This window comes from Mumia quercus, from assembly GCF_025506335.1.
Classification (GTDB): Bacteria; Actinomycetota; Actinomycetes; order Propionibacteriales; family Nocardioidaceae; genus Mumia; species Mumia quercus.
In genome coordinates this window covers 274,926-331,020 of the sequence record NZ_JANZYO010000001.1, presented here as the reverse complement: position 1 = coordinate 331,020, position 56,095 = coordinate 274,926, and the positions used below count along the sequence as shown (strand labels likewise).

51 protein-coding genes and 1 tRNA gene (2 of these 52 only partly in view) are annotated in these 56,095 nt (G+C 71.4%); 27 read left to right on the top strand and 25 right to left on the bottom strand.

What is annotated here, in order from left to right; all coding sequences use genetic code 11:
- Nucleotides 1-672 carry the 3' portion of a mycothiol synthase gene (gene mshD / locus NYZ95_RS01555; RefSeq protein ID WP_262848023.1) on the top strand. The gene continues 150 nt to the left of window position 1, outside the view, so the window shows 672 of its 822 coding nt (coding positions 151-822); its start codon lies beyond the left edge, outside the window; its stop codon occupies nt 670-672.
- 6 nt (nt 673-678) lie between these two features.
- On the opposite strand, the gene NYZ95_RS01550 is transcribed toward mshD, so the two are convergent.
- Nucleotides 679-1,323: a hypothetical protein gene (locus tag NYZ95_RS01550; protein WP_262848022.1), complete on the bottom strand. Its 645-nt coding sequence runs from the start codon at nt 1,321-1,323 to the stop codon at nt 679-681.
- 32 nt (nt 1,324-1,355) lie between these two features.
- Nucleotides 1,356-2,408, bottom strand: coding sequence for an alpha/beta hydrolase (locus NYZ95_RS01545; protein WP_262848021.1), 1,053 nt, complete (start codon nt 2,406-2,408; stop codon nt 1,356-1,358).
- 82 nt (nt 2,409-2,490) lie between these two features.
- Here NYZ95_RS01545 and NYZ95_RS01540 point away from each other — a divergent pair, with 82 nt between their 5' ends.
- Together NYZ95_RS01540 and NYZ95_RS01535 are read left to right on the top strand one after the other, a co-directional pair.
- Nucleotides 2,491-4,695 carry an RNA degradosome polyphosphate kinase gene (locus NYZ95_RS01540; RefSeq protein ID WP_262848020.1) on the top strand — a complete coding sequence of 735 codons (2,205 nt, stop codon included), beginning with the start codon at nt 2,491-2,493 and terminating at the stop codon, nt 4,693-4,695.
- A complete protein-coding gene (locus NYZ95_RS01535; RefSeq protein WP_262848018.1) occupies nt 4,692-5,609 on the top strand; it encodes an NUDIX hydrolase in 918 nt (305 codons plus the stop codon). The genes NYZ95_RS01540 and NYZ95_RS01535 overlap by 4 nt, the downstream gene beginning before the upstream one ends.
- On the opposite strand, the gene NYZ95_RS01530 is transcribed toward NYZ95_RS01535, so the two are convergent.
- Complete coding sequence (locus tag NYZ95_RS01530; protein WP_262848016.1) at nt 5,509-6,777, bottom strand: MFS transporter; 1,269 nt, start codon at nt 6,775-6,777, stop codon at nt 5,509-5,511. The two genes, NYZ95_RS01535 and NYZ95_RS01530, sit on opposite strands and share 101 nt — an antisense overlap.
- Before the next feature lie 61 nt (nt 6,778-6,838).
- Here NYZ95_RS01530 and NYZ95_RS01525 point away from each other — a divergent pair, with 61 nt between their 5' ends.
- From NYZ95_RS01525 to pstB, 5 genes are all read left to right on the top strand, one after another.
- Nucleotides 6,839-7,207, top strand: a complete 369-nt coding sequence (locus NYZ95_RS01525) for a MerR family transcriptional regulator (RefSeq protein WP_262848014.1) — start codon at nt 6,839-6,841, stop codon at nt 7,205-7,207.
- 147 nt (nt 7,208-7,354) lie between these two features.
- Nucleotides 7,355-8,452 (top strand): phosphate ABC transporter substrate-binding protein PstS, encoded by a 1,098-nt coding sequence (gene pstS / locus NYZ95_RS01520; RefSeq protein ID WP_262848012.1) that lies wholly within the window; start codon nt 7,355-7,357, stop codon nt 8,450-8,452.
- 85 nt (nt 8,453-8,537) lie between these two features.
- The gene (gene pstC, locus NYZ95_RS01515) at nt 8,538-9,503 is read left to right on the top strand and encodes a phosphate ABC transporter permease subunit PstC (protein ID WP_262848010.1); all 966 of its coding nucleotides are present in this window, start codon (nt 8,538-8,540) and stop codon (nt 9,501-9,503) included.
- Nucleotides 9,500-10,585, top strand: a complete 1,086-nt coding sequence (pstA, locus tag NYZ95_RS01510; RefSeq protein ID WP_262848008.1) for a phosphate ABC transporter permease PstA — start codon at nt 9,500-9,502, stop codon at nt 10,583-10,585. The genes pstC and pstA overlap by 4 nt, the downstream gene beginning before the upstream one ends.
- Nucleotides 10,582-11,442, top strand: a complete 861-nt coding sequence (gene pstB, locus NYZ95_RS01505) for a phosphate ABC transporter ATP-binding protein PstB (RefSeq protein WP_372500443.1) — start codon at nt 10,582-10,584, stop codon at nt 11,440-11,442. The genes pstA and pstB overlap by 4 nt, the downstream gene beginning before the upstream one ends.
- A 90-nt stretch (nt 11,443-11,532) precedes the next feature.
- Here pstB and NYZ95_RS01500 read toward each other — a convergent pair whose 3' ends face one another.
- The 5 genes from NYZ95_RS01500 to NYZ95_RS01480 all read right to left on the bottom strand — a co-directional run bounded on the left by NYZ95_RS01500 (nt 11,533) and on the right by NYZ95_RS01480 (nt 15,922).
- Nucleotides 11,533-12,525: an inorganic phosphate transporter gene (locus tag NYZ95_RS01500; protein ID WP_262848679.1), complete on the bottom strand. Its 993-nt coding sequence runs from the start codon at nt 12,523-12,525 to the stop codon at nt 11,533-11,535.
- Between the two features lie 20 nt (nt 12,526-12,545).
- Entirely contained in the window at nt 12,546-13,163 is a 618-nt protein-coding gene (locus NYZ95_RS01495) for a DUF47 domain-containing protein (protein WP_262848006.1), read from the bottom strand.
- Between the two features lie 92 nt (nt 13,164-13,255).
- Nucleotides 13,256-13,423, bottom strand: a complete 168-nt coding sequence (locus tag NYZ95_RS01490) for a hypothetical protein (RefSeq protein ID WP_262848004.1) — start codon at nt 13,421-13,423, stop codon at nt 13,256-13,258.
- A gap of 236 nt (nt 13,424-13,659) precedes the next feature.
- Entirely contained in the window at nt 13,660-15,708 is a 2,049-nt protein-coding gene (locus tag NYZ95_RS01485) for a S8 family serine peptidase (protein ID WP_262848002.1), read from the bottom strand.
- A 141-nt stretch (nt 15,709-15,849) separates the two neighbouring features.
- Nucleotides 15,850-15,922, bottom strand: a tRNA-Lys gene (locus NYZ95_RS01480).
- A gap of 124 nt (nt 15,923-16,046) precedes the next feature.
- Between NYZ95_RS01480 and NYZ95_RS01475 the strand changes: the two genes are divergently transcribed.
- On the top strand, nt 16,047-17,660 hold the full coding sequence (locus NYZ95_RS01475) for an APC family permease (protein WP_262848000.1): 1,614 nt from the start codon (nt 16,047-16,049) through the stop codon (nt 17,658-17,660).
- Nucleotides 17,661-17,662: 2 nt separating this feature from the next.
- Here the strand turns inward: NYZ95_RS01475 and NYZ95_RS01470 are convergent, their stop codons facing one another.
- A complete protein-coding gene (locus NYZ95_RS01470; RefSeq protein ID WP_262847998.1) occupies nt 17,663-20,482 on the bottom strand; it encodes a M4 family metallopeptidase in 2,820 nt (939 codons plus the stop codon).
- A 182-nt stretch (nt 20,483-20,664) separates the two neighbouring features.
- Here NYZ95_RS01470 and bsh point away from each other — a divergent pair, with 182 nt between their 5' ends.
- Both bsh and NYZ95_RS01460 read left to right on the top strand, forming a co-directional pair.
- On the top strand, nt 20,665-21,612 hold the full coding sequence (gene bsh, locus NYZ95_RS01465; protein WP_262847997.1) for a choloylglycine hydrolase: 948 nt from the start codon (nt 20,665-20,667) through the stop codon (nt 21,610-21,612).
- Nucleotides 21,613-21,794: 182 nt separating this feature from the next.
- A complete protein-coding gene (locus NYZ95_RS01460; protein ID WP_262847995.1) occupies nt 21,795-23,015 on the top strand; it encodes an SGNH/GDSL hydrolase family protein in 1,221 nt (406 codons plus the stop codon).
- A 171-nt stretch (nt 23,016-23,186) separates the two neighbouring features.
- Here NYZ95_RS01460 and NYZ95_RS01455 read toward each other — a convergent pair whose 3' ends face one another.
- Genes NYZ95_RS01455 through NYZ95_RS01435 form a run of 5 tightly spaced genes read right to left on the bottom strand, consistent with a single transcriptional unit; the run spans nt 23,187 to nt 29,024 of the window.
- Nucleotides 23,187-24,194, bottom strand: a complete 1,008-nt coding sequence (locus tag NYZ95_RS01455) for a sugar phosphate isomerase/epimerase family protein (RefSeq protein WP_262847993.1) — start codon at nt 24,192-24,194, stop codon at nt 23,187-23,189.
- Nucleotides 24,191-25,390 carry a Gfo/Idh/MocA family protein gene (locus tag NYZ95_RS01450; protein WP_262847991.1) on the bottom strand — a complete coding sequence of 400 codons (1,200 nt, stop codon included), beginning with the start codon at nt 25,388-25,390 and terminating at the stop codon, nt 24,191-24,193. The genes NYZ95_RS01455 and NYZ95_RS01450 overlap by 4 nt, the downstream gene beginning before the upstream one ends.
- A gap of 12 nt (nt 25,391-25,402) precedes the next feature.
- Nucleotides 25,403-26,449, bottom strand: coding sequence for a substrate-binding domain-containing protein (locus NYZ95_RS01445; protein ID WP_262847989.1), 1,047 nt, complete (start codon nt 26,447-26,449; stop codon nt 25,403-25,405).
- Between the two features lie 17 nt (nt 26,450-26,466).
- Nucleotides 26,467-27,477 (bottom strand): ABC transporter permease, encoded by a 1,011-nt coding sequence (locus NYZ95_RS01440; RefSeq protein ID WP_262847987.1) that lies wholly within the window; start codon nt 27,475-27,477, stop codon nt 26,467-26,469.
- Nucleotides 27,474-29,024 (bottom strand): sugar ABC transporter ATP-binding protein, encoded by a 1,551-nt coding sequence (locus tag NYZ95_RS01435; RefSeq protein WP_262847986.1) that lies wholly within the window; start codon nt 29,022-29,024, stop codon nt 27,474-27,476. The genes NYZ95_RS01440 and NYZ95_RS01435 overlap by 4 nt, the downstream gene beginning before the upstream one ends.
- A 110-nt stretch (nt 29,025-29,134) precedes the next feature.
- Between NYZ95_RS01435 and NYZ95_RS01430 the strand changes: the two genes are divergently transcribed.
- The gene (locus NYZ95_RS01430; protein WP_262847984.1) at nt 29,135-30,340 is read left to right on the top strand and encodes an ROK family protein; all 1,206 of its coding nucleotides are present in this window, start codon (nt 29,135-29,137) and stop codon (nt 30,338-30,340) included.
- 272 nt (nt 30,341-30,612) lie between these two features.
- Here the strand turns inward: NYZ95_RS01430 and NYZ95_RS01425 are convergent, their stop codons facing one another.
- From NYZ95_RS01425 to xylB, 3 genes are read right to left on the bottom strand one after another with little or no spacing between them, the layout of a single operon-like run.
- A complete protein-coding gene (locus tag NYZ95_RS01425; protein ID WP_262847982.1) occupies nt 30,613-31,770 on the bottom strand; it encodes an ROK family transcriptional regulator in 1,158 nt (385 codons plus the stop codon).
- Nucleotides 31,767-32,942 carry a xylose isomerase gene (xylA, locus tag NYZ95_RS01420; RefSeq protein WP_262847980.1) on the bottom strand — a complete coding sequence of 392 codons (1,176 nt, stop codon included), beginning with the start codon at nt 32,940-32,942 and terminating at the stop codon, nt 31,767-31,769. The genes NYZ95_RS01425 and xylA overlap by 4 nt, the downstream gene beginning before the upstream one ends.
- Nucleotides 32,939-34,363 carry a xylulokinase gene (gene xylB / locus NYZ95_RS01415; RefSeq protein WP_262847979.1) on the bottom strand — a complete coding sequence of 475 codons (1,425 nt, stop codon included), beginning with the start codon at nt 34,361-34,363 and terminating at the stop codon, nt 32,939-32,941. The genes xylA and xylB overlap by 4 nt, the downstream gene beginning before the upstream one ends.
- 84 nt (nt 34,364-34,447) lie before the next feature.
- Between xylB and menB the strand changes: the two genes are divergently transcribed.
- A complete protein-coding gene (gene menB, locus NYZ95_RS01410; protein WP_262847977.1) occupies nt 34,448-35,284 on the top strand; it encodes a 1,4-dihydroxy-2-naphthoyl-CoA synthase in 837 nt (278 codons plus the stop codon).
- Nucleotides 35,281-35,775: a thioesterase family protein gene (locus NYZ95_RS01405; RefSeq protein WP_262847975.1), complete on the top strand. Its 495-nt coding sequence runs from the start codon at nt 35,281-35,283 to the stop codon at nt 35,773-35,775. Before menB ends, NYZ95_RS01405 begins: the two co-directional genes overlap by 4 nt.
- A gap of 9 nt (nt 35,776-35,784) precedes the next feature.
- On the opposite strand, the gene NYZ95_RS01400 is transcribed toward NYZ95_RS01405, so the two are convergent.
- Nucleotides 35,785-37,173 (bottom strand): NAD-dependent malic enzyme, encoded by a 1,389-nt coding sequence (locus tag NYZ95_RS01400; RefSeq protein WP_262847973.1) that lies wholly within the window; start codon nt 37,171-37,173, stop codon nt 35,785-35,787.
- 77 nt (nt 37,174-37,250) lie between these two features.
- Between NYZ95_RS01400 and NYZ95_RS01395 the strand changes: the two genes are divergently transcribed.
- Nucleotides 37,251-38,414 (top strand): SLC13 family permease, encoded by a 1,164-nt coding sequence (locus tag NYZ95_RS01395; RefSeq protein ID WP_262847971.1) that lies wholly within the window; start codon nt 37,251-37,253, stop codon nt 38,412-38,414.
- Between the two features lie 16 nt (nt 38,415-38,430).
- On the opposite strand, the gene NYZ95_RS01390 is transcribed toward NYZ95_RS01395, so the two are convergent.
- Nucleotides 38,431-38,820 carry a pyridoxamine 5'-phosphate oxidase family protein gene (locus NYZ95_RS01390; protein ID WP_262847969.1) on the bottom strand — a complete coding sequence of 130 codons (390 nt, stop codon included), beginning with the start codon at nt 38,818-38,820 and terminating at the stop codon, nt 38,431-38,433.
- Nucleotides 38,821-38,913: 93 nt separating this feature from the next.
- On the opposite strand from NYZ95_RS01390, the gene NYZ95_RS01385 reads away from it, so the two are divergent.
- The 3 genes from NYZ95_RS01385 to NYZ95_RS01375 are packed head-to-tail and all read left to right on the top strand — an operon-like array spanning nt 38,914 to nt 41,608.
- Nucleotides 38,914-39,966, top strand: coding sequence for a Dyp-type peroxidase (locus NYZ95_RS01385; protein ID WP_262847967.1), 1,053 nt, complete (start codon nt 38,914-38,916; stop codon nt 39,964-39,966).
- The gene (locus tag NYZ95_RS01380; protein ID WP_262847965.1) at nt 39,963-40,760 is read left to right on the top strand and encodes a family 1 encapsulin nanocompartment shell protein; all 798 of its coding nucleotides are present in this window, start codon (nt 39,963-39,965) and stop codon (nt 40,758-40,760) included. The genes NYZ95_RS01385 and NYZ95_RS01380 overlap by 4 nt, the downstream gene beginning before the upstream one ends.
- Nucleotides 40,757-41,608 carry an alpha/beta fold hydrolase gene (locus tag NYZ95_RS01375; protein ID WP_262847963.1) on the top strand — a complete coding sequence of 284 codons (852 nt, stop codon included), beginning with the start codon at nt 40,757-40,759 and terminating at the stop codon, nt 41,606-41,608. The genes NYZ95_RS01380 and NYZ95_RS01375 overlap by 4 nt, the downstream gene beginning before the upstream one ends.
- Nucleotides 41,609-41,617: 9 nt before the next feature.
- On the opposite strand, the gene NYZ95_RS01370 is transcribed toward NYZ95_RS01375, so the two are convergent.
- Entirely contained in the window at nt 41,618-42,244 is a 627-nt protein-coding gene (locus tag NYZ95_RS01370) for a hypothetical protein (RefSeq protein ID WP_262847961.1), read from the bottom strand.
- A gap of 129 nt (nt 42,245-42,373) precedes the next feature.
- Between NYZ95_RS01370 and NYZ95_RS01365 the strand changes: the two genes are divergently transcribed.
- A complete protein-coding gene (locus NYZ95_RS01365; RefSeq protein WP_262847959.1) occupies nt 42,374-43,432 on the top strand; it encodes an alpha/beta hydrolase in 1,059 nt (352 codons plus the stop codon).
- Here NYZ95_RS01365 and NYZ95_RS01360 read toward each other — a convergent pair.
- The 5 genes from NYZ95_RS01360 to NYZ95_RS01340 form a co-directional block, all read right to left on the bottom strand.
- Nucleotides 43,376-43,870, bottom strand: coding sequence for a hypothetical protein (locus NYZ95_RS01360; protein WP_262847957.1), 495 nt, complete (start codon nt 43,868-43,870; stop codon nt 43,376-43,378). The two genes, NYZ95_RS01365 and NYZ95_RS01360, sit on opposite strands and share 57 nt — an antisense overlap.
- A gap of 42 nt (nt 43,871-43,912) precedes the next feature.
- Nucleotides 43,913-45,823: an ArnT family glycosyltransferase gene (locus NYZ95_RS01355; RefSeq protein ID WP_262847956.1), complete on the bottom strand. Its 1,911-nt coding sequence runs from the start codon at nt 45,821-45,823 to the stop codon at nt 43,913-43,915.
- Entirely contained in the window at nt 45,820-47,073 is a 1,254-nt protein-coding gene (locus NYZ95_RS01350) for a bifunctional glycosyltransferase family 2/GtrA family protein (protein ID WP_262847954.1), read from the bottom strand. The genes NYZ95_RS01355 and NYZ95_RS01350 overlap by 4 nt, the downstream gene beginning before the upstream one ends.
- Nucleotides 47,074-47,213: 140 nt before the next feature.
- The gene (locus NYZ95_RS01345; protein WP_262847952.1) at nt 47,214-48,677 is read right to left on the bottom strand and encodes a sensor histidine kinase; all 1,464 of its coding nucleotides are present in this window, start codon (nt 48,675-48,677) and stop codon (nt 47,214-47,216) included.
- The gene (locus NYZ95_RS01340) at nt 48,674-49,375 is read right to left on the bottom strand and encodes a response regulator transcription factor (RefSeq protein ID WP_262847950.1); all 702 of its coding nucleotides are present in this window, start codon (nt 49,373-49,375) and stop codon (nt 48,674-48,676) included. The genes NYZ95_RS01345 and NYZ95_RS01340 overlap by 4 nt, the downstream gene beginning before the upstream one ends.
- A 145-nt stretch (nt 49,376-49,520) precedes the next feature.
- On the opposite strand from NYZ95_RS01340, the gene NYZ95_RS01335 reads away from it, so the two are divergent.
- The 8 genes from NYZ95_RS01335 to NYZ95_RS01300 form a co-directional block, all read left to right on the top strand.
- On the top strand, nt 49,521-49,799 hold the full coding sequence (locus NYZ95_RS01335; protein ID WP_262847948.1) for a GlsB/YeaQ/YmgE family stress response membrane protein: 279 nt from the start codon (nt 49,521-49,523) through the stop codon (nt 49,797-49,799).
- 10 nt (nt 49,800-49,809) lie between these two features.
- The gene (locus NYZ95_RS01330) at nt 49,810-52,713 is read left to right on the top strand and encodes a Na+/H+ antiporter subunit A (RefSeq protein ID WP_262847946.1); all 2,904 of its coding nucleotides are present in this window, start codon (nt 49,810-49,812) and stop codon (nt 52,711-52,713) included.
- Entirely contained in the window at nt 52,710-53,153 is a 444-nt protein-coding gene (locus tag NYZ95_RS01325) for a Na(+)/H(+) antiporter subunit C (RefSeq protein ID WP_262847944.1), read from the top strand. The genes NYZ95_RS01330 and NYZ95_RS01325 overlap by 4 nt, the downstream gene beginning before the upstream one ends.
- Nucleotides 53,150-54,778, top strand: a complete 1,629-nt coding sequence (locus NYZ95_RS01320; protein ID WP_262847942.1) for a Na+/H+ antiporter subunit D — start codon at nt 53,150-53,152, stop codon at nt 54,776-54,778. The genes NYZ95_RS01325 and NYZ95_RS01320 overlap by 4 nt, the downstream gene beginning before the upstream one ends.
- Nucleotides 54,775-55,347, top strand: a complete 573-nt coding sequence (locus tag NYZ95_RS01315) for a Na+/H+ antiporter subunit E (protein WP_262847940.1) — start codon at nt 54,775-54,777, stop codon at nt 55,345-55,347. Before NYZ95_RS01320 ends, NYZ95_RS01315 begins: the two co-directional genes overlap by 4 nt.
- Entirely contained in the window at nt 55,344-55,658 is a 315-nt protein-coding gene (locus NYZ95_RS01310) for a monovalent cation/H+ antiporter complex subunit F (protein WP_262847938.1), read from the top strand. The genes NYZ95_RS01315 and NYZ95_RS01310 overlap by 4 nt, the downstream gene beginning before the upstream one ends.
- Nucleotides 55,655-55,987 (top strand): monovalent cation/H(+) antiporter subunit G, encoded by a 333-nt coding sequence (mnhG, locus tag NYZ95_RS01305; protein ID WP_262847936.1) that lies wholly within the window; start codon nt 55,655-55,657, stop codon nt 55,985-55,987. The genes NYZ95_RS01310 and mnhG overlap by 4 nt, the downstream gene beginning before the upstream one ends.
- Before the next feature lie 84 nt (nt 55,988-56,071).
- Nucleotides 56,072-56,095: the 5' portion of an RNA polymerase sigma factor gene (locus tag NYZ95_RS01300; RefSeq protein ID WP_262847934.1), read on the top strand. The gene runs 567 nt beyond the window's last position; only the first 24 of its 591 coding nucleotides appear in the window; the start codon lies at nt 56,072-56,074; the stop codon falls past the right edge of the window.

Sequence of the window (56,095 nt, the reverse complement as noted above, 5' to 3'; positions counted from 1 at the left end):
GCCGCCGCGTACGCCGTGGGGGACGCGCCGGTCGAGCTCTTCGTCGACCCCGCTCACCGCCGCCGCGGCCTCGGTCGCGCCCTGCTCGACGCCGTGCTGGGCGACGGCGAGGACCGCTTCTGGGCCCACGGCGACCTCGTGGGCGCCCAACAGCTCGCGCGTGCGGCGGGGCTGGCGGCCGTACGTACCCTCCTGGTCCTGTCGCGCGACGCGGCCGTCGCGCTGCCAGACGAGCGCCCGCTCGAGGACGTCACCCTTCGCACCTGGCGCGACGACGACGCCGAGGCGCTGGTCGCGGTGAACGGTCGCGCCTTCGCCGACCACCCCGAGCAGGGCGCGATGGACCTCGCGGACCTGCGCGCGCGCATGGCGCAGCCGTGGTTCGACCCGGCGGGCCTCTTCGTCGCCGAGCGGGACGGACAGGTCGTCGGGTTCCACTGGACGAAGGTCGAGGACGACATCGGCGAGGTCTACGTCGTCGGCGTCGACCCGTCCGCGCAGGGCATCGGCCTCGGCAAGGCGCTCACCCTCCGTGGGCTGCACCACCTCACCGACCGCGGGGTCGAGCGGATCGACCTGTACGTGGAGGGCGACAACGTCCCCGCCCTCGCCACGTACGGAGGGCTCGGATTCACCGAGCGCGCACGCGACGTGATGTACGCCCGCGCCTGAGACCCGTCAGCCCGCCCGGCCGACCCACAGCTCGTGGCCGGCCCCAAGGCCGACCGTGCCGACACCGACGAACCCCGCCGACTCCAGCACGCCGACGCGGTCGGGTACGACCGTCGTCGTCGCCGCGACACGACCGTCCAGCGCCTCGAGCCCCGGAAGGATCGTGGCCCGCATGACCGCGGGCACCTCGACGTCCGCGACGTGCGGCGCCACGCCCACCGCGCTGAGGATCTGCACCGGACGCACCTGCTGGAGCAGCGCCGCGACCTCGGCCGACGCCGCCGCCAACGCCGCCCGCACCTCGGCACCGGGGTCGAGCGCGGCGTCGAGCGACGTCCCGCGCAGCTCACGGACCAGCACGTCGCGCAAGGTGTCGCTCCCGTCGTGCTCGCCCGCCGGCATCCAGACGGAGGCGGCCTCGAGGACACCCTCGCGCTCGGCGAGCCACAGCTGGCCGAGCTGGAGGGCGACGTGGCTCAACGTCATCCGTGCCACCGACGCGGCGACCTCAGGATCGGCAGGGCCGTCCGGGACACCGTCACCGTCGACGTCGATCTCGGGCGCCGAGGCCTCGAGGAGGCGTGCGGCGCCCGTGATGTCCACCAGGCCCGCAGGGCGCACGGTCAAGGGGACGAAGGTGCCGGTGGTCATGCCTCAAGGGTGTCAGCGGCCGCCAAACGTGCTCACTGTCCGTACAGTCCGCGCCGCAGCGCCCGTCCGGCACGCCGCATCGCCGCAGGCGCTGCGGTGCCGAGCGCGACCATGTTGGCGAACGAGTGGATGAGCCCGTCCTCGCAGACGTACGTCACCTCCACGCCCGCGGCACGCATCGCCTCGGCGTACGCGAGTCCCTCGTCGAGGAGCGGGTCGAAGCCGGCGGTGACGACGTACGCGGGCGGAAGCCCTTCGAGCTTGCCGCGCAGCGGGGAGAGCCGCGGGTCGGCGGGGTCGGGGTCGGACGACCGGTAGCAACCCGAGGCGAGGTCGATGAAGTCGCCGGTGAGGAAGAACCCCGTGGCCATCTCCGTACGGCTAGGCCGCATCTCGACGTTGTCCACCACGGGGTAGATCAACAGCTGGAAGGCGGGAGGCACCACGCCCGCCGGCTGCTCCGTACGCCCGATCACCTGCTGGGCGACGACGGTGGCGAGGTTGCCGCCCGCGGAGTCGCCTCCGACGGCGACGCGCTGCGGGTCGATCCCGAGCCCGTCGGCGTGGGCGAGCACCCAGTCGTACGCGGCGAGGCAGTCGTCGACGGCGGCGGGGAACGGGTGCTCGGGCGCGAGTCGGTAGTCGACGGCGACAACCCGCACGCCCGCCTGCTCCGCGAGGAAGCGGCACACGGCATCGTGGCTGTCGAGGTCGCCGTAGATCCAGCCGCCGCCATGGAAGAAGACCAGCGCCGGGGCCGTCCCCGTGACCCCGCGCGGCGCGTAGACCCGCAGCGGGAGCGGACCGCCCGGCCCGGCGATCGTCCGGTCGTGGACCGACCCGATCGGCAGCATGCCGCCGACGACGGCGGCACCGTCGCGGATGATCCGCCGTCCCTGCGGGATCGGCACGGTCTCGGCTGCGGGGCCCTCGAGCGCCTGCAGCGCCAGGAGCAGCTTCATCTGCGGGTCGAGCGTGCGGTCGCGGCGGGTCACCGGCGCACCGGCGAGCCGGGCGAGGATCGGCGCCGGGAGACGGAAGACCGCCCGCAGCGCGGCGCCCTTGAGGCGTGTGGTGGGGGTCACGCCGGTACCGTAACCGACCGGCCCCTCCTTGCGGTCTTCCGTACGTCACCCGGTGGTCACTTTCCCGTGGCACGATGCGGTCATGGCCGAAGACCTCGCCTCCACCGGCGTCCCCACGGCGACCGAGGAGCTCCCGCGCTCGCCGGACTCCTTCGACGTGGACCCGCCGTACGACGCGGTCACGGCCGACCTCCCCGACGACCGCTTCAGCGACCGCGAGCTGTCGTGGCTCGCCTTCAACGAGCGGGTGCTCGAGCTCGCCGAGGACCCGACGGTCCCGCTGCTCGAGCGCCTCCGCTTCACCGCGATCTTCTCCGGCAACCTGGACGAGTTCTTCATGGTCCGCATCGCGGGTCTCAAGCGCCGGATCGCCACCGGTCTCGCCTCGCGGCGGGCGAGCGGACTGCCGCCGCGCGAGGTGTGGGCGGCGAGCCTGGAGACCAGCCGCGCGCTCATGCTGCGGCAAGGGTCGCTGCTGACCGGCACCCTGCGCGAGCAGCTCGACGCCCACGGCATCGCACTGCTGCACTGGGACGACCTCGCGCCCGACGAGCGTACGGCCGCGGGGCAGGTCTTCCGCGAGCGCGTCTTCCCTGTGCTGACCCCGTTGGCCGTCGACCCGGCGCACCCCTTCCCGTACATCTCCGGGCTCTCGCTCAACCTCGCGGTCGTCATGCGCAACCCCGTCACCGGGAAGTCCCACTTCGCGCGGGTGAAGGTCCCGCCGATCTTCGACCGGTGGCTCGCCGTCGGTCCGCAGCGCTTCGTGCCGCTCGAGGAGGTGATCGCCGCGCACCTCGACGCGCTCTTCCCCGGGATGGAGATCGTCGGCCACCACTCGTTCCGGGTGACCCGCAACGAGGACCTCGAGGTCGAGGAGGACGACGCGGAGAACCTTCTCAAGGCGCTCGAGCAGGAGCTGCTGCGCCGCAAGTTCGGGCCGCCCGTACGCCTCGAGGTCGAGGACACCATGGACGACTACGTCCGCGAGCTCCTCGTCACCGAGCTCGACATCAGCCCCGACGAGGTGTTCGCCCTTCCCGCGCCCCTCGACCTGGCGAGCCTGCACCAGATCGCCGACCTCGACCGTCCTGAGCTGCAGTACGAGCCGTTCGTCCCCACCACGCACCCCGACCTCGCCGAGGTCGAGTCGGCGAGCCCGGTCGACATGTTCGCCGCGCTGCGCGAGCACGAGGTGCTGGTCCACCACCCGTACGACTCGTTCGCGACGAGCGTCCAGCGCTTCGTCGAGCAGGCGGCCGCCGATCCCCAGGTGCTCGCGATCAAGCAGACGCTCTACCGGACATCCGGCGACTCCCCGATCATCGACTCCCTCATCGACGCCGCCCGCGCCGGCAAGCAGGTGCTCGTCCTCGTCGAGATCAAGGCGCGCTTCGACGAGCAGGCCAACATCCGGTGGGCGCGCAAGCTCGAGCGCGCGGGGTGCCACGTCGTGTACGGGCTGCTCGGGCTCAAGACTCACTGCAAGCTCTGCCTGGTGGTCCGCGACGAGCCGGACGGCCTGCGCCGCTACGCCCACGTCGGGACCGGCAACTACAACCCGAAGACCGCCCGCCTCTACGAGGACTACGGCCTGCTCACCACCGACACGCGCATCGCCGACGACCTCACCGACCTCTTCAACAACCTGTCGGGCTACTCCCGGCGCGAGTCGTACCGCCAGCTCCTCGTGGCCCCCGCGGGCCTGCGCCCCGGCATCGTCGAGCGCATCGAGCAGGAGATCGCGCACCACCGGGCCGGGCGCCCGGCGGGCATCCGGATCAAGGTCAACTCGATCGTCGACGAGACCGTGATCGACGCCCTCTACCGGGCCTCGCAGGCAGGGGTGCCGGTGCAGATGCTCGTCCGCGGGATCTGCGCCCTGCGGCCGGGCGTGCCGCAGATGAGCGACAACATCGTCGTCCGCAGCGTGCTCGGGAGGTTTCTCGAGCACAGCCGGGTCTTCTGGTTCGCCGGTGGTGGTGAGCCGCAGGTGTGGATCGGGTCCGCCGACCTGATGCACCGCAACCTCGACCGCCGCGTCGAGGTGCTCGTCCAGCTCAGCCGCCCGGAGCACATCACCGAGATCGGCACCATGCTCGACCTCGCGATGGACCCGGCGACGGACGCGTGGGACCTCGGCCCGGACGGGAGCTGGACCCGGCGTCGGAGTCCCGACGGCCCGTCGCGCGACCTCCAGCACGAGATGATCGTGCGCACGCGTGCGCGGCGGGCCCGAGCACGTGCCGAGGCGAAGGACCACGCGACGGCTGGCGGGTTCGTGTGAGCCGGCCCGTCCGCTGGTCCGCCGGAGCACTCGTGTGGCGCGTCGCGCCGGGCGGCTCCGCACGAGACCTCCAGGTCCTGCTCGTCCACCGCACCCGCCACGACGACTGGACGGTGCCCAAGGGCACGGTCGAGCGCGGCGAGCTCCGCCCCGTCACCGCGGTACGCGAGGTCGAGGAGGAGACGGGGGTGACGGCACAGCTGGGGGTGCCGCTGCTCGAGCTCGAGTACGAGTACACCCCCGGCCGGATGAAGAACGTCGCCTACTGGGCGGCCACCCCGTTGCGCGGCGACGCCGACGCGTACGAGGCCAACAAGGAGATCGACGGCGTCGCCTGGGTCGCGCTCTCGAAGGCGGCCAAGCGGGTCTCGTACGACACCGACCGCGACGTGCTCGACGCGTTCGCCGAGCGGCTGGAGTCCAAAGCCCTGGGCTCCCGGACGCTGCTGGTGGTCCGCCACGCGACCGCACGCCCGCGCCAGCGTTGGCGCAAGGCCGCGCTGGCGCGCCCGCTGAGCGCCGAGGGGAAGAACGAGGCGCGCCGCCTGCGCCCGCTGCTCGCCGCGTACGGGGTGCACCACCTGCGGTCCAGCGCCGCCCTGCGCTGCGCGGCCACCCTGAGCCCGTACGCCGACACGGTGCAGCGCCCGATCGTGCTGGACCACCGCCTCGACGAGCCCCGTGAGGGCGGGCCCAGCAAGAAGCGACCGGTCGCCGAAGCGATGAACGAGGCCATCGACCACAAGCGCCCGGTCGCCGTGTGCGGTCACCGGCCGGTCCTCCCGCGGATGCTCGAGGCGGTCGGGGTGGACGCTAGCGGCGTGGACGCCGATCCGCTGCCGGCTGCGGGGATGGTCGTCGTCCACCACCGCCACGGCGAGGTCCGCGCGGTCGAGCGGCACGACCCGCGCTGACGGTCAGGCCGAGCGCCGCCGCGGCGACCATGAGCGCGGCGGTCGGGGCGAGCGCCTCGGCGCCGACGTTCTCCAGCACCCAGGCGCCGGAGGCGGCACCGACCGCGATCCCGAGGTTGAGGGCCGTGACCACGACCGCCCCGGCCGCCCCGCGCGCAGCCGGGGAGGCGGTGCGCATGATCGTCGCCTGGAAGACGGGCGGGAAGAGACCGATCAGCGCTCCCCACACGCCGATGACGACCAGGGCCTGGACGGTGCCCTCGTCGACCGTGGTCAGGGCGGCGACGGTCGCGGCGAACACGACCGCGGTGACCGGCAGAGCGGCCCTGGGGAACCGGTCCGACAGCGGGCCCGCGACCGCCAGGCCCAGCGCGCCGGTCGCACCGAACAGCGCGAGGACCCCACCCAGTGCCGCGGAGTCCATCCCCGCCACCCGCGTCACGAGCGGGCCGACGTAGGTGAAGACCTGGAAGTGGCCGACCAGCAGCAGCGCCCCGAACGTCGCGGTCACCGCGACCGCGACCAGCGACCGGTCACGACCGCCGGACGCGGCCTCGGGGCCGCCCGGCCCGGCAGGTGCGTCCGTCGGGCGCGGGAGCACCCGTACGAGGGCGGTGGCCGCGACACCGAGCACCAACGCCGCACCGACGAGCACGGCGCGCCAGCCGACCAGCTCGGCTGCCGCTGTTCCGAGCGGGACCCCGACGATGCCCGCCGCGGTCGGGCCGACCAGCACGACCGACACGGCCCTGCCGAGGTGCCGCTCGTCGACGAGGGACGCCGCGTACGGCACGAGCAGCGACCAGAGCAGCCCGTGGGCCGCGGCCGCGACGATCCGCGCGACGACCACCACCCCGTACCCGGGGGCGAGCGCGGCGAGCAACGAGGCCGCCGCGCTCACCAGCACAGCGCCCACCATCACCTCGCGGCGCGGGAGGCGGCGGGTCAGCCGTTCCAGGGGCAGGCTCAGGGTCGCCACCGTCAACGCCCACGCCGTCACCAGCAGCCCGACGCTCCCCCGGGAGACCCCGAGGTCGTCGGCCATCACCGGCAGCAGCCCCGCGGGGAGGAGCTCGATCGTGACGGTCGCGAAAGCCGCCCCCGCGAGGGTCAGCAGTGCCGTCCAGGTGCGCCCGGTCATCCCCGGGAGGGTCGTCGTCTGTGCCATGCTGGGAACGTAGACCTTGACATCTGTGTCAAGGTCAAGCGCGAACGAAGGAGTGGTGGAGATGCGCGTCGGACAGCTTGCCGAGGCGACCGGGGTCGCAGCCCGGATGCTCCGCTACTACGAGGAGCAGGGACTGCTCACCTCCCACCGTGAGCCCAACGGCTACCGGACGTACGACGACGCGGCCGTGGAGCGCGTCCGCACCGTCCGGAGCCTCATCGCCTCCGGTTTGCCCACCCGCCTCGTGCGGATCGTCCTCGACGTCGAGGCGCTGGCCGACGACGAACGTTCGCCCGCGTGCAGCCGCGCCTTTGCCGAGATGTTGCACGCGGAGCGGGCCGCGCTCGACGACAAGATCGCGTGCCTCACCAAGAGCCGCGACACGGTCACGCACTACCTCGAGCGCACACGGCACGGCGACCTCGCCTGACCACGACGGACCTCACCTCCGCACGCCGACTCGTCGGCCAGCGTTCACCTTTGGTTCACCTTCATCCGCCTGCTGCTTCACCTGCGCTGCCTAACGTCACCGTCGACAACGAAGAGATCGACATGACTTCCCAGAGAGGGAACGCACGTGAACCGCACCAAGCTCCGTGTGACCGCACCGCTGGCGTTCGCCGCCGTGGCCGCACTCACCCTGTCCGCCTGTGGTGCCGGCAACGAGGCCGATGCAACGGACGACAGCACCAGCAGCAGCCTCAGCGGGACGCTCAACGGCGCCGGCGCCAGCTCCCAGGAGGCAGCCGTCGCCTCCTGGCGGCAGGGCTTCCAGACCGCCAACCCGGACGTGACCGTCAACTACGATCCGGCCGGCTCCGGCGCCGGGCGTGAGCAGTTCCTCGCGGGCGGCACGGACTTCGCAGGCTCGGACGCCTATCTCGACGACGACGAGCTCGCCTCCGCCGAGGAGCGTTGCTCCTCGGACGTGATCGAGGTCCCGACGTACGTGAGCCCGATCGCGGTCATCTACAACCTGCCGGGCGTCGACGGGCTGCAGCTGTCGCCCGACACCCTGGGCAAGATCTTCGCCGGCACCGTCACCACCTGGGACGACCCTGCGATCAAGGCAGACAACCCGGACGCGACGCTGCCGTCGTCGAAGATCACCCCGGTGCACCGCTCGGACGACTCGGGCACCACCGAGAACTTCACCGCGTACATGGCCGCCGCGGCCCCGAAGAGCTGGGCCGCAGGCGAGGTCGAGACCTGGCCGATCAAGGGCGGTGAAGGCGCGCAGGGCACGTCCGGCGTCGTCGCCACCGTCCAGGGCGGCGAGGGCACGATCGGGTACGCCGACGCCAGCCAGGCCGGCGACCTCGGTGTCGCCTCGCTGAAGGTCGGCGAGGAGTACGTCGGCCCGAGCCCTGAGGCTGCCGCCAAGATCCTCGAGGCCTCGAAGCAGAAGGAGGGCCGCGGCGACACTCACCTCGTGATGGACATCGACCACACGACGACGGAGTCGGGCGTCTACCCCGCTGTGCTGCTGTCGTACCAGATCGCGTGCCTCCAGTACGACGACGAGGCCAAGGCCGACCTCGTCAAGGGCTGGCTGTCCTACGTCGCCAGCTCGGACGGCCAGCAGGCCGCTGCCGAGGGCGCAGGCTCCGCTCCGCTGACGAGCGCGCTCGAAGAGCGCATCTCCGCCATCGTCGACGAGATCTCGGCGAAGTGATGCCCCCGCGGGTGGCCGTCCGTACCGGGGGACCGGACGGCCACCCGCGGGTTGCTCTCCCCCGTCTCCACCAGAGGACCACCCTGTGACAGACACCTCCACACCGCCTCCGCCGACGGAGAACGCCGGATCCGCCCCCTCAAAGGGCCGGGTCGGCGATCGCGTGTTCCTCGGCCTGTCGAGGGGCGCGGCGCTGACGATCCTCGTGATCCTCGCGGGCGTCGCGATCTTCCTGACCGCCGAGGGGATCCCCGGGATCACCGCCTCGCCGGACGAGGTCAAGAGCGGCAAGACGTTCCTGGCGTTCGTGCTGCCCCTCGTGTTCGGCACGCTCTGGAGCGCCACGCTCGCGCTGCTGATCGCCGTGCCGCTGGCCGTCGCGGTGGCGCTCTTCGTCACCTACTACGTCCCACGCCGCTTCGGGCAGACCCTCGGGTACGTCATCGACCTGCTCGCGGCCGTGCCGTCGGTCGTCTTCGGTCTGTGGGGCATGCGCGTGCTCGCCGGCCAGCTCGTCGGACCGTACGAGTGGCTGGAGGCGAACCTCGGGTTCCTCCCGTTCTTCGGCGGACCCGCGTCGGCGACCGGTCGGACGATCCTCACCGCCGCGATCGTCCTCGCCGTCATGATCCTGCCGATCGTGACCGCCATCGCCCGCGAAGTGTTCCGCCAGACGCCGGTGCTCCTGCAGGAGGCCGCGCTCGCGCTCGGAGCGACACGGTGGGAGATGATCCGTACGGTCGTGCTGCCGCACGGACGCTCCGGGATGATCGGCGGCGCGATGCTGGGCCTCGGGCGTGCCCTCGGCGAGACGATGGCCGTCGCGATGGTCCTCTCGGCGTCGGGCGTCATCACCTTCAACCTCATCAGCTCGACGAACCCGAGCACGATCCCGGCCAACATCGCGCTGCAGTTCAACGAGGCCTCGGGGCTGACCGTGAACGCGCTGATCGCCTCGGGGCTGGTGCTCTTCCTCATCACGTTCGCGGTGAACTTCGGCGCGCGCGCCGTCGTCAACCGGCGCAAGGAGTTCTCGGGAGCCGACGCATGACGACCACCGCACCCTCGACGCCCGAGCGCGACACTGCGCCCGCGACGGTCCGCAGCTGGCACCAGCCGCAGCTCCCTCGCGGCGCCGGCTGGTACGCCCTGCTGCTCGCCGTCGTCCTCGCCTCCGGGCTCCACGTGGGACTCGGGCTCGCACTCATCCCGTCCCTGCTCGTCGGGTGGACGGTGCTCGGACTCGGCCTCCCCGCCCTGTCGTACGCGATCGAGGGACGCCGCAAGGCCTTCGACCGGCTCGTCACGGTCGTCGTCTCCAGCGCGTTCGCTCTCGCGATGGTGCCGCTGGTCTCGATCCTGTGGACCGTCCTCAAGAACGGGCTCCCGGTCCTGTCGTCGGAGTTCTTCACCTACTCGATGCGCAACGTCGTCGGCGAGGGCGGCGGCATCTACCACGCGATCTGGGGCACGGTCCTCGTCACGGCCGCCGCCGCGGTGATGGCGGTGCCGTTGGGGCTGCTGACCGCGATCTTCCTGGTCGAGTACGGCGGCGAGGGCCGCCTGGCCAAGATCATCCGCTTCCTCGTCGACGTGATGACCGGCATCCCGTCGATCGTCGCGGGCCTCTTCGCCTACGCGCTGTTCGTCATCTTCTTCGGACCCGGCGTCCGGATGGGGTTCGCAGGCGCGGTCGCGCTGACCGTACTCATGACGCCGGTCGTGGTCCGCTCCTGCGAGGAGATGCTCCAGCTCGTGCCGAACGAGCTGCGGGAAGCCGCGTACGCCCTCGGCGTCCCGCGGTGGCGCACGGTCGTGAAGGTGGTCCTGCCGACCGCCCTAGCCGGTCTCGTCACCGGTATCACGCTCGCCGTCGCCCGGGTGATCGGCGAGACCGCCCCGCTCCTCATCACGGTCGGGATCACCGACTCCACCAACGTCAACCTGTTCGACGGACGCATGGCGACGCTGCCCGTGTTCACCTACAGCTCCATCATGAGCCCCGGTGTCCCGCCGGAGCCGTCCATCGCACGAGCCTGGGGTGCCGCACTCGTGCTGATGCTGATCGTGATGGTGCTCAACCTCGTGGCCCGCCTCGTGACCTACTTCTTCTCTCCCAAGGACAAGCGATGAGCATGCGATCCGTACTCCGCGACTCCGCCACGGCGCCGGTCCCGACCGCGTCGGCCGCTGGCACCTCCCCGCGTCCTGCCGCGATCGGCATCGACGTGGAGGACCTCGACATCTACTACGGGGACGTCCACGCCGTACGCGGCGTGACGCTGGCGATCCCCGCGCAGTCGGTGACCGCCGTGATCGGCCCGTCGGGCTGCGGCAAGTCGACGTTCCTGCGCTCGCTCAACCGGATGCACGAGGTCGCCCGCGGTGCCCGGGTCGAGGGGACCGTACGCGTCGACGGGCGCGACCTGTACGCGCCGGGCGTCGACCCGGTGCTCGTCCGTCGCGAGATCGGCATGGTCTTCCAGCGCCCGAACCCGTTCCCCACGATGTCGATCCGCGACAACGTCCTCGCCGGCGTCCGTCTCAACGGCGGTCGGCTCAAGAAGGACGAGGCGGAGGCGATCGTCGAGCGCTCCCTGCGCGGCGCCAACCTCTGGGACGAGGTCAAGGACCGGCTCAACCGTCCCGGCGCCGGCCTCTCCGGCGGTCAGCAGCAGCGGCTCTGCATCGCCCGCGCGATCGCCGTGGAGCCGCAGGTGCTGCTGATGGACGAGCCGTGCTCGGCGCTCGACCCGATCTCGACCAGCGCCATCGAGGACCTGATCGGCCAGCTCAAGGACTCGTACACGATCGTCATCGTCACCCACAACATGCAGCAGGCGGCGCGGGTGTCGGACGAGACGGCGTTCTTCAACCTCGCCGGAGTCGGCGAGCCCGGCCAGCTGGTCGAGTCCGGACCGACGACGAAGATCTTCTCGAACCCGGACAACCCGTCGACGGAGGCGTACATCACCGGGCGCTTCGGCTAGGCCGGCCCGGGTCCGACCGACCCGCACAAGGGCGCCCCTCCGACTCGCGTCGGAGGGGCGCCCTTGTCGTGCGGTTGGCGGCTGAGGCGGCTACGGGAGGAAGAGGCTCCCGACCCCGTACGTCGCGGCCGCGACCAGCGCGGCAGCCGGGATCGTCACGATCCACGCCAGGACGATGCCGCGAGCGACACCCCACCGAACGGCGCTGAAGCGCTTGGTCGCACCGGCGCCCATGATCGACGACGTGATCGTGTGGGTCGTGGACACCGGAGCGTGGAGACCGATCGCCATCACGTAGAGGACGGCCGCTGCCGTCGCCTCGGCAGCGAAGCCGCGCGCCGGGTCGAGGTGGATGATGCGACGGCCGAGCGTCCGCATGATCCGCCAGCCGCCCGAGTAGGTGCCGAGCGAGATGGCGGCGGCGGCCGACAGCTTGACCCAGAAGGGGATGCCGTCGTCAGCCGCGGCGTACCCGCCGGCCAACAGCGCCAGGAACATGACGCCCATCGTCTTCTGGGCGTCCTGGAGGCCGTGGCCCAGCGCCATCGCCGCCGCCGAGACGGTCTGCGCGAGGCGGAAGCCTCGCATCGTCCGCTGCGGGTTGCGGTGCCGGAACGCCCACATGATCCCCAGCATGAGCAGGAACGCCCCGGTGAATCCGACGACCGGCGAGATCACCATCGGGATGGCGACCTTGTCGATGACCGTGGCCCACTCGACGGTGCTCGCCGAGGCCACGCCCGCACCCACCAGACCACCGATGAGCGCGTGGGACGAGGAGGACGGGAGTCCGAAGTACCAGGTGATGAGGTTCCAGACGATGGCGCCGACCAGCGCCGACAGCACCACGGTGAGCCCGTGGTTGCCCTCGCCCTCGACCCCCTCGGCGATGATGCTGCCGACCGTGTCGGCAACCTCCGTCCCGAGGAAGGCCCCGATGAAGTTCATGACAGCGGCCATGAGGAGCGCGATGCGCGGTGTCAGTGCCCGGGTGGACACCGAGGTCGCGATCGCGTTCGCCGCGTCGTGGAAGCCGTTGGTGTAGTCGAAGATCAGCGCGACGCCGACGACGAGTACGACCATGACCAGGGTGAGATCCACCCTCAGGACTCCTTGACTGCGATCTGCTCGACCGTGTTGGCGACGGACTCGAGCGCATCCACCGCGTCCTCGAGCGACTCGACGACGTCCTTGAGCTTGAGGACCTCGAGCGCCTTGTACTCACCGGAGAACAGCTTGGCGAGGATGCGGCGGTAGTCGCGGTCGGCCTGGTTCTCGAGACGGTTGATCTCGATCCAGTACTCCGACAGGTCGGTCATCGTGCGCAGGCGCGGCATCGCCTCGGCGGTGAGCTCGCAGCCGCGCTGGATGACCTCGACCATCGAGGCCATCCGGGACGGCAGCGACTCGAGCTCGTAGAGGACGACCAGGTCACCGGCCTCGTCGATGAAGTCCATGACGTCGTCGAGGCTGCTGGCGAGCTTGTAGATGTCCTCGCGGTCGAACGGCGTCACGAACGTCTGGTTGACGCGGTTGATGATCGCGTGGGTCGTGTCGTCGGCCGCGTGCTCGACTTCGCTCAGCTGCTTGGCAACAGCATCACGGTCCGATGACGCGTCCAGCATCTTCGCCAGCAGGTTCGCGCCCTCCACGAGGTGGTTCGCGAGCTCGGTGAAGAGGTCGTAGAAAGATGTTTCAGCCGGTCGGATTCGCAACCGCACGACAAGCTCCCGTCAGGGTGGGGTAAGGCCGCATCAATGGTAGGTCCTGCCCCTAGCGCGCGCGTACGACACCCTGGGCTGAGGCGTCCGGGTCAGGCGCAGCCCCGCTGCGGGCGTACGCCGAGGATCTCGTCGACCATCTGCTGGCTCAGCGGACCAGGGGTCTCCGAAGCGGCGATCATGAGGTTGCTCGTCATCTCGATCTCGTCGAGCGCGTCCTGGTCTCGCAGACGGACGTCCAAGGGCTCAGGTGTCGCCACGGCTGCCTCCTTCGGACCGGATCGACGCGTACTTCTTCAGGCTACGTGGTGTTGTCCGGGCAGGTGCGACGGATCCGCGAATCGGTGAAAAATCGACGGACCTCGCATCGGGCCTCTCCCGGGGCGGTGCGGATCGACTCTTCTCGGGCGGCTCGACGACGGAATCCGTCGAGTAGTCGAGTGTTACAGGTGTCTTCCGCACCTCCCCTCGGCGGGTCGCGAGAGGGCTTCGCCGATCAGCGGACACGCAGGGTGACGACCTTCGAACGGGCGCCCGCGTACCTGCTGCTGGCGGGGACATAGGTCGCCGTGATCTTGTGCTTGCCGCGCTTGAGGGTGCGCTTGCCGAGCCGGTAGGTGGCTCGACCGGAGCGCACCTTGACCTTCTTGAGCACCTTCTTGCCGTCTCGGAAGACGACGGTGCCCGACGGTGCACCGGCGCCGACACGGACCGTGGCCTTCAAGGTCGCCCGCGTACGGCCGTACCGGGCGGTCTTCGGCGACACAGCGACCGCCACGGTCGACGACACCTTCGGGACGACCGCGGAGGACGGCGACGTCACCGCGGGGATGCTGAAGCCGGTCCTCACCCCGGTGACACGGACGGCGAGGCGCCGCCCGACGTCGGCGGGCTGGACCCGGTACGACGAGCTGGTCGCCCCGGCGATCGCCGCGCCGTTGCGCAGCCACTGGTAGCGGAATGCGGGCGAACCGAGCCACGTGCCGGTCGACGCGCGGACCACCGCACCAGGCCGCACGGCCCCGAGGACGCCAGGCGCCGAGAGCCGGACGGGGACCCGCGCCAGGTCGAGGATGCCCGTTCCGCAGGTGGCGGTGGTGCAGTCCCAGGGCGCGAGCCCACCGCCGTACCGGGGGAACGGCTGGACCGCCCCGCGCAGACCAGCCTCGATCTGCGCGGGCGAGGTCGTCCCCAGCGACGCGATCAGCGCGGCAGCGCCGGCGACGGCGGGGGCAGCCATGCTCGTGCCCTGGTACTCGGCGTACGCGGGGTTGGCGGGCACCGTGGTGCCGTCGTTCAGCGTGGAGAGCACACCGCGGTAGCCGAGCTCGTGAGCGATCTCGCCACCCGGCGCCGAGAGGTCGACGACCGAGCCGAAGTTCGAGTAGGAGGCGCGCTGGCCGTACTCCTCGATGGCGGCCACCGTCACCACCCCGGCGCAGTTGGCAGGCGTCGCCTGCGAGGCATCCATGTCCTCGTTGCCCGCGGCGGCGACGACCACGCTCCCGCGCGCCCGTGCCGCAGCGATGGTGGAGCTCCACAGCGCCGGGCAGGTCGCACTCTCCCCGCCGAGAGACAGGTTGATGACCTTCGCCGGTGTCGGGTTGACCGGCACTCCCGGAACGCTGCCACCGGACGCCCAGGTGATCCCGGCCAGGATGTCCGAGTCCGTGCCGCCGCACGCGCCGAGCACACGAACGTGCTGGACCTTGACGCCAGGCGCGTTGCCGGCAACTCCGAGCGCGTCCCCTGAGGCCGCCGCCACGATCCCTGCGACGTGGGTGCCGTGCCAGCTGCTGGCGTAGTTGTCGTCCGCATCGCACTGGCCGGTGACCACCCAGTCACCCAGATCGGAGGGATCAGCGTCACGACCGTCCCCGTCGCGGGCTCCGTCCGCGCCGCCGTCGGAGATCATGTCGAAGCCCGCGACGGTGTTGCCGTCGAGGTCAGGATGCGCGGTCCGGCCGGTGTCGACCACCGCGACGACGACCGAGCCGGAGCCTCGCGTCGCGCGCCAGAGCGCGGGGCTGTGGCTGCCGTAGCCCCCGGTCGGAAGAGGGGTGCCGTCCTCAGCGCTGGTCCGTGGGTCCCAGAGAGCCCACTGCTCGCTGAACAGCGGGTCGTTCGGCGTCACCGGGGACGCTGCGCGGATGGTCCGGTAGAGGTCCGGGACGGCGGAGGCAACACCGGGGAGAGCCGCGATCTCGGCTGCGGCGCGCTGCGCGTCGGCGAGCGAGGCGGGCTCGGCGAAACGGATCGCGCTCACGGTCGCGTTCACGGGCACCGTGGCAGCCGACAGCGGGCCCACCTCGTCCTTCGCGACCTTGCGGGCGGCAGCGGTCACCGCCGTCGAGCGTGCCGTCGCCTTGTCGTAGCTGACGATGACCCCCGCCGCGCGACGCGGAACTGCACCGCGCTCACTGACCTCAGCGGCCGCCTGCGCCTTCGCGGCAGGATCGGGGCCCGACGTGCCGCCGGACGTCTCGTCGGCGCTCGCAACGGTCGTCGCGCCCCCGATCAGCGCGAGCACCGTCGCGGTCGTCACGGCGAGAGAGAACCGTCGCAGACGGCGCGATCCAGACAAGGGCAGCATGGGCTCAGCTCCTGGGAAGGGCGGGATGGGAGCACCGTATGCCGCTGAGGGGGGTCGCGTGGCGAAATCCACGAGTTCCCGCGCGTCCTGGAGTAGGCCCCGTGGGACTCGAACCCACAACCCACGGATTAAAAGTCCGTTGCTCTGCCAATTGAGCTAGAGGCCCAGGGGACGGAGGTCCGACGCTCTCCTCACCCTGGGCGCCAGTATGCAGCAACACCGGGGGATGGCGACAAAGCCCGTCGTCTCCGCCGTGCCGAGGCCGCCCGGTCTGGATACCGTCGAGTGTGATGGTTGCGCCGCAGGCACCTCGCCGGTCGGTCGGACCGCTCGGGTTGACCTTCGTCGTCGTCGGCGGTGTCGTCGGGTCCGGGTTGCTGTTCGCCCCGCTGTTCGCTGCCCAGCAGGCGGGGCCCGCGGCGATCCTCGCGTGGCCGCTCGCGGGACTGTTGCTCATCACCGTGGTGCTCGTCTTCGCCGAGGTGTCCGCCATGCTCCCGGTCGTCGGCGGCCTGGCGCGCCTGCCGACCTTCAGCCACGGACCGGGCGTCGGCATCGCGATCGGGTGGGTGGCCTGGGTGGGATACGTGACAGCGGCGCCGATCGAGACGCAGGCGATGCTCGAGTACGCGAGCAACGAGGCCGCCTTCGACTGGCTGTTCGTCGCAGAGACCCCATCGGGCGGCGAGAGCGCGCTCAGCCTCCCGGGGATCGGTGCCGCCACCCTCGTCCTTGTCGCGTTCACCGCGCTCAACGCTTACGGAGTCGCGCTCTTCACGCGGGTCAACACGGCCCTGACCTGGGTCAAGCTCCTCATCCCGATCGCCGTCACCCTCGCGCTGCTGACCCACTTCTCCTCGGCCCCGATCCGGGAGACGGGCTTCGCACCCGAGGGACTCATGGGCGTCCTGAACGCTCTGACGACGGGCGGGGTCGTCTTCGCCTTCCTCGGCTTCCGGCACGCCCTCGACCTCGCGGGAGAGGCCCGGCGTCCACAGCGGACCATCCCGATCGCCCTCGTCGGGGGCATCCTCATCTGCACCGTGCTCTTCACGGCCCTCCAGCTTGGGTTCGTCGGCGCGGTCGACCCTGCCGAGCTCGAGGGCGGCTGGGGCGCCCTCGAGCGCGGTGGGGCCAACGGCCCGCTCTACGCGATCCTCACCGGCCTGGGCATGGCGTTGCTCGCGAAGTTGGTGCTCGCCGACGCCGTTCTCGGTCCGTTCGGCGCAGGGCTGGTCTCCACGGCCTCCACCGGACGGTTGGCCGTCGCGATCGCACAGAACGGGCTCTTCCCGCGCGCGGTGTCGGCCTTCTCGCGCCACGGCGTCCCTCTCCGCGCGATGCTGCTGAACCTCGCCGTCGGGCTGCTGCTGCTCCTCGCGTTCCGCGACGGCTGGTCGGAGCTCCTCTCCTTCAACTCCGGCGCGATCGTGCTGTCGATGTGCCTGGGCCCGATCACCGTCGTCGCGCTGCGGCGACAGGTCCCTGACCGCGCCCGGCCGTTCCGCATCCGCGGACTACCGGTCCTGGCGCGGGTCGCCTTCATCGTGGTCAGCCTGATCGTCTACTGGACCGGCTGGGACACGATGATCAAGCTGACCATCCCCATCGCGGCCGGCGCTGTAGTGCTGGCGTGGCGGGTGATCCGGGACCCGGCGCTGCGCCGGTCGCTGGCGATCCGGTCGGTCGTGTGGCTCGGCCCCTACTACGCGGGCCTGCTGGTGCTGACCCTCGTCGGCAGGTTCGGCGGCGGCCTAGAGCTGTTGCCTTCCGGACTCGACATGGTCCTCGTCGCCGGCTTCGCGCTCGTGATGTTCGAGTGGGGCGTGCGCTCGGCCCTGCCTGCGGACGCCGCCGCAGCAGCCGTCGCCACGGTGCCGGAGAGTGCTCGTGCAGATCCGTGAGGTCACCGTCTGACCTTGGCGGTCTTGGCCGAGGTCCGGGATGCGGTGGCGTACCCGGCCTTCGTGGCGGTCACCCTCACCGAGAGCCGCTTCCCGCGGTCCTTGCGGGTGAGCCGGTACTTCTTCGCGGTCGCGCCACGGATGGCCTTCCCGTTGCGATACCACTGCTGGCGGAGACGAACACCGCTCCCCCAGCTGCCAGGTCGGACGACCAGGACCTTCCCGACGCGGGCCTTCCCGCGGATCGTGGGCTGGGCGGTCGCCAGGCGCCCTGGTCGGATCGTCACCGGCGCGCTCGTCACGGCCCGGGCCGAGTAGCCGGGCGAGACCGCAGTGACGCGTACGGTGAGGTTCTTGCCGAGGTCAGCGGTCGTGACCTGGTACGTCGCCCGGGTCGCGTTCGTGATCGGAGCCCCGTTCCTCAGCCACTGGAACGTACGCGTGCCCGCTGCGGGCACCCACGTACCTGCGGTGGCGGCGAGCGCGTCCGGGAACCGTCCGGTGCCGCTGACCTTCGGCAGGGTCACGTTCGTGACCACCGCCGGGACGTCGCACGTGTAGACGACGATGTCGTCGAGATACCAGCCAACGTAGGAGGACCGCGCATCTCCGCGGACGGTGAACGTCGGACGGATCTGCTTCCCCGCGAACGTCGACAGATCGAGGCGGCTGCCGATCCAGCCGAAGCTGTCACCCGCGAACGCCGTCAGGCCCGCCGACGGGTTCGGGGCCGACGGGTCGTTGTCGAGGACGTCTTCAGGACCGTTGACCCACTCGAGGTCCGCCGTGCCTGTCGGCGCGGCCGTGCCGGTGTCGATCTCGAGCGTTCCGCCGTCCCAGTGCCTCGGGGTCGCTGCCGGTGTCCACTCGAACACGCGCCACTGCTGGAAGTGCAGGTAGGTCTTCTGACCGGTCGGCACCGTCAGTCTGTCGGTCGCGGTCAACGACGACTGGTACGGGTCGCCGAGGGTCGGGTCCGGGTCCTTCCCGAACCATGATCCCGTCCCCGAGATCGCGTTCGCCGGGGCGAACCGCGGGGCGCGACCCCACAGCGCCCCTGCGGTGAAGGTCGCCTGCGGGTCACCCGACTCGCCGTCGAGAAGGACCCGCTTAGTGGTGCCGGCCGGACAGGTCGCGCTCGCGTCCTTCACCACGGGGGCGAACGCCGGGGCGAGCGCCAGCTCGGTGGCCTCGGTCGCGGCCTGGACCTGCAGGCAGTCCGATGCCGTCATGCCCGGCGCCCCGGCCACGACGAAGTCGTGGCAGGTCTGGACGAGGGTACGGCCGAGGTCGGCGTAGTCGGATCCGGAGGTGAGGGAGAACAGGGTGCCGAGGTACAGCATGGCGGACTTGGTCAGCGTGGCGTCGTCTCCGTCGATCCCCGTGACCGTGCGCCCGTTGAAGGTCCCGCCCTGGGAGATCAGGAAGAACGTCTTGTTGCCGACGCCGCTGTTGAAGTGGATGCCACCCCGGTCTCCGTACGGGACCACACCGAGGTCGGTGTACCACCTGCTGCTCGTCATCTTGTCCGGGTCACCGAGCTGAGTCGGGTCCGCGAGGTCACGGAGCTCACCGATGGGGAGGTCCTCCCCGAGCGTCCAGCTGTCGGGGTCGTCGCCCTCGACGTCGTGGCGACGGTCGACGATCTCGCCCATGACGTCGGCCATCGACTCGTTGATCGCGCCCGACTGCCCCCAGGGGAACAGCGCCGACGACTTCTCGATGACCCCGTGGGTGAGCTCGTGGGCGACGACGTCGTCCGCGCCGGCGAACCCCTCGCCGAAGACGGTCTGCTCGCCGTTCCAGAACGCATCGAGGTGGGGGCAGTAGGTGGAAGCGGTGGAGCAGAACCGGACGGTGGACGCGAGCTTCTGTCGGCCCCCGACGTCGACGCCGAGAAGCGCGGTCAGGTCCGGCCCGCCGATCTGCTCGTAGAAGTCGGACGTCGCCGCGACATGCTCGTAGGCCGAGTCGACGTCATGCTGTCCCGTCGCCGGCTGCCCCTCGACGCGCGCGAAGTCTGTCGTGCACGACTCCACCGTCGCGCGCCGGACGTTGTCGTTGTCGCAGATGACACGGTCCAGGTGCGCGAGCAGATCGACCTCGGCGAGGACCTGCCCCGTACCGGCGTCGACGAGGACCATCCGCCGCACCGCTGCCCCGTCCGAGACCTCGAAGCGCCATGCGACGCGGGTCCCGGTGATCGACGGCAGGCCCGACAAGGCCGGGTCGACGATCCACCGACCGGCCGACTCGACGTCGACGCGACCGTCGACGCCCTTGGTGACGGCGCCGCGGGCGATCACGGCCGCCTCGCGCTCGGTGACGTCGGTCGCGGGGACCGTCGTGATGTCAGACGTCTCGGCGGCGATCGAGCCGAGCTGCCGGTCCTTCCGCAGGGACACCACGACCTCGCCGCCGAAGACCGGGAGGCCCTCGATCTCCTGCTTGTAGCGGACCACGTCCTGGCCGGCGGCGTTCCGGAAGGTGCCAGTCCGTACGAGGTTCGGAGGGGTGACGCCCTTCCCGAACGCCCGCCCGTACCGCGACAGGTGCTTGCGCGCGGCCGCGTCCACGCTGTCGTCACCGGACACGGTCGGGTTGTCGATGGCACCACGCTGCGCACCGGCGAACTCGAGCGTCGCGTCGGCGCCTTCCTCTGCCGTCAGCGACCGCGTGGCGTCGGCACGCAGGCGCGCGGCCGCTGCGGCGGCGGGATCGGCCGCCGCGGCTGCTGCCGGACCCTGGCCCCCCAGCAGACCCGCAGCGAGGGCGAGGCTCACCGCCAAGACCGCGACGCGGGGCAGACGCGATGACGTCATCAGGCTCCTTGAGATCGTCCACCGTGCGACGACGACGGATGTGGTGGTGGCGATATCCAACCGGACCACCCCGGCATCGGCTCCACCGGGCGGTCGTCGAGCAGCGTCGGCGTGCCGATCACGGCACACGGAGTGATGATGGAACGAGCCACCCGGTCCCGGGCGGCGGCAAGGGGTCAGACATGTGCACAGGCATCAGGTTCTCCGACGGCGGCGACAACCTCTATCTCGCACGCAACCTCGACTGGACGGCCGGGTACGGCGAACGTGTGGTGGTGACGCCGACCGGTTATGCGACGAGGTCGCCGTTCGGCGCGGTGCCCGAGATCCGGCACGCCGTCATCGGCATGGGGATCGTCGAGGAGGACACCCCGCTCTACTTCGACTGCGGCAACGACGCCGGTCTGGCCGTCGCCGGGCTCAACTTCCCGGGATACGCCGAGTACAAGAAGGAGCCGGTGGAGGGCGCCACGAACGTCGCTGCGTTCGAGTTCCCGCTGTGGGTGGCCTCCCAGTTCGCCAGCGTGGACGAGGTCGAGGCTGCGCTCGGTGACGTCGTCGTCGTCGACAAGCCGATCAACGAGAAGTACCCGAGCTCGCTGTTGCACTGGATCATCGGCGACGCGAACCGCGCCATCGTGGTGGAGGCGACCAGCGAGGGTACGCAGGTCTTCGACGACGACGTCGACGTGCTGACCAACCAGCCCGGGTTCACGTGGCACCACGAGAACCTGCGCAACTACCTCAACACCTCGCCGGAGTTCCCCAAGGAGCTCGAGCTCCGGCGCGCGCACCTGGTCCCGTTCGGTTCGGGGTCCCACATGCGAGGGATCCCCGGCGACTACTACTCGCCGTCGCGCTTCGTGCGCGCCGCCTACGTCAACGCCCACTACCCGGACAAGACGAGCGAGGAGGAGAACGTCAGCCGCGCCTTCCACACCCTCCAGCAGGTGGCGATGGTCGACGGATGCGCCGCCATGGACTCGGGCGAGTTCGAGAAGACGATCTACACCGGGCTCTTCTCGGCGCGGACGACGACCTACTACTGGAACACGTACGAGGACCCGGCGATCCGCAGCGTGGCGATGTCCGAGCACGCACCCGACGGATCGAAGCTCGTGGTCGTCTAGCCCACCTGGGGACTTTCGACGCGATTCAGCAAAAGGGTGCGCGACCACCACAGGCCGGTCACATGATGACCTCAGGGCGGCGCGCCAGTCGGGGGATGGCACGCCGCCCCGCACCGGCCCTGTTGTGACGCGCGACACCTTCCGGCCTAGGGTGCTCTCACCAGTCGGAGGGAGAACCGATCGTGTCCATCTCACGCCGGGCCGCTGCCGTTGTGGCGGCGTGCGGCCTCACCGTCAGCGGCCTCGCTGCCGCTGCACCTACCCACGCGGCAGCGCCGGGACCGACGTACTATGTCTCGCTCGGTGACTCGCTCGCAACCGGTTGGCAACCGGACTCGCGTACGGACGAGCCCGAGACCGCGTACACGGGCCGCCTCTACGAGCAGCTCAAGAAGTCCGAACCGACGCTCCAGCATGTGGCCCTCGGGTGTGCCGGAGCGACCGCCCGCTCGGTGCTCACCGGGAGCCACGCCAACGGCAACCCCGGGGCATGCACGTACGAGGAGGGGACCCAGCTCGCTCAGGCGGTCGCGTTCCTGAACGAGCACCGCGGCCAGGTCGCGTACGTGACGGTCGGCATCGGCGCCAACGACGTGCACCCGTGCGTGCCGAACGGCGCCGACGGCGACGACATGCTGACGTGCCTCACCAAGCGGATCCAGTCGGTCGGGACCGACGTGTCCGCCATCGACGCCGCGCTGCGCAGCGCCGGCGGATCGAAGCCGCGCTACGTCGGGATGACCTACTACAACCCGTTCCTCGCGGGCTGGGTCTCGGGCAACAAGCCGCTCGCCGAGCTGTCGGTCGGCGTCGCCCAGGCGCTCAACAAGACCCTCACAGACGCGAATGCCAAGAACGGATTCGCGACGGCCGACGTCGCCGGCGCGTTCGCCTCGAACGACACGACGACGCTGGTGGACCTCCCGCCGTTCCCGGAGAAGGTCCCGCTCAGCGTGGCCCGCATCTGCACGTGGACGTGGATGTGCAGCAACGCCGACATCCACGCCAACGACGTCGGCCACCAGAAGATCGCCGACGCCTTCGTCGCCGCGCTCGCGCCGCGACCGGCCCCGACGCCGACCCCGACGCCCCCGGCGGCAAGGGCCACGACGACCACGAAGGCCACGCTCGTCGGCAAGCACCGCATCACGACGAAGAAGCGGGCAGCCGTACGGGTCCGGGTCCGCGCCGCAGGCAAGGCCAAGCCCGGTGGGGTGCTCGTCGTCAAGGACGGGAAGCGCGTGCTCAAGAAGGTGCGGGTCGGTGCCAGCGGCCGCAAGCGCGTCACGCTGCCCCGACTCAAGAAGGGCAGGCACCGCATCACGGTGACGTACAAGGGGTCGAAGACCACCAAGCCGAGCCGTTCCAAGCCGATCCGGATCGTGGTCGTCAAGCGCCGCTGAGACGACGGTGCGGGGGGGGGGGGGGGGGGGGGGCGCCCCCCCCCCCCCCCCCCCCCCCGGGGCGCGCTACACAGCCTGGCGGGGGGGGGGGGGGCGGGGGGGGGTGGGGGGGGGGGGGGGGGGGGGGGGGGGGGGGCCCCCCCCCCCCCCCCCCACCACGCGGCTGCGCCGTCAGTCCTTCGTGCTGAACGCCGCGTCGAAGGCTGCCGTCGGGGCGTCGAAGAGGTTCGCCTTGACGAAGGCCAGCGCCTCGGGGGCGCCGAGGAGTCGGTCCATGCCGGCGTCCTCCCACTCGATCGACACCGGCCCGTCGTACCCGATCGTGTTGAGCATCCGGAAGCACGCCTCCCACGGGACGTCACCACGTCCCGTCGACACGAAGTCCCAGCCACGTCGCGGGTCGGCCCACGGCAGGTGCGAACCGAGCCGACCGTTGCGCCCGTTGCCGACCTGCTTCTTCGCGTCCTTGCAGTCGACGTGGTAGATCCGGTCGCGGAAGTCCCACAGGAACCCGAGCGGGTCGAGGTCCTGCCAGACGAAGTGCGACGGGTCCCAGTTGAGACCGAACGCCTCCCGGTGACCGATCGCCTCGAGGGCGCGCACCGTGGTCCAGTAGTCGTACGCGATCTCGCTGGGGTGGACCTCGTGGGCGAAGCGCACACCCTCGGCGTCGAAGACGTCGAGGATCGGGTTCCATCGGTCCGCGAAGTCCTCGTACCCGGCGTCGACGAGCGCTTCCGACGCTGGCGGGAACATCGCGACGTACTTCCAGATGGACGAGCCCGTGAACCCGACGACCGTGTCCACCCCCAGCATGCGGGCCGCACGGGCGGTGTTCTTCATCTCCTCGGCCGCCCGCCGGCGTACGCCCTCGGGGTCGCCGTCCCCCCAGATCCGGTCGGGCAGGATGTCACGGTGGCGTGCGTCGATCGGGTCGTCGCACACCGCCTGGCCCTTGAGATGGTTCGAGATCGCGAAGACCTGGAGCCCGTACTTGTCGAGCACGTCGCGCTTGGACTGGACGTAGTCGTCCTCCTCGACCGCCGCCCATGGGTCGAAGTGGTCACCCCAGCAGGCGATCTCGAGACCGTCGTAGCCCCAGCCGGCCGCGAGCCGCGCCACCTCCTCGAACGGCAGGTCGGCCCACTGGCCGGTGAACAGCGTGATCGGTCGCGTCATGGTGCTTCTCCTTGCTGGGAGACTCGGTGCTGACGGGAGTCGTCGAGCGCGCTCGCCTCCACCGCCGCCAGGACCCGCTGGACGGCGAGCCCGTCGGCGAAGGACGGAGAGGGCTGCTCGCCGGCGGCGATCGCCCGGACGAGGTCGACGACCTGGTGGGTGAAGCCGTGCTCGTACCCGAGGCCGTGCCCCGGCGGCCACCACGCGCCCGCGTACGGGTGCGTGGGCTCGGTGACGACGATCCGGCGGAAGCCGGCGGTCTCGGCCGGCTCGGTGGCGTCGTAGAACTGAAGGAGGTTCATCTCCTCGAAGTCGAACGCGATCGCCCCGTCCGACCCGCTGACCTCCAGACGCATCGCGTTCTTGCGCCCGGTCGCGAAACGTGTCGCCTCGAAGACCCCCAAGGCGCCGTTGTCGAACCGGGCGGTGAACGCCGCGGCGTCGTCGACCGTCACCGGGCCGCGCTCGGCGTCGGCGCTCCCGCTGCCGCCGAGCGTGCCGTGCTCCCCCGCGACCGGCCTGGTGTCGACGAACGTCTGCAGGACGCCGCTGACCGAGCTGATCGTGGAGCCGGTCAGGAAGTGCGCCGCGTCGACGAGGTGCGCGCCGATGTCGCCCAGCGCACCGGAGCCTGCTTGCGCCTTGTCGAGGCGCCAGCTGAGGGGGGTGTCGGGGTCGACGAGCCAGTCCTGGAGGTACTGCGCACGGACGTGCCGGATCGTCCCGAGACGCCCGTCCGTGACCAGCTGACGCGCGAGCGAGAGCGCGGGCGTACGGCGGTAGGTGAAACCGACCATCGCGTACACCCCGCGCGCCGACGCCTCGGCAGCCGCGTCGGCCATCTGCTCGGCCTCCTCGACCGTGTTGGCCAGCGGCTTCTCGCACAAGACGTGCTTGCCCGCCCGCAGCGCCGCGACCGCGATCTCCACGTGGGTACTGCCAGGAGTGCAGATGTCGATCAGGTCGATGTCGTCGCGCGCGACCAGCGACCGCCAGTCGGTCTCCACGGACTCCCAGCCGAAGCGGTCGGCGACGGCGCCCGCCGCCGCGGCATCACGCCCGCACAGGGCGCGCAGCCGCGGGGCGAGCGGCAGGTCGAAGAACGACGGGGCGGTCCGCCACGCCTGTGAGTGCGCCGCACCCATGAAGGCGTAGCCGACCTGCCCGACGCCGAGCTCACGTGAGGTTTCTGTCATCGGGCTCATCCGTCAGGACTCGAAGGCCGAGTCCATGTACTGGTCGACGTTCTCCTTCGTCACGGTCGGCGCCGCGAGCTGGACGACCCTCGGCACCTCGACCTCGGCGAGGTCGGACATGGACCGACCCTGGGCGATCAGCCGGGCGAGCTTGATGCCGTCCGCGCCCTGGGTCGACGGGTAGATGACGGTCGCCTTCAGGACGGTGTCGTCCGCCTCGATCGACCGCATCACGTTGGCCGACCCCGCACCGCCGACCATGACGAACTCGTCGCGTCCGGCGTTCTCGATCGCCGCCATGACGCCGACGCCCTGGTCGTCGTCGTGGTTCCAGAGGAAGTCGATCTTCGGTGCCGCCTGGAGCAGGTTGGCGGCGGCGCGCTCGCCGGTCTCGACGGTGAACTCGGCGGCGACCCGGTTCGACACCTTCAGACCGCAGTCGGCCAGCGCGTCCTTGAACCCCCGCGAACGGTCCTGGGTCAACGGCAGCGAGTCGATGCCTGCGATCTCCGCGACCACCGCCCCGGTGTCGCCGTCGGCCTGCTCGCAGATGTACGTCCCCGCCGAGACGCCCATGCCGTAGTTGTCACCCAGCACGGTCGTCCGTGCCGCGAACGGCGAGTCGAACTCGCGGTCGACGTTGATCACCGGGATGCCCGCCTCCATCGCGCGGGTCGCCACGTCGGTCATCGCCGCCCCGTCGAACGGCAGCAGCACGATCGCGTCGACCTTGTCGTTGATGAAGGTCTCGACCTGCGAGATCTGCAAGTTCACGTCGTTCGTGCCTTCGGCGTGGATCAGCTCGACGTCGTCGAACGCGTCGGCCTGCTCGAGGGCGGCATCCGTGATGGCCGCCATCCAGCCGTGGTCGGCGGCCGGCGCCGAGAAGCCGATGCGTACGGTCTCGCCCGACTCGGCGTTGTCCGCGGCGCCGGCGTTCGCGGCGTTGTCGCCACCGTCGTCGTCGGAGCTGTTCGTGCACGCGGACAGGACCAGGGCGGCGGACGCGAACGCTCCGCCGATCGCCAACAGTCGTCGGCGCGGGGTGGTGGTGGACATGCCGTCTCCTCGGTGGGTTAGGTGGTGCGGTTCGCCAGCCGCTGCTGGAGGAGCACAGCGACGACGATGATCACGCCCTTGGCGACGGCCTGGACGGACGTCGACAGGTTGTTGAGCGTGAAGACGTTGGTGAGGGTGGTGAAGATCAGGACCCCGAGCAGCGTCCCGACGACGGTGCCGCGTCCGCCGCTCAGGAGCGTGCCGCCGATGACGACGGCCGCGATCGCGTCGAGCTCCCACATCAGGCCGTGGGTCGACGATCCGGTCTGCGTGCGCGACATGAGCATCACGGCGGCCAGGCCGCACGTCGCGCCCAGCAGCGCGTACAGGTAGACGGTGTGCCGCTGGACCTTGATGCCCGCCAGACGGGCGGCCTCGGTATTGCCGCCGACGGCGAACGTCCGGCGTCCGAACGTCGTGCGGTTGAGCAGGAACCACCCGGCGATCACGACCAGGGCGAAGAGGAAGACGATCACCGGGACGCCGAACGGCCGCGCGCCGAGCGCGTCGCGGAACCCCTGGTCGCGGATGATCTGCGTCTTGCGGTCAGCGAGGATCTCGGCGAGCCCGCGGGCGCTGGCCAGCATCGCCAGCGTCGCGATGAACGGGACGATCTTGCCGTAGGCGATGAGGACGCCGTTGATCACGCCGCACGCGATGCCGACGGCGATCGCCGTGGTGACGATGACGATCCAGCCGACGTTCTCTGCCATCGCCTGCGTCCCCGTCGTCGACGCCCACACCGACGCCAGGGCCACGATCGCCCCGACCGACAGGTCGATGCCGCCGCCGGTGATCACGAAGGTCATGCCGATGGCGACCACGCCGATCGCCGAGGCGAGGCTGAGGACGGTGATGACGTTGTTGGTGCTGGCGAACCGGTCGCCGGCCGTGACCAGCCCGACGACGCACAGCAGCACCAGCGCGACGACGAGTCCGAGGTTGCGGGCGACGCCGAGCGATCGCGCGCGCTTCTGAGGGTGTGCCGTCGCCGGCTTCGTGCTCCCTGTGACCGAGGAGGTACTCACGCGGCATCACCTTTCGGGTCGTGGGCGGCGGTGTGGTCGTCGGCCGCCTCGTGGGTCGCGAGGATCAGGTCGAGCACCGCGTGGGCGTCGAGCGAGTCCGACGCCGCGGCGTGGACGACCCGCCCGTCGGCGACGACGAGGACGCGGTCGGAGAGGCCGAGGACCTCGTCGATGTCGCTGGAGACCACCACCACCGCCAGGCCGTCGTCGGCGAGGGAGCGGATGAGGGCGTAGATCTCGCTGCGGGCACCGACGTCCACACCACGGGTCGGCTCGTCGAGGAGGAGGACGCGGCACGACCGGAGCAGCCAGCGCGCGAGGACCACCTTCTGCTGGTTGCCCCCTGAGAGCGTGCGCGTGACCCGGTCGGGATCGTCGGGTCGTACGTCGACGGAGCGGGCCGCCTCGTGGGCGGCCGCACGCTCGGCAGCGTCGCGGGTCGCGCCCAGCCGGGAGAACCGCGTCAGGCTCGCCAGCGAGATGTTGCGGGAGACGACCTCGTCGAGGACCAGGCCCTGCGACTTGCGCTCCTCCGGGCACAGCCCGAGGCCGGCGGCCACGGCAGCGTCGACCGAGCCGCGTCGCAGGGCGCGCCCGTCCACCGTCACCGAACCCCGGTGCGCCCTGCGGGCGCCGTACACCGTCTCGACGATCTCGCTGCGCCCGGCGCCGACCAAGCCGGCGAGACCGACGATCTCGCCCGGTCGTACGGAGAAGGACACGTCCTCGAACTCGCCGTCGCGCCCGAGCCCGTCGACCACGAGGAGCGGCGGCGCCTCGGGGACCGGTTCGGTGCGCCGAGGGAACTCTGCGGAGACCTCGCGGCCGGTCATGAGCGCGACCAGCTCCGACGTCGGTGTGTCGCGCGCGGAGAGATCGGCGGCCACCGTGCGGCCGTCCTTCAGCACCGTCAGACGGTCGCCGATGCGGCGGATCTCCTCGAGGCGGTGGGAGATGTAGAGGATCGCCTTGCCGGACGCTCGGAGGCCCTCGATCACCCGGAAGAGGCCCTCGACCTCGTCCGGGTCGAGCACCGCAGACGGCTCGTCCATCACGATCAGGCGAGCACGGCGCGACAGCGCGCGGGCCACCGAGACGATCTGCTTGCCGGCCGCCGACAGGCTGCCGATCTCACGCGCCGGCCTGATCTCGGGGTGGCCCAGCGACGTGAGCAGCTCGCGCGCGGCGCGGCGGGTGTCGGCGACCCGAGCGAAGCCGAGGCGCGTCTTCTCGTGGCCGAGGAAGATGTTGTCGGCCACGCTGAGCCCGTCGACGAGGTCGAGCTCCTGGTAGATCGTGGCGATCCCGGCGTCGAGCGCCGCCTGCGGATCACCGAACGAGACCGGCTCGCCGTCGAGGCGGATCTCCCCCTCGTCCACGGCGTGCGCCCCGGAGAGCACCTTGATCAGCGTCGACTTGCCAGCGCCGTTCTGCCCGAGAAGGCAGTGCACCTCCCCCGCGCGCAGCGTGAGGTCGACGCCGTCGAGGGCACGCACCCCGGGGAACGTCTTGACGATCCCGGTGAGCTGGAGCAGCGGCTCGGACATGCGCGTGATGCTAGTCACACGTAATGACGGTGGTCAAGCAAAAGTCTGATTCCGGTCGACATGGTTCTGTCAGACTTGACGACAGAAGTAGGCATGGGAGACTACTTTTCATGGATTCGCCCGCGCCGCAGACGAGCACGCCGACTGCAGCCCGCGAGGTCTTCCAGCTGATGCGCGACGGGCGGGCGCGGACCAAGGCCGAGATCGCCGAGCTCACGTCGCTGGCACGTTCGACGGTGTCGGCCCGCCTGGACCTGCTGCTGTCCGCCGGCCTTCTCGTCCCCGTCGGCGAAGCGGCGTCGACCGGCGGCCGTCCGCCGCTGAGGTTCGCGCTCAACGCCGCCTCGTACGCCGTGCTGGCGGTGGACCTGGGAGCGAGCCACGCCGCGGTCGCGATCGTCGACCTCGCGGGCGAGGTCCTCGACGAGGTCACCGTGTCGAGCGACATCACCGAGGGGCCGAAGCCCGTGCTCGACCGCGTCACAGGACTGGCGCGGCGCCTGCTCGCCAACCAGGGGCTCACCCCCGACGCGGTGGCTGGGATCGGCGTCGGGGTCCCCGGTCCCGTCGAGCACTCGACAGGGCGCCCCGCGAACCCGCCGATCATGCCCGGCTGGCACGACTTCGACATCCCTGCGTACCTCGGCGTGACGTTCCCCGTCCCGGTGCTCGTCGACAACGACGTCAACGTCATGGCGCTCGGCGAGCACACGACCCGCTGGCCGGAGACGAGCGACCTCCTGTACGTGAAGGTGGCCACCGGCATCGGCTCGGGGATCATCTCCAACCGGCGGCTCGTCCGCGGGGCGCTCGGGTCCGCCGGCGACCTGGGCCACGTGCAGGTGTCCGGGCGCGGCGAGGACGTCGCCTGCCGGTGCGGCAACCTCGGCTGCCTGGAGGCCGTCGCCGCGGGGCCGGCGATCGCGAAGGAGCTCAGCGAGAGCGGCCTCACCATCGAGTCGCCGCAGGACGTCGTCGCGGCCGTCGAGCGCGGCGAGGTCGAGGCGGTCCGCGCCGTACGCGAGGCGGGACGCGCGATCGGCAGCGTGCTCGCGACGTGCGTGAGCCTGCTCAACCCGTCCGTCGTGGTGGTCGGCGGCTCGATGTCGGCGACCGGGGAGTACCTCCTTGCCGGCATCCGCGAGGTCGTCTACCGGCGTTCCCTCCCCCTCGCCACGCACCAGCTGCGCATCGTCAGCTCGCCGCTGCACGGACGCGAGGCGCTCGTCGGCGCGGCCGCCATGGTGCTCGAGGACGTGCTCTCCCCCCGCTCCGTCGACGCCCTCATCGAGCGCCGCTCCCGCGCCAGCGCCTGAGGCGGGCGGTCCCGCGCCGCACGGCTCGCCGCACCGTTCTGCCCGGACGGTTTGCCACGCTGGCGTGCCAAACCCTCGTACGGACGCCGTGGTTGCCACGCCAACCACGACTTCCCACGCTGGCGCGCCAAACCGCGGGCGGGGCGGGGGCGGGGCGCACGGTTTGCCACGCCGGCGTGGCAAACCCTCGTACGGACGCCGCGGTTGCCACGCCAACCACGACTTCCCACGCTGGCGTGGCAAACCGCGGCGCGGGGCGGGGCGGGGGCGGGTCAGAGGGCGCGGGCGCCGGTGAAGACGGCGGTCAGCGCTTCCTCGGCCGCGCCGGCAGCGGCGGCGCCGAGGCCGAGGGTGCTCAGCCGCAGGTCGAGCGGGGCGTACGGAGCCGACGTCAGGCGGGACTGCGCCGTACGCGTGGCCGAGGGGATCAGGTACGGCGCGAGCGGGACGAAGCAGCCACCGAGGACGACAGCGTCGGGGTCGAGGATGTTGGCGACGGTCGCGAGTCCCCGCCCGAGGACCTCCCCGACACCCGCCAAGGCGGCCGCGACGGCGGCGTCGTCGGCCGCCCGTGCCGCGATCGCGTGAGCTGACTCCAGCGGGGTGCCGCGCTCGTCGACGCCCGCAGCGGCGAGGAGAGCCCGCAACCCCACGGACGCCTCCCAGCACCCCCGCCGCCCGCAGCCGCACAGCGCGGCGGGGTCGCCCAGCGGGATGTGCCCGACCTCCCCGGCGAACCCCGACGTGCCCCGGACGATCACGCCGCCGCTGATGACGCCTGCGCCGATCCCGACCGTCCCGGTGACGTACACCGACTGGCCGAGCCCCACCGTCGCACCCCGGCGCGCCTCGGCCAGCGCGGCGCAGTTGGCGTCGTTCTCCACGGTGACGTCGAGACCCGTCACCGCCGCGAGGTCGCGGGCCAGCGGACGTCTCTCCCACCGAAGGTTCGGCGCCATCGCGACGACGCCGCGCGCCTGGTCGACGAGACCGGGCACCGCCACCGTCGCACCGACGACGTCGGCACCGCGGCCGGCAAGTGTCGCCTCGACCGTCCGCGCGAGATCGACGAGCACGGCGTACGGGTCCCGCCCTTCGGCAGGCACGGTCTCCTCGAGCCGCACGGCCCCGCCGAGGTCGACGGCGACCGCGGACACGTAGTCGACGTTGACCTCCAGCCCGAGCCCGACGACGGCAGAGCCGGTGAGGATCACCGGGCGCCCCGGCCGGCCGCGCATCCCCGGGGTGGCGTCGACCTCCTGCACGTGCCCGCCGTCGGCGAGGGTGCCGACGATCGTCCCGACGGTCGCCTTCGCGAGCCCAGTACGTCGGGCCAGCTCCGTACGCGTGGCCGGCCCCTCGTGCCGGAGGCTCCGCAGGACGGCCGCGGTGTTGCGGCGACGCAGGTCCTCGGTGGCGACGAGGTTCACCCGCGCACGCCGTACAGGTGCTCGAGGGCGAGCTGGTCGAGGTGCTCGAACGCGGCACCGCGGGCAGCGAGCTGCTCGGGGTCGGCGAGCTCGGCCTGCTCCAGCTCGCGCCACCCTTCGCCGTCGTCGAGCGTCGGCACCGCGAGCTCGGGCAGCCGGGCGGTCTCGAGGGCGGCCTGGACCTCGGGGTCGGCCCGGAACGCCCGCACCTTGTCACGCAGCACGAGGTAGTTCGTCATGCACGCTGCGGCCGCGACCCACACCCCGTCCTCGTCCTCGGTCCGCGGTGTCTTGAAGTCGAAGTGCACTGGGCCGTCGTACCCCCCGGTCTCGAGCGCGTCGACCACCCAGAACGCACCACGCGCGTTGCCCGCACCGAAGCGCAGGTCCTGGTCGTAGCGCGGACCGTGCTGGCCGTTGAGGTCGATGTGGAAGAGCTTGCCGTGCCAGAGCGCCTGCGCGTAACCGTGCGCCGCGTTCATCCCCGCCATCTCCTCGTGCCCGACCTCGGGGTTCACGCCGACGTTCTCCGACCGGTCGAGCGTCTCGATGAACGCGAGCGCGTGCCCGATCGTGGGAAGGAGGATGTCACCGCGGGGCTCGTTCGGCTTCGGCTCGATCGCGAACTTGAGGTCGTACCCGCGGTCGTGCACGAACTCACCGAGGACGTTGAACGCCTCCCGGTAGCGGTCCAGCGCCGCCGCGACGTCCTTCGACGCCCCCGACTCGGCGCCCTCGCGACCACCCCAGCACACGTACACCTTCGCCCCGAGCTCGGCGGCGAGGTCGATGTTGCGCATGACCTTGCGGATCGCGAAGCGGCGGACGTCGCGGTCGTTCGAGGTGAAGCCGCCGTCCTTGAAGACCGGGTGGGTGAAGAGGTTGGTCGTGGCGGTGGTGACGACGAGGCCGGTGTCGGCGAGGCCCTTCTTCCAGCGCTCGACGATCCGCTGGCGGGTCGCGTCGTCGGAGCCGAACGGGATCAGGTCGTCGTCGTGGAAGTTCACGCCGTACGCCCCGAGGTCGGCGAGCCGCTCCAAGGCGTGGACCGGGTCCATCTCGCCACGGGTCGGATCGCCGAACGGGTCACGGCCCGGATAGGCGACGGTCCACAGGCCGAAGGAGAACTTGTCCGCAGGGGTGGCCTCGGGGATGGGTGTGGGGATGGTCATGATGTCCTCTCGGTTCGGGTCCACGCGCCCGTACGGTCACGCAGGTCGGCGTACGCCCCGCGTACGGCCGGGGTCGGGTCGGCTTCGAGCACCTGGGTGCCCGCCGACGGCCAGTCGGGCGGAGCGTCGGTCCCGGCGCGCGCCCACGCCGCCTGGCGTGCAGCGCCGAGCGCGACGTACTCGGCCGGGACGGGCAGGTGGACGGGGGTGCCGAGGACGGCCGGTGCGAGCGCGCGGACGGCCGGGTTCGCCGTGGCGCCGCCGATCAGCAGCACGCGCCCCTCGGTCTCGCCGGTACGGCTGCGGACCAGGTCGACGGCGTCGGCGAGCGCACACAGCAGCGCCTCGACGGCGGCCCGCGCGACGTCCTCTCGAGACGTCGCCGGCGTCATGCCGGTCCAGGTCCCGGTCGCGTCGGGGCGGTCGGGCGTCCGCTCGCCCCCGTAGTAAGGAAGGACGGTCAACCCGCCGGCGCCGGGCGACGACGCGAGGGCCAGCCGACCCAGCTCGGCGTGGTCGACACCGAGCAGGCGGGCGTGGAGGTCGAGGATGCCGGCCGCGTTCATCGTCGTGGCCATCGGCAGGTAGCGGCCGGTCGCGTCGGCGAACCCGGTCACCGCCCCCGTCCCGTCTGCCACCGGGGTGGTCGAGACGGCGCTCGCGACGCCGGAGGTGCCGATCGAGACCGCGATGTCACCGGGCAGCAGCGCCAGCCCGAGCGCCGCGCCCATGTTGTCGCCCGTACCGCCGGCGAGGACGAGACCTGCCCCGTCCTCGTACGCCGCCGCCTCGTACGCCGCCGCGCCGTCTTCGACGACCCTGGGCAGGGCGACCGGGCGTCCCAGCGCACGCTCGGCGAGGTCGTGGCGCCACACCGTGCGACGAGCGTCGAAGTAGCCGGTGCCCGACGCGTCGCCGCGGTCGGTGAACGGCTCGGTCGCCCGCCCCGTGAGGTGCCACGACACGAAGTCGTGCGGAAGCATCACCCGCTCCACCCGGGCGGCGGCGTCGGGACGGTGGTCGCGCAGCCACCGCAGCTTGGTCGCGGTGAACGAGGCGACGAGCACGCTGCCGACGGCGTCGGCGCACGCCTGCGGGCCGCCCATCTCGTCGACCAGGTCGCGGGCAGCCTGCGCCGACCGGGTGTCGTTCCACAGGAGGGCGTCATGAACGGGCTCGTCGGCGCCGTCCAGCGCGACCATCCCGTGCTGCTGGCCGGCGACCGCGACCGCACCGGCCCGTCCGAGCCAGTCGCCGACGGCGTCGTCGCACGCCTTGAGCCAGTGGCGCGGGTCGACGGCCGTCCCGGCCGGGTGGCGTACGGCGCGCCGGTCGAGGACCTGGCCGTCTGCCGGGTCCACCAGGACGGCCTTGGTCGCGGTGGTCGACGAGTCGATGCCGACGACAAGAGTGTGAGCCACGTCACCCTGTTTAGTACGAGTCTCGAATTAATGTCAAGGCGTCGCCCCTCCGGACCCGATCGGCGGCCCGTGGACAATGGCCCCATGACTGACTCGACCCCCACCGTCTGGAACTCCGTCGGCGACTACTCCGACATCCGGTACGAGACCACGGACGACGGCATCGCCAAGATCACGATCAACCGCCCCGAGGTGCACAACGCCTTCCGGCCGCAGACGATCATCGAGATCTCCGACGCCCTCACCGTGGCGCGCGAGGACGAGTCGGTCGGCGTCATCATCCTCACCGGCGCCGGCGACAAGGCGTTCTGCTCCGGCGGCGACCAGCGCGTCCGCGGCGACTCGGGCTACAAGACCGACGCCGGCGCGACCGGCCGTTTCCACGTGACCGACCTGCACGTCCAGATGCGCCGCTGCCCCAAGCCGATCGTCGCGATGGTGGCCGGCTGGGCGATCGGCGGCGGCCACGTGCTCCACGTCGTCGCCGACCTCACGATCGCCGCCGACAACGCGCGCTTCGGCCAGGTCGGCCCGAAGGTCGGCTCGTTCGACGGCGGCTTCGGCGCGAGCTCGCTCTCGCAGCTGGTCGGCATGAAGAAGGCCAAGGAGATCTGGTTCCTCTGCCGCCAGTACGACGCCCAGCAGGCGCTCGACATGGGCATGGTCAACGCCGTCGTCCCGCTCGAGGACCTCGAGACCGAGACGGTGAAGTGGTGCCGCGAGATGCTCGCGCTCTCGCCGTACGCGCTGCGCCTGATGAAGGCCAGCTTCCACGCCGCCGAGGACGGGTACGCCGGGCTGCAGCAGCTCGCGCACGACACGAACCTGCTGTTCTACGGCAACGACGAGGCCAAGGAGGGCCGCGAGGCGTACAAGGAGAAGCGCAAGCCCGACTTCACCCAGTTCCCCCGACGCGCGTGAGCGGCGTGCTGCAGGTCGCGGACCTCGCCGGTGTCGAGCCGAGCCTGGTCCTCACGGTCCCGCCGGAGTTCGAGGACGAGAACGGCCACGTCAACATCCGGCACTACTTCGACGTGCACGCGCGCGCGGCCGACCGCGCGTTCGAGGCGCTCGGCGTCGACGACGCCTACCGGGACGCACGCGGGCTCAGCGTCTTCAGCATCGACCACCGCATCCGCTACCTCGACGAGGTCCTGGTGGGTCAGGACATGGCCGTGTACGTCCGGTTCCTGACGCGCTCGGCGAAGCTCGTGCACGGGATCCAGGCGCTCTTCAACGCCACCACGGGCGCGCTGGCCAACACCTTCGAGTTCGTCGAGGGCCACGTCAGCCTGGAGCAGCGGCGTACGGTGCCGTGGCCCGACGACGTCGCCGCTCGGATCGACGCCGCGATCGCCTCGGGCGCGACGTGGCCGCCGCTCCCGCACGAGCCGGGGCTGGGCCTGCGCTGACCCAGGCGGTCACCGCGGCGGCGCGGCGGCCTCCCGGACGGCCTCGGCGACGCGGTCGTGCACGTCGGGGTGGAAGACGCTCGGGATGATGTAGTTCGCGTTGAGCTCGTCGTCGGAGACAGTCGCGGCGATCGCCTCCGACGCCGCGAGCAGGACGTCGGTGCCGATGCCGTGGCTCTGCGCGTCCAGCAGGCCGCGGAACACGCCGGGGAACGCGAGCACGTTGTTGATCTGGTTGGGGTAGTCCGAACGCCCCGTCGCCACCACGGCGGCGTGGGCGCGCGCGAGCCCCGGGTCGATCTCCGGCGTCGGGTTCGCCAGCGCGAACACGATCGCGCCCTCGTTCATCGCCTCGACGTCCTCGACCGACAGGACGTCGGGCGCGGAGACCCCGATGAAGACGTCGGCACCGCCGATCACGTCGTGCAGCGTCCCCGAAGTCCCGCGCGGGTTGGTGTGCTCGGCGATCCAGGCGAGCTGCCCCGCCAGGGCGGGCCGGTCGAGGCACACGACGCCGTCGATGTCGCACACCACCACGTCGCGCGCCCCGGCCTCCAGGACGAGCTTGAGGATCGCGGTGCCGGCAGCGCCGGCACCGGACATGACGATCCGTACGTCCGCGAGGTCCTTGCCGACGACGCGGAGGGCGTTGCGCAACGCGGCCAGCGCGACGATCGCGGTGCCGTGCTGGTCGTCGTGGAACACCGGGATGTCGAGGCGGGCGCGCAGCCGGTCCTCGATCTCGAAGCACTTCGGCGCGGCGATGTCCTCGAGGTTGATCCCCGCGAAGCCCGGCGAGATCGCGGCCACGGTCTCGACGATCGAGTCGACGTCGTGGGTGTCGAGGCACAGCGGCCACGCGTCGATGTCGGCGAAGGTCTTGAACAGCGCCGCCTTGCCCTCCATCACCGGCAGGGCCGCGTGCGGACCGATGTTGCCCAGTCCGAGGACGGCAGACCCGTCGGTGACGACCGCGACGGCGTTGCGCTTGACCGTCAGACGCCGCGCATCCTCCTTGTCACGGGCGATGGCCTGGGAGATCCGCGCGACGCCGGGGGTGTAGATCATCGACAGGTCGTCACGGGTGCGCAGCGGGTGCTTCGTCGCGACCTCGATCACGCCGCCGAGGTGCATGAGGAACGTCCGGTCGGAGACCTTCTTGACGTCGGCGTCGCCGATCGCCTTCAGCGCGTCGACGATCCGGTCGGCGTGGTCGGTGTCGGACGTCGCGACCGTGAGGTCGATCCGGAGGACCTCGGTGTGGGACCCGGTCACGTCGAGCGCCGTCACGACGCCCCCGGCCTTCTCGACGACGGTGGTCAGGTCGCTCACGGCCGAGCCCCCTGCCGGGACCTCGAGCCGGATGGTGATGGAGTACGAGACGCTCGGAGCTGGCACCTGACAAGACTGTCACACGATCCGATCCCAGACATGAGGCAGCCCTCATGTTCGCGCCGACTCCCTACCCTTGACCGGTGAAAGTCCGGCACCTCCTCGTGATCGCGGTGGCCACCCTCGTGATCGTGACCGGGTGGCTCCCGCGCGAGGACGCCCTCGCGCTCGCCGCGCGCACCGGACCGGTGCTGGTCTTCGTCGTCGCGATCACCGCGTACGCCGAGCTCTGCGCCGTCAGCGGGCTGTTCGACGCCGCTGCCGGCGTGGCCGTACGCGTGGCCACGGGGCGCCGGATCCTCCTGTGGCTCTCCGTCGCCGCGCTGGCGACGCTCTGCACGGTGACGCTCTCCCTCGACACCACGGCCGTCCTGCTCACGCCGGTGGTCGTGGCGATGGCGCGCCGCACCGGAGCAGCGGCGCTCCCCCTCGCGATGACGGTGCTCGCCCTGTCCAACACGGCGTCGCTGCTCCTGCCGGTCTCGAACCTGACGAACCTGCTCGCCGCACCCGACCTCGCGCGCGAGGGATCGAGCTACCTCGCCGTGATGGCCCTTCCTGCCCTCGCGGTCCTCGTGACGACCCTGCTGGTCCTCGCCGTCCTCTACCGCCGCGGGATCGGGGGCCGCTTCGTGGCCGAGCCCGGGCCCCGCCCGGAGGATCCGGTGCTCCTCAGGGCCGCGGCCGTCGTCACGGTGGTCATGGTCGCCGGGTTCGTCCTCGGCCAGGACTACGCGCTCGTCGCCACCCTCGGCACGCTGGTGCTCGGCACCGCCGTCCTCCTGCGGCGCCACAGTCTTGTCGTCCCGCTCGCCGACCTCGTCCCGTGGCCGATGCTCCTCACCGTGGCGGGACTCTTCGTCGTGGTCGCCGGTGCGCACGCGCACGGCCTCGCCGACCTCGCCGGCGACGTGGCGGGGACGGGTGCCGGGCCCGCCGACCTCGCCCAGCTCGCCTTCGTCGGAGCGCTGGCGGCCAACGGGCTCAACAACCTCCCGGCCTTCCTGGCCCTAGGGCCGGTGGCGCTGGACGACGCCGCCCGTACGGCCACCCTGCTCGTCGCGGTCAACGCGGGGCCGCTGATCACACCGTGGGGTTCCCTCGCGACGCTGCTGTGGTGGCGGCAGGTCCGCCGTCACGGGGACCCCTCGGACCAGCCGGGGTGGCGGCAGGTCGTCGGCCAAGGTCTCGTCCTGGCTCCGCTGGCCGTCGCCGCAGGCACGCTCGCGGTCGTCGTGAGCAGCTGAGACTGCGCCCGCGGCGTCAGGTGACCCTGCGGCCGGTGATCTCTTCGATGGGAAGGCGGAGCAGCACCGTGCTCGGCATGCCGGGCCAGGGCTTCGGCTCGAAGTCCGGGACCTCGATGTCCTCGTCGACGAGGCTGACCGTGCCCCGGACCTTCACGCTCCAGCCCGTCTGCGACAACCGGTCGAAGTAGGTCACCAGGAAGGCGACCTCCTGGTGCTCCTTGGCGAGCGCGGCCAGCGTGCCCTCCACCACCGTCCGGATGTAGATGACGCCCTCGCCCAAGCTGTAGTTGACCGGCGCGATGTCGACGCCTCGGGTCGAGTGGTACGCGAGGTGCCCCACGCGGGCGGTCCCTAGGAGCTCGCGGGTCTCCTGAGGATCGAGGTCGATCAACGCTTTGCTCATCTCTCACCTCCTGGCGTACTTCGAGTCTACGTCGCGGGTGCTGCCCCGCCGGGGGCCGTATGGTGGGCTCACCCACGACCGAGAGGGGTCTGCGTGACCAGCGTCTCCCGCTTCCCCGAGCCGCAGGCCGTCACCGCTCCGCTGACCGAGCACGCCGTGTTCCTCGTCGTCACGATCGAGGACGGGGCCGCGGCTGCCGACACCGCACGCACGGCGATCGCCGACATCGGCGGCCTCGTACGCTCCGTCGGGTTCCGCAGCCTGCACGACGGGCTGACCTGCGTGGTCGGCATCGGCTCCGACGCCTGGGACCGCTTCGGCGCGCCCGTACGCCCGGCTCACCTCCACCCGTTCGTCCCGATCGAGGGCTACCGTCACGACGCCCCGAGCACGCCCGGCGACCTGCTCTTCCACATCCGCTCGGCGCGCCACGACATGTGCTTCGAGCTCGAGCGGCTGATCCTCGAACGCCTCGGCGACGCCGTACGTGTCGTCGACGACACCGCAGGGTTCCGCTACTTCGACGCCCGCGACCTCCTCGGCTTCGTCGACGGCACCGAGAACCCCACCGGCGACGAGCTCGGCGAGGCGGCGTACATCGACGCCGAGCCCGACTTCCTCGGCGGCAGCTACGTCATCACCCAGCGCTACACCCACGACCTCGCCGCCTGGCAGCGGTTGTCGACGGAGGAGCAGGAACGCGTCATCGGCCGTACGAAGATCGACGACGTCGAACTCGACGACGCGGTGATGCCGGCCGACTCCCACGTCTCCCTCAACACCGTCACCGACGACGACGGCAACGAGCTCGACATCGTGCGCTTCAACATGGCGTTCGGGAGCTACGCGGCAGGCGAGGTCGGCACCTACTTCATCGGTTACGCGAAGAGCCCCGAGACGACGGAACTCATGCTCCAGAACATGTTCGTCGGCAACCCGCCCGGCAACGTCGACCGCATCCTGGACTTCTCGACGGCGACCAGCGGCTGCCTCTTCTTCGTCCCGTCGTCGGCGACGCTCGCGATGCTCGGCGACCTCCCGAGCGCGGCCGGCCGCGACACGACCCCTGAGCCCCCGTCCGACGACACCAGCCCCTCCGACGGCTCGTTGAGCGTCGGCAGCCTCCGAGGAGAGTACGACCGATGAACAACCTGCACCGCTCCCTCGCGCCCGTCTCCGACGCGGCGTGGGCCCAGATCGAGGAGGAGGCGAGCCGTACGTTCCGTCGCAACCTCGCCGGCCGTCGGGTCGTCGACGTCCACGACCCCCAGGGGGTGCAGTTCGCCGGGCTGTCGACGGGTCATCGCAGCGCGCCGGCCGTGCGCCCGAACGGCGTGGAGGTCCGGCGCCGCGAGGTGGCGCCGGTGGCCGAGCTGCGGGTCACGTTCGACCTGAGCCGTGAGGACGTCGACGACGTCGAGCGCGGCTCGAACGACTCCGACTGGCAGCCGGTGAAGGACGCCGCGCGCGCCCTGGCCTTCGCCGAGGACGGGGCGCTCTTCCACGGGCTCGGCGACGTCGGCATCCGCGGGATCGCCGAGTCCTCCAGCAACCCGCGGTTGGCCCTCCCGGCGGACGCGGTCGACTACCCCGACGTCGTCGCCCGCGCGCTGAGCCAGCTGCGACTCGTCGGCGTCGAGGGGCCGTACGCCCTGCTGCTCAGCGCCGATGCCTACACCCTGGTGAACGAGACCACCGACCACGGCTACCCGATCCACCAGCAGCTCTCGCGCCTGCTCGACGGCAACATCGTCTGGGCTCCGGCCATCTCGGGTGCGGTGCTGCTGTCCACGCGTGGCGGTGACTACGACCTCCACCTGGGCCAGGACACCTCGCTCGGCTACCTCCACCACGACGACGAGTCGGTCACGCTCTACCTGCAGGAGTCGTTCGCCTTCCTCCCCCTGACCGACGAGGCGTCGGTCGTGCTGGACGCATGAGCGGGTACGAGGCCTGGCCGCAGCGGCAGGAGGTCCAGGTCGGCGACCTGGTCTTCGACGTCGGGGTCGCGGGTCCCGCCGACGGCGAGCCGGTGATCCTGCTCCACGGCTTCCCGCAGACGTCGGACTCGTGGCTGGACGTCGCGCCCGCACTCGCCGACGCCGGGTTGCGGGTGATCGCTCCCGACCAGCGCGGGTACTCCCCGCGAGCGCGCCCCGACGACGTCGCGTCGTACGCGGTGCCGCGACTCGTCGAGGACGTGACAGGTCTGATGGACGCGCTCGGGTTCGACTCCGCGCACGTGGTCGGGCACGACTGGGGCGCCGCGGTGGCGTGGGCGGTCGCGGCGCACCACCCGGAGCGGGTCCGCACCCTGGTCGCCCTGTCCGTCCCGCACCTGGCCGCGTACGGCTGGGCGCTGGTGCACGACGAGGACCAGAAGGAGCGCGCCTCCTACATCGGGCTCATGCGGACGGCCGGCAAGGCGGAGGACGTGCTGCTCGCCGACGACGGACGTCGGCTCACGGCGATGTACGGAGGGAAGGTGCCCGAGGCGCGCGCCGCCTCGTACGTCGCCGCGATGCAGGCGCCGGGGGCGTTGACCGCAGCGCTGTCGTGGTACCGCGCGATGAGCCGTGACCTCGATGCCACGCCCACCGTGACGGTGCCGACCACCTACCTGTGGGGCGGTGAGGACTGGGCACTCGGTGCAGCAGGTGCTCGTCGCTGCGGCGAGCACGTCCATGCCGAGTACCGGTTCGTGCCTCTCCCGGACGCGTCGCACTGGCTCCCTGAGGAGTGCCCCGACGTGGTGGCCGACGAGATCGTGGCCCGCGTGCGCGGCTGAGGGTGTCGGTCAGGAGGCGGACTCGCGTCCCTGCGAGCGGTCCTGCTCGGCCCGGTCGCGGTTGTCGATCTCGGTCTTGAGGTCGCGCACGCGCCGCCCGCGAGCCCGGTTGGCGCTGCTCAGCCACACGAGGCCGAAGAAGAGGAGCGCGCCGATGATCGCGCCCCACAGCGAAGACGCGCGGAACCCCGGGCCGTCGACGTCGAGAATGCGTTCGCCCGCGTGCGCCCCCTTGCTCGTCCCGACGACGATCGACAGCGTCATCAGGTTGGGCAGCGCGAGCACCACCGCGAGGGCGACGACGACGCCCTTCCAGTAGCCCTTCACCCAGTGGCGCGCGATCGCCTGCCAGGCGACCAGCAGGGGAAGGAAGGTGAAGACGATGCCGAGGAACAGGCCCCACACCGTCCCCGCAGTCAGGCTGCCGTCGACCCGTCGTCCGATCCACTGCGCCCACCAGCGTGGGACGAAGGCGGCCAGCAGGTAGCCGATGAGCACCACGACCACGGCGACGGCCAGGAGCACGACGACGTTGTGCAGCATGCGCCGGCCGTACGACTTCCACCCGTCGGCTGTGCTCGCCCGGTGCCCGGAAGCCTGCGGAGACTTCGCACCACCACTCTCGGAGGTCGCCATGGCCCCAGGATGGCACCGATCCACGGCTTCGACCGGTTGATGACCGGACGGGCCGGTAACATCTGTTAACAACGATGTGACGCGCGACACACGACGAGTCGTGTCCCGCTCTCTCGGGAAGGGCGAACGATGGGTCGGACGAAGGGCGCCGCTGCCCCGCAGGTCGTCTCGCTCGCCGGTGACAAGCTGCGGGTGGTGGACAAGCCCCGCCACAGCAAGCGCGCGGCACTGCTGTCGAACGCGCTCCGGGTGAGCGTGAAGCCGGCCCTCTCGGTCTGGTCGTACGCCCCGGGCGCCCCGTGGCCGACCGGACTCCTCGAGAGCGTCGCCGGACTGCTCCCCGCACCACGGCACGCGACGGTCGAGCCGGTCACCCTTCCCGACTGCGACGCGGAGCTGATCCGCGCCCGATCCGCAGCGCACACGGACACCCACGCGATGCTGTACCTCCACGGAGGCGCGTTCCTCGTCGGCGGGCTCAACACCCACCGCGGGCTGGCCGCCCGGCTGTCGGCGACCAGCGGCTGCACGGTGCTCAACGTCGGCTACCGCATGATGCCCGAGCACCCCGTGAGCAGCGCGGTCGAAGACGGCCTCGCGGGGTACCGCTGGCTGCTCGAGCAGGGCTACCCGCCCGAGCGGATCGTCGTCGCCGGCGACTCTGCGGGCGGCTATCTCGCGTTCGCCGTGACGCTCGCGATCCTCGGCGCCGGTCTGGAGGCGCCAGCCGGTCTGGTCGCGATGTCTCCGCTCACCGATCTCGACCCCGAGCGCAAGCTCGACCAGCCCGGGCGTCCGTCGTGCGCGCTCTTCCCGAGGTCGGCGTGGCGCGGGTTCCTGCGGCTGGTCGACCTCGTCGAGAGCGAGCTGCTCCCCGATCTTCTGCAGCCGGCGTCGTCGCTCGTCGACGCCGACCTCCGCGGGCTACCGCCGACGCTCATCCAGGTCGGCTCCGACGAGCTCGTCCTTCCCGACGCCGAGCTCATGGCGAGTCGCCTCGCACGGTCGGACGTGGAGGTCGAGCTGCAGATCTGGGAGAAGCAGGTGCACGTCTTCCAGGTCGCCGTCGACCTCGTGCCCGAGGCGCGCGAGGCGACTCGTGAGGTAGGGCGGTTCGTCCGCCGCACGACGTCAGCCGACCAACGCCGTCAGGCCGTTCGTCGACGACGCGCTGTCGGCTCCGTCTGACGGAGCCTGCGGCGCGTTCCCGTCCGGCCCCTGCCGGTTCTGGTCATCGCAGTCCGGGCCCTGCCCGTCCTGGCGGTCGGGCATGCCCATGCCGCCCGGGCCGCGCTGTCCGTCCTGGTGGCCGGGGAACTGCTTGTCGCCCTGGTCCTGGCGGTCCTGGCCGTAGCCCTGGCTCCCGTCGCCCTGGCCGTCCTGCCCACCCGGGAACTGTCCCATCCCGGGCGCGTTGCCGGGCCCGCCGTCGACACCGCCGTCGTCAGCAGAAGCGCTGCCGACCGCGATCCCGCCGAGGAAGCCGAACCCGCAGAGCGCCACACCGGCGGCGATGGCACCGATCCGGGTCTTGTTCTCCAGGCCGCGCCAACCGCGCGCGGGCGCGGTGCCCGGGGCCTCCGGGGTCTCCGGGGTCTCCGGCGTACGGGGGGTCTGGTCGTTCATCTGTGTCTCTCTCTTTCGTGAGGGTGGTGGGGTCCTCGCCGGTCAGCTCCGACCGGTGAGGTCGTAGACGGTGGTCCCGCCCACGGTCTGGGGGGTGAAGCTCTCGCTCACCCAGTCATCGATGGCGGAGTTACGGCCTCCGCCGTGCCCGGTGCCGGCCACGTAGTAGCCGATCTGCCCCTCGGCCACCCACTCCTGGAACTGGGCGAGCGTCGGGAAGTCGTCGGTGCCGTTGAACCCGCCGATCGCGAGCACGGGCTCACCGGAGGCGAGCTGGAGCGGTGCCGCGCCGTTGGCAGTCTGCGCAGCCGCGGCCCACCGGGTGTCGCTTGCCTGCAGCAGGTCCACGAGCTCGTCGCTCACCCCCGAGGTGCCGCCTCCGCCGAGGAAGCTCGCACCGCCACCGGGTCCGCCCTGGCCTCCGCCCGGCGGCGCCCCCGGCGCGCCGCCGGGGCCGCCGGGGCCGCCGGGGCCGCCGCCGGTCGTCGGTCCGGCCGACACGATCGACCCGGTGTGCGCGGACCCGATCGTCGCGGCGGCAGACGCTGCGGGGGCGGCGAGGGCGGCGACCCCGATCAGGGTCGCGGTGACGACCGCGAGCGCGCGAGCGCCGTCGCCGAGGTCCGGAAGCTCCGGCGCGAGGAGCAGCAGCACCCCCGCAGCGACCGCGGCCAGGACGACCACCCAGCGCAGCCAGGGCACGAAGGTCGGGGTCTCAGCCAGCAGCCGCCACTGCCAGAGGCCGGTGAGGACGACCGTCCCCGCCAGGACCGCGCGCGGCACCAGCGCCGTACGGCGGCGCCACAGCGCGACCGCTCCCACGCCGACCAGCGCCGCGATCGCGGGCGCGAGGGCCACCGTGTAGTAGCTGTGGATGATGCCCTGCATCAGGCTGAACGTCAGCCCGGTGACCAGCAGCCACCCGCCCCAGACGATCGCGAAGGCGCGCGTCCGGTCGGTGCGCGCCGCGAGCCACGACCACGCCACGAGGACGACGAGCGCGACCAGCGCCGCCGGCAGCAGCCAGCTCGCCTGAGTCTGCATCTCGGAGCTGAAGAGGCGACCGAGCCCGGGGGTGCCCCACATGCCGCCGCCCTGGCCGCCGCCGCCGACTGATCCGACCTCGTCGCCGTTGAGGCGACCCAGACCGTTGTAGCCGAGGGCCAGCTGGAGGATGCTGTTCGTCGTCGACCCCCCGATGTACGGGCGCGACGCCGCCGGCCACAGCTCGGCGACGAGCACCCACCAGCCGGCGCCGACGACGACGGCTCCCGCTGCGGCGACGAGGTGCAGCAGCCGCGTCCGCAGCCGCGCCGACCCCGCGATCCCGTACGCCAGCGCGAGCGCGGGCAGCACCAGGAACGCCTGCAGCATCTTGGTGAGGAACGCCAGGCCGATGAGCAGCCCTGCCAGTACCAGCCACCGCAGCGCCTTCTTGGCGTCGATCGCCCGGGTCACCGCCCAGGCGGCGGCGACCATGAGGAAGACCAGGAGGGCGTCGGGGTTGTTGTAGCGGAACATGAGCGCGGCGATCGGGGTCGTCGCCAGGACGGCACCGGCGATCAGCGCGGCCGACGAGGAGAACCACCGGCGCACCGCCGCGTACAGGACACCGACGCTGGCGACCCCCAGCAGCGCCTGCGGGAGCAGCATGCTGAACGCGCTGAACCCGAAGACGCGCGCCGAGAGGCCCATCAGCCACAGCGAGGCCGGGGTCTTGTCGACGGTGATGCCGTTGGCGGCGTCGAGCGCGCCGAAGAACCACGCCTTCCAGTCCTGGGCCCCTGCCTGGACGGCCATGGCGTAGTACTCGTTCGCGTAGCCGTTGACCGACAGGTTCCACAGGTAGGCGACCCCGGTCGCCGCCAGCAGGGCGACCAGCAGGACGCGTTCGCGCGTCCACCAGCCGCGTCGCACCTCGGCGGCCGGGACGTCGTGGACGACGGTGCTCACGCGATGCTCCTCTCGTCCGCCGCGACGGCGGGGCTGGAGGTGACCGGGTGCGCGGACGGCCGCGCAGCGAGGTCGTGGACAGGGGATGCCTCGTGGGCGCCGCGGAAGACCCAGCGGTCGAGCAGCACGAAGCGCAGGACGGTCGCCAGCACGTTGGCGAGGGTGAGGACGCCGACCTCCATCAGGGGTGTGTGGCCGAGGTCCGCGGTCAGCGCGAGCGCCGAGGCCGTCAACGCCCAGCCGCACCCGAACGCGACCAGGCCCTGGACGTGGTGGCGCGCGCGGCGCCGGGTCCCCGTGACCTGGTAGGTGAAGCGGCGGTTCATCGCGGTGTTCGCGAGCGCCGTCGTCACGAGGGCGAACAGGTTCGCCGCCTGCGCGGGAGCCACCTCGCGAGCCAGCAGGAAGAGCACCGCGTACGCGAGCGTGCTGACCACTCCGACCATGCCGAACCGGATCATCCGGATGCCCAGCGGCGTGCTCACCGGCGGGCGCGCGAAGAGGCGGCGTACGGGCTCGAGGTCGAGCGCCCCCGTCGTCAGGCCGCGGGCCATCCGGGCGATGCCCCGGAGGTCGTCGCGGATCGTGGAGGCGATCGCGACCCGGCTGTCGGGGTCGTCGACCCAGTCGACGGGGACCTCGGCGATCCGCAGGCCCGCACGCTCGGCGAGGACGAGCAGCTCGGTGTCGAAGAACCAGCCGGTGTCCTCGACGTACGGGAGCAGCGCCTGGGCGACGTCGGTGCGTGCGGCCTTGAAGCCGCACTGCGCGTCGCTGAACCGTGCCCCGAGAGCGACCCGCAGCAGGGTGTTGTAGCCGCGGGAGAGGATCTCGCGCTTCACCCCGCGAACGACCCGGGAGTCCCGGCGCAGCCGCGTCCCGATCGCTACGTCGGAGTGGCCGGACAGCAGCGGCGCGACCAGCGGCATCAGGGCGCCGAGGTCGGTCGACAGATCGACGTCCATGTAGGCGACGACGGTCGCGTCGCTGCGCGACCAGACGGCGGTGAGGGCGCGACCGCGGCCGCGCTCCGGGATGCGGACGAGCGTGACGCCGCTCAGCGTCGCCTCGAGACGCTCAGCGACCTCCGCCGTGCCGTCGGTGCTGCCGTTGTCGGCGATCACGACCCGGGTGGCGTACGGCACCTCGAGGTCGAGGTACGTCCGCAGCCGCCGGATGCTCTGCTCGAGGACGTGTGCTTCGTCGAGCACCGGGACCACGACGTCGATCACGGGAGCTGTCTCGTTCATGTCTTCGACGATCGCGCCGCGACTTCACAAGCCCCTGGGCCACACCTTGGAGCTTCCTGTGAACCCCCGCCCGCCGCGTTGGTGCGCCAGTAGTCACGTGGTCGCGCGCGGTGACCACGGAGGCACCGACGCGCGAGCGGTCAGCGCGCGAGCGGGAGGCGGACGGTGAAGGTTGCCCCGTGCCCCGGGGCGGTGTCGAGCGCGACCCGGCCGCCGTGCCCGGCCACGAGGGCCGACACGATCGCGAGCCCGAGTCCCGAGCCCCCGGCCTCCCGGCTGCGGGCCCCGTCCGCGCGGTAGAAGCGCTCGAACGCATGCGCCGCGGACTCCTCGTCGAGCCCCGGACCGTCGTCGGCGACGGTCAGCACCGCCTGGTCGCCCTCGGGCTGGACGTCGACCCGCACCTCGGCGTCGGTCGGCGTGTGGACCAGCGCGTTGCCGACGAGGTTGCCCAGCACCTGCCGCAGCCGTGCCTCGTCGCCCTCGACGACGACCGGGGGCCCGGCCGACGGCGCGACGACGCTCCGCTCCGGCTGCACCGCGCGCGCGTCCTCGACCGCGTCCCGTGCCAGGGCCCGCAGGTCGACGGGGTCGCGGCGCAGCGGCCGCTCCTGATCGAGCCGGGCGAGCAGGAGCAGGTCCTCGACGAGCACGCCCATGCGGTCGGCCTCCTGCCGGATGCGTGCCATGAAGCGGTCGGTGGTCTGCTCGTCGGTCGCCGCCCCCTGGGCGTAGAGCTCCGCGAACCCCCGGATCGACGTCAGCGGGGTCCGCAGCTCGTGGCTCGCGTCGGCGACGAAGCGTCGCATCCGGCGCTCCGACTCCTCCGCCTTGCGCGCCTCCTCGGCCGCGCGTACGGCTTCGTGCTCGCGGTCCTCCACCGCCCGCTCGATGTGCCCGAGCATCGTGTTGAGCGACGACGCCAGCGCTCCGACCTCCGTACGCGGATCGGACTCCACCGGTACGCGGGCGGTGAGGTCGCCGCCCGCGATCGCCTCGGCGGTGCGCTCCACCCGTACGAGCGGGCGCAGGCTCCGAGCGACGAGCCAGGAGCTGATGGCGGCCACCGCGACGAGGACCGCCACGGCGATCGCCAGCTCGATCCACCGGAGGCGTTCCAGGGTGGCTGTCACGTCGCTGAGGTCGACGGCGATCGCGACGGCGCTCCCACCTGAGCCGTCGAAGAACACGACCCGCCACTGCGGCCTGCCGTCGACCGCCGCGACGGTGAACGGCTCGCCGAACGCGACGTCGTCCGTCGCCGGGTCAGGGAGGTCGGGGTAGTCCTCGCTGTCCAGACGCGGGTCGACCTGCGGGTCGACAGGCGTCCCGTCGGAGGCGAAGCGCTGGACGAAGAATCGCGACGGCAGCGCGCCGCGGTCGTCCTCGATCATCCGTCGCGGCGGCGGGCGGTCGGCGAACCCCCGACCCTGGCTCACGAGCTCGGTGTCGGCGCGGTCCACGAGCGAACGCTCGAGGACGACGTTGGTCGCGACCGCGCTCAGCACCAGGGCGAGCAGCACCATCGCGACGGCGAGCGCCACCAGCTGGACCCGCAGCGGGACGGCGCGCCATCGGCGCAGGAGCGCGGGCCGGCGCGTCATCGCGGCCGACGCAGCACGTACCCGACGCCGCGCACCGTGTGGAGCAGGCGCGGCTCGGTGGTGTCGACCTTGCGGCGCAGGTACGACACGTAGGTCTCGACGACGTTGCCGTCCCCGCCGAAGTCGTAGTTCCAGACGTGGTCGAGGATCTGCTGCTTGCTCAGCACGCGACCGCTGTTGAGCAGGAAGTAGCGCAACAGCTTGAACTCGGTCGGCGAGAGGTCGACGACCGCGCCGTCCTTGCGGACCTCGTGGCTGTCGGTGTCCATCTCGATGTCGGCGAAGCGCAGGACCGTCCCGTCCTCGCGGGTCCGCCGCGTCCGCCGGAGCACCGCATGGACGCGAGCGACGAGCTCGTCGAGGCTGAACGGCTTCACCAGGTAGTCGTCACCGCCTGCGGTCAGGCCGTTCACGCGGTCGGCGGGGGCGTCGCGGGCGGTGAGAAAGATCACCGGGATGTCGCGGTGCTCGCGGCGCAGACGGGTCACGACCTCGAACCCGTCGATCCCCGGCATCATCACGTCGAGCACGATGAGATCGAGCGTCGGGTCGGTCGTCGCCTGCTCCAGCGCCGTACGCCCGTCGGTCGCGGTGACGACCTCGAACCCGGCGAAACGCAGGCTGGAGGCGAGCAGGTCGAGGATGCTCGCGTCGTCGTCGACGACGAGCAGCCGGTCGGGAGCGCGCTTTTCGGTCATCACGATCCACCATGGGGGATCTGGCTCCGATCCGCCTGAGGAGATGCTGTGACCTCTCTGTGAGCGGCACCAGCGCCCGAGGCAGGCCGCTCGGCGTGTGGTCCCAACCTCTAGAATGCCCCTGAGGCGAAGGAGGCGGGGTCAGATGGGATTCATTGTCAGCATCATCGGGTTCCTGGTGATCGGCCTGGTCGCAGGGTTCATCGCCCGCGCCATCGTCCCCGGCAAGGACGCGATGTCGCTCGCCCAGACGCTGCTGCTCGGCGTGGTCGGCTCCGTCGTCTTCGGGGTGGTCCTCGGCCTCATCCCCTTCTGGGACCGAGACAAGGGCTTCGGCCCCGCAGGGTGGATCGGCTCGATCATCGGTGCCGTCCTCACCCTCATGGTCTACAACCGTGTCGTGAAGAAGCGTCCGGCGAGCTGATCTCGACCTGATGCTCCTGCTCCTGCTCGCCCATCTGGTCGCCGCAGCGCTCGCGCCTGCCCTCGTCCGGGCCGTCGACCGGTACGCCTTCCTCCTCCTCGCGCTCGTCCCGGGCGCGAGCTTCGTGTGGCTCCTCTTCAAAGGGCCGGAGGTCACCGGGCCCGACGCGACCACGCTCACCGAGACGTACGAGTGGGTCCCGACGATCGGGCTCGAGATCGGCCTGCGGCTCGACACCCTGAGCTGGACCCTCGCGCTCCTCGTCACCGGCGTCGGCGCGCTCGTCCTCTTCTACTGCACCTGGTACTTCCGGTCGTACGACCCCGCGCTCTGGCGTTTCTCCGGCACGTTCACGGCCTTCGCCGGCTCGATGCTCGGGCTCGTCCTCTCGCGCGACGTCCTGCTCCTGTACGTGTTCTGGGAGCTGACCACGGTCTTCTCGTACATCCTCGTCGGCCACAACCCCGAGCGCGTGGCCAACCGTCGCGCGGCCATGACCGCGCTGATGGTCACGACGTTCGGTGGCCTGGCGATGCTGGTCGGCTTCATCATGCTCGGACAGGACGCCGACTCCTACCGCATCGACGACATAATGGCGCTCTCCCCGACGGGCGCGGCGACGGCCACGGCGATCGCCCTCGTGCTGGTCGGCGCCCTGAGCAAGTCCGCGCTCGTCCCGTTCCACTTCTGGCTCCCGGGCGCGATGGCAGCACCGACACCCGTCAGCGCCTACCTCCACGCGGCGGCGATGGTCAAAGCCGGCGTCTTCCTGGTCGCGGTGCTGGCGCCCGCGTTCGCCGACGTCGCCCTGTGGCGGCCGACGCTGCTGATCCTCGGCGTCCTGACGATGGTGATCGGAGGTCTGCGCGCGCTCAGCCAGCACGACGTCAAGCTCCTCCTCGCGTACGGCACCGTGAGCCAGCTCGGCTTCCTCGTCGCCGTCGTGGGCCTCGGCACCCGCGCGGCCGCGCTTGCCGGGATCGCGATGGTCGTCGCCCACGCCCTGTTCAAAGCGGCGCTCTTCATGGTCGTCGGCATCGTCGACCACTCCGCCCACACGCGTGACCTGCGCAAGCTGTCGCGCCTGCGCCCGGCGATGCCGTGGCTGTTCGGGTTCACCGTCCTCGCAGCCGCGTCGATGGCCGGCATCCCGCCGATGCTGGGCTTCCTCGCGAAGGAGTCGGTCTACGCGGCGTTCGTCGACGTGGTCGCGACCGGCGACGGGACGGGCATCGGGCCGGTCGCCGGCGCGGTCGTGCTCGCCGGCCTCGTCCTCGGCTCGCTGCTCACGATGGCCTACACGCTGCGCTTCGTCTGGGGCGTCTTCGGCGACAAGCCGGGCGTCGACCAGCCCGCCGACCTCGTGCCCGTGCCGGCAGGCTTCGCGACGCCGACGGCGCTCCTCGCAACCGCGTCGCTCGTCCTCGCGTTCTTCGGCAGCAGCCTGACCGAGATCTGGGCGGGGTACGACCACCAGTTCCCCGAGGGCGACCACCACGCCGAGCTCGCGCTCTGGCACGGGTTCTCGCCCGCTCTCGGTCTGAGCCTCGTCGCCGTCCTCGGCGGCATCCTCCTCTTCGCGTGGCAGCAGCGACGCAGCCTGGTCCCCACCGCACCGTGGATGCCGTCGGCCGAGAAGGCGTACGAGGCGGTCATGCGCAACACCGACCGGCTCGCCGTCGAGGTCACCGGTCGTACGCAGCGCGGCTCGCTGCCGTTCTACCTCGGCTCGATCCTCGTCGTGGTCCTGGTCGTCCCCGGTTCGGCACTCGTGCTCAACCGCACCTGGACCGGCGACGTCGTGTGGTTCGACTCGGCGTCGCAGGCCGTCGTCGCGACCCTGCTGTGCGTCGCGGCCGTGCTGACGGTCCGTTCGCGCCGCCGCCTCAAGGCCGTGCTCCTTGCGGGAGTCGCGGGCTACAGCACGGCGATGCTCTTCCTCCTGCACGGCGCCCCGGACCTCGCGCTCACGCAGGTCCTGGTGGAGACGGTGACGCTGGTCGTCTTCGTCCTGGTGCTGCGCCGGATGGCTCCGTACTTCTCCGACCGCCCGCTCACCCGCGCGCGCTGGCTCCGGGTGGGGATCGGTGCGCTGTCCGGCCTCTTCGCGTCGGCGGTCTCGCTGGCTGCTGCCGGGGTACGGATCGGCGACCCGATCTCGGAGGCCTTCGCCGAGGGCGCCGTCGAGTACGGGGGCGGCCACAACATCGTCAACGTGACGCTCGTCGACATCCGCGCCTGGGACACGATGGGCGAGCTCTCGGTGCTCGTCGTCGCCGCGACCGGTGTCGCGTCGCTGATCTTCCTCATCACCGGCCGCGGTGGCGTCCAGAGCCCGACCACGACGCTGCCCGAGGGCCAGTCGACGGGCCGCTGGCTGCGTGCCGGCCGGACCCTCGACCCCGAGCGCCGCTCGATCGTCTTCGAGATCGTCACGCGTCTGATCTTCCACACCGTCATCCTGTTCTCGGTGTGGCTGATCTTCGCCGGCCACAACGGCCCCGGCGGCGGCTTCGCGGGCGGCCTGATGGCGGGACTGGCGCTGATGGTCCGCTACCTCGCCGGCGGTCGGTACGAGCTCGACCTGGCCGTGCCCGTCGACGCCGGCCGCGTGCTCGGGCTCGGGCTGTCGGTCGCGACGGCGTCGGCGCTGGCGCCGCTGCTGTTCGGCGGGCAGGTGCTCCAGAGCGCGATCGTGAAGTTCCACCTGTTCGCGATCGGCGACATCAAGCTCGTCACCTCGCTCTTCTTCGACATCGGCGTCTACCTCGTCGTCTTCGGCCTCATGCTCGACGTGCTCCGCAGCCTCGGCGGCGGGATCGACACCGACATCGAGACCGGCGACGACGACCCCGAGCTCCCAGGCTCGTACACCGACCCCGAGGTCCAGGCGTTGACGGGAGACGCACGATGACCGTCAACCTCGTCCTCGTCATCGCCATCGGCGTCACGTTCGCCTGCGGCGTGACCTTGCTGCTCGAGCGCAGCCTCACCCGCATCGTCGTGGGCACGCTGCTGATCGGCAACGCCGTCAACCTCATCTTCATCGTCGCCTCGGGTGCCCCGGGTCGCGCACCGATCGTGGACGAGTCCGACCCGTCCCCGATGAGCGACCCGCTCCCCCAGGCGATGGTGCTCACCGCGATCGTCATCACCCTCGGCGTCGCAGCGTTCCTTCTCGCCATGGCGTACCGGTCGTGGCAGCTGCAGGGGCACGACGAGGTCCAGGACGACATGGAGGACCGCCTGATCATGCGCCTGGCCGAGCTCGACGAGGCCTCGCAGTCCTACGAGGACGACATCGGCGGCGAGCCCGACGAGGAAGGCGCCGACACCGAGGAGGTCGAGCGATGACCGCCGACTCCGCGATGTCCTTCCTGATCCCGCTGCCGGTCGTGCTCGCGCTCCTCGGCGCGGGCGTCTGCTTGGCGCTGGGCCAGAACGCGCGCGCCCAGCGGGTGATCAGCTTCGTCACGCTGTCGGTCATCGTCGCGATCGCGGGGGTGCTGCTGTGGGCGGCCGACAAGGACGGCCCCCAGGTCGTGTACGTCGGGGGCTGGCCGGCCCGGATGGGCATCGTCCTGGTCGCCGACCGGCTGTCCGCGCTGCTGCTCCTGGTCTCGGCGATCGTGACCCTCTGCGTCCTCGCCTACTCCGTGGGACAGGGCATCATCGAGTTCGGCCGCGACACCCCGCTGTCGGTGTTCTACCCGACCTACCTGGTCCTCTCCGCCGGCGTCTCCAACGCGTTCCTGTCCGGCGACCTCTTCAACCTGTACGTCGGGTTCGAGGTGCTCCTCGCCGCGAGCTATGTGCTCATCACGCTGGGCGGGACCGGTCCCCGCGTACGGGCGGGGACGACGTACGTCGTGGTGTCCGTGCTGTCCTCGATGGTCTTCCTCATCGCGATCGCCGGCGTGTACGCGGCCACGGGCACGGTCAACATGGCCGACCTCGCGGTCAAGCTGCAGGAGGTCCCCGAGGGGGTCCGGGTCGTCCTCCAGCTGCTGCTCCTCACGGCCTTCTCCATCAAGGCCGCGGTGTTCCCGCTGTCGGCCTGGCTCCCCGACTCCTACCCGACCGCGCCCGCACCCGTCACCGCGGTGTTCGCCGGCCTGCTGACGAAGGTCGGCGTCTACGCGATCATGCGCGTCCAGACGCTGCTCTTCCCCGACAGCCCGCTGTCCGACCTGCTGCTCTGGGCGGCGATGCTGACGATGTTCATCGGCATCCTCGGTGCCGTCGCGCAGTCCGACATCAAACGAATGCTGTCCTTCACGCTGGTCAGCCACATCGGCTACATGGTGTTCGGCGTCGCGGTCGCCTCCGACCTCGGCCTCGCCGGCGCGATCTTCTACATCGTCCACCACATCACCATCCAGACCACGCTGTTCCTCGTGACCGGCCTGATCGAGATCCGCGGCGGTTCGACCTCGCTGGAGCACCTCGGCGGCCTCGCGAAGGCGGCCCCGGTGCTCGCGCTCATGTTCTTCCTTCCCGCGATGAACCTGTCCGGCATCCCGCCGTTCTCCGGGTTCCTCGGCAAGGTCGCGCTCGTCGAAGCCGGCGTGGACCGCGCCGGCTGGCTCACGTACCTCGTCGTCGGCGTCTCGATCCTCACCAGCCTCCTCACCCTGTACGCGGTGGCCAAGACGTGGAACCGCGCGTTCTGGCGCCCACGTACGGAGGAGCCCGACGAGCTCACCGAGTACGTGCCCAGCTCGGGGACGAAGTCGGGCGAGCCGTGGAGCAGCACGGCAGTGACGTCCGTACGCTCGCTCCCGCGCGCGATGGTCGCCCCGACGCTGACCTTGGTCGCCTTCGGGACCGCCCTCACGTTCGTGGCCGGTCCGTTGTTCGGGATCACCGAGCGTGCGGCCGAGGAGCTGCGCGACCGCGACCCCTACATCCAGACCGTGCTCGACGACGGCAGCGCGCCGGGCTCCAAGGTCGTCAACGACCAGGCGGAGGGCCGATGAGTCCTGAGTCCTCGCGCCGTACGCAGGCGCGTCACGCGCTCCAGTGGCCCGTCGTCCTCTGGCTCATGCTCGTGTGGGTGCTGCTCTGGGGCGAGTTCACCCCTGGCAACATCCTCGCCGGCATCGCCGTCGCGGTCGCGATCATCCGCGTCTTCCCGCTGCCTCCGATCGAGTTCCACGGCAGGGTGCACCCGGGCCGTCTCCTGATCCTCCTCTACGCGTTCTTCCGTGACCTGGTCATCTCGAGCATCCAGGTGGCGAGGATCGTGCTGCGTCCCGGCTACCAGCCGGTGAACTCGGTGCTCGTGGTCCCGATGCGGACCCGCAGCGAGCTCGCCCTGATGCTCACCTCCGAGATCGTGTCGCTCGTGCCCGGCAGCCTCCTGATCGAGGCGTCGCGCAGCACCTGGACGCTCCAGATCCACGTGCTCGAGACCCGGACCGAGGCCGACGTCGAGGCGGCGCGCCAGCGCGTCTGGGACGAGGAGGAGCGCGTCGTCCGAGCGCTCGGAAACGCCGAGGACATCGCCCGAGTGGAGCAGCCGAGGCCGGGAGGTGGGGCGCGATGACGTGGATGACGGTGGTCGCCTGGGTCGCCGGCGGGATGCTCGGCATCGCGGCGATCCTCACGGTCGTGCGCGCCGCGCTGGGTCCCTCGATGCCCAACCGTGCCGTCGCGATCGACGTGCTGGTCGCGGTGCTGGTCGGCGGTCTCGGCGTCGAGGCCGCCTACAACCGGCACACGGACACGCTCCCGATCCTCGTCGTCCTCTCGCTCGTCGGCATGGTCGGCTCGGTGAGCATCGCCCGCTTCGCGACGAGCGACGAGCCGGACGAGTCCGACAGCGAACGCCTCGACGGGACGGAGGGATCACGATGAGGCTTGCCCTCGACATCGCGTCCGCGTTCTGCCTGCTGACCGGCGCGTTCCTGGCGCTGATCGCCGCCATCGGGGTGGCGCGGTTCAACAACCTGTTCAGCCGGATGCACGCCGCCACGAAGCCGCAGGTGCTCGGCCTCCTCCTCATCCTGCTGGGGATCGGCCTGCGGATGGAGGCCTGGAGCGACCTCGGCCTGCTGGTGCTCGTCGCCGTCTTCCAGCTGCTCACGGCACCTGTCGCAGCCCACATGCTCGGCCGCGCCGTCTACCGCATCGGTGGTCCGGACAGCGACGAGCGGCTCGTCGACGAGAAGATGCCGGCCGACTGACTGCGGCTCTAGGGTTGCGAACGCTTCGCGCCGTACGCGCAAGGAGTGTTTGAGGACCCACGGTGGGGCCGGATCGGTGGGCACGTGGACATTTCTGACGCGGACCTG

Bases quoted from the DNA above. Each gene is read 5' to 3' on its own strand.
- NYZ95_RS01550 (WP_262848022.1), bottom strand. From the start codon at position 1,323: ATGACCACCGGCACCTTCGTCCCCTTGACCGTGCGCCCTGCGGGCCTG.
- NYZ95_RS01540 (WP_262848020.1), top strand. From the start codon at position 2,491: ATGGCCGAAGACCTCGCCTCCACCGGCGTCCCCACGGCGACCGAGGAG.
- NYZ95_RS01530 (WP_262848016.1), bottom strand. From the start codon at position 6,777: ATGGCACAGACGACGACCCTCCCGGGGATGACCGGGCGCACCTGGACG.
- NYZ95_RS01525 (WP_262848014.1), top strand. From the start codon at position 6,839: ATGCGCGTCGGACAGCTTGCCGAGGCGACCGGGGTCGCAGCCCGGATG.
- pstA (WP_262848008.1), top strand. From the start codon at position 9,500: ATGACGACCACCGCACCCTCGACGCCCGAGCGCGACACTGCGCCCGCG.
- pstB (WP_372500443.1), top strand. From the start codon at position 10,582: ATGAGCATGCGATCCGTACTCCGCGACTCCGCCACGGCGCCGGTCCCG.
- NYZ95_RS01500 (WP_262848679.1), bottom strand. From the start codon at position 12,525: ATGGTCGTACTCGTCGTCGGCGTCGCGCTGATCTTCGACTACACCAAC.
- NYZ95_RS01475 (WP_262848000.1), top strand. From the start codon at position 16,047: ATGGTTGCGCCGCAGGCACCTCGCCGGTCGGTCGGACCGCTCGGGTTG.
- NYZ95_RS01470 (WP_262847998.1), bottom strand. From the start codon at position 20,482: ATGACGTCATCGCGTCTGCCCCGCGTCGCGGTCTTGGCGGTGAGCCTC.
- bsh (WP_262847997.1), top strand. From the start codon at position 20,665: ATGTGCACAGGCATCAGGTTCTCCGACGGCGGCGACAACCTCTATCTC.
- NYZ95_RS01455 (WP_262847993.1), bottom strand. From the start codon at position 24,194: ATGACGCGACCGATCACGCTGTTCACCGGCCAGTGGGCCGACCTGCCG.
- NYZ95_RS01450 (WP_262847991.1), bottom strand. From the start codon at position 25,390: ATGACAGAAACCTCACGTGAGCTCGGCGTCGGGCAGGTCGGCTACGCC.
- NYZ95_RS01445 (WP_262847989.1), bottom strand. From the start codon at position 26,449: ATGTCCACCACCACCCCGCGCCGACGACTGTTGGCGATCGGCGGAGCG.
- NYZ95_RS01435 (WP_262847986.1), bottom strand. From the start codon at position 29,024: ATGTCCGAGCCGCTGCTCCAGCTCACCGGGATCGTCAAGACGTTCCCC.
- NYZ95_RS01430 (WP_262847984.1), top strand. From the start codon at position 29,135: ATGGATTCGCCCGCGCCGCAGACGAGCACGCCGACTGCAGCCCGCGAG.
- xylA (WP_262847980.1), bottom strand. From the start codon at position 32,942: ATGACCATCCCCACACCCATCCCCGAGGCCACCCCTGCGGACAAGTTC.
- menB (WP_262847977.1), top strand. From the start codon at position 34,448: ATGACTGACTCGACCCCCACCGTCTGGAACTCCGTCGGCGACTACTCC.
- NYZ95_RS01390 (WP_262847969.1), bottom strand. From the start codon at position 38,820: ATGAGCAAAGCGTTGATCGACCTCGATCCTCAGGAGACCCGCGAGCTC.
- NYZ95_RS01380 (WP_262847965.1), top strand. From the start codon at position 39,963: ATGAACAACCTGCACCGCTCCCTCGCGCCCGTCTCCGACGCGGCGTGG.
- NYZ95_RS01375 (WP_262847963.1), top strand. From the start codon at position 40,757: ATGAGCGGGTACGAGGCCTGGCCGCAGCGGCAGGAGGTCCAGGTCGGC.
- NYZ95_RS01370 (WP_262847961.1), bottom strand. From the start codon at position 42,244: ATGGCGACCTCCGAGAGTGGTGGTGCGAAGTCTCCGCAGGCTTCCGGG.
- NYZ95_RS01365 (WP_262847959.1), top strand. From the start codon at position 42,374: ATGGGTCGGACGAAGGGCGCCGCTGCCCCGCAGGTCGTCTCGCTCGCC.
- NYZ95_RS01360 (WP_262847957.1), bottom strand. From the start codon at position 43,870: ATGAACGACCAGACCCCCCGTACGCCGGAGACCCCGGAGACCCCGGAG.
- NYZ95_RS01350 (WP_262847954.1), bottom strand. From the start codon at position 47,073: ATGAACGAGACAGCTCCCGTGATCGACGTCGTGGTCCCGGTGCTCGAC.
- NYZ95_RS01345 (WP_262847952.1), bottom strand. From the start codon at position 48,677: ATGACGCGCCGGCCCGCGCTCCTGCGCCGATGGCGCGCCGTCCCGCTG.
- NYZ95_RS01340 (WP_262847950.1), bottom strand. From the start codon at position 49,375: ATGACCGAAAAGCGCGCTCCCGACCGGCTGCTCGTCGTCGACGACGAC.
- NYZ95_RS01335 (WP_262847948.1), top strand. From the start codon at position 49,521: ATGGGATTCATTGTCAGCATCATCGGGTTCCTGGTGATCGGCCTGGTC.
- NYZ95_RS01330 (WP_262847946.1), top strand. From the start codon at position 49,810: ATGCTCCTGCTCCTGCTCGCCCATCTGGTCGCCGCAGCGCTCGCGCCT.
- NYZ95_RS01325 (WP_262847944.1), top strand. From the start codon at position 52,710: ATGACCGTCAACCTCGTCCTCGTCATCGCCATCGGCGTCACGTTCGCC.
- NYZ95_RS01320 (WP_262847942.1), top strand. From the start codon at position 53,150: ATGACCGCCGACTCCGCGATGTCCTTCCTGATCCCGCTGCCGGTCGTG.
- NYZ95_RS01315 (WP_262847940.1), top strand. From the start codon at position 54,775: ATGAGTCCTGAGTCCTCGCGCCGTACGCAGGCGCGTCACGCGCTCCAG.
- NYZ95_RS01310 (WP_262847938.1), top strand. From the start codon at position 55,344: ATGACGTGGATGACGGTGGTCGCCTGGGTCGCCGGCGGGATGCTCGGC.
- mnhG (WP_262847936.1), top strand. From the start codon at position 55,655: ATGAGGCTTGCCCTCGACATCGCGTCCGCGTTCTGCCTGCTGACCGGC.